At 61.0% G+C, this 55,629-nt stretch carries 59 protein-coding genes and 2 pseudogenes (1 of these 61 only partly in view); 23 read left to right on the plus strand and 38 right to left on the minus strand.

Features of this window, described 5'->3' with window-relative positions; genetic code table 11:
• Positions 1-122 precede the first annotated feature (122 nt).
• The 3 genes from SBA_RS13795 to SBA_RS13805 all read left to right on the plus strand — a co-directional run bounded on the left by SBA_RS13795 (position 123) and on the right by SBA_RS13805 (position 3,548).
• Positions 123-1,565 carry an ATPase domain-containing protein gene (locus SBA_RS13795; RefSeq protein WP_261934846.1) on the plus strand — a complete coding sequence of 481 codons (1,443 nt, stop codon included), beginning with the start codon at positions 123-125 and terminating at the stop codon, positions 1,563-1,565.
• Between the two features lie 115 nt (positions 1,566-1,680).
• A complete protein-coding gene (locus SBA_RS13800) occupies positions 1,681-1,971 on the plus strand; it encodes a response regulator (protein ID WP_261934847.1) in 291 nt (96 codons plus the stop codon).
• A complete protein-coding gene (locus tag SBA_RS13805; RefSeq protein WP_261934848.1) occupies positions 1,971-3,548 on the plus strand; it encodes a PAS domain-containing sensor histidine kinase in 1,578 nt (525 codons plus the stop codon). Before SBA_RS13800 ends, SBA_RS13805 begins: the two co-directional genes overlap by 1 nt.
• Positions 3,549-3,627: 79 nt before the next feature.
• Here the strand turns inward: SBA_RS13805 and SBA_RS13810 are convergent, their stop codons facing one another.
• The 4 genes from SBA_RS13810 to SBA_RS13825 form a co-directional block, all read right to left on the minus strand.
• On the minus strand, positions 3,628-4,167 hold the full coding sequence (locus SBA_RS13810; RefSeq protein WP_261934849.1) for a hemerythrin domain-containing protein: 540 nt from the start codon (positions 4,165-4,167) through the stop codon (positions 3,628-3,630).
• A 41-nt stretch (positions 4,168-4,208) separates the two neighbouring features.
• A complete protein-coding gene (locus SBA_RS13815; protein WP_120249883.1) occupies positions 4,209-4,739 on the minus strand; it encodes a hemerythrin domain-containing protein in 531 nt (176 codons plus the stop codon).
• Positions 4,736-4,948, minus strand: a complete 213-nt coding sequence (locus SBA_RS13820; protein ID WP_145986205.1) for a hypothetical protein — start codon at positions 4,946-4,948, stop codon at positions 4,736-4,738. Before SBA_RS13820 ends, SBA_RS13815 begins: the two co-directional genes overlap by 4 nt.
• Positions 4,949-5,300: 352 nt before the next feature.
• Positions 5,301-6,284: a patatin-like phospholipase family protein gene (locus SBA_RS13825; protein ID WP_261934850.1), complete on the minus strand. Its 984-nt coding sequence runs from the start codon at positions 6,282-6,284 to the stop codon at positions 5,301-5,303.
• A gap of 117 nt (positions 6,285-6,401) precedes the next feature.
• On the opposite strand from SBA_RS13825, the gene SBA_RS25295 reads away from it, so the two are divergent.
• Complete coding sequence (locus tag SBA_RS25295; protein WP_390902336.1) at positions 6,402-7,040, plus strand: alpha/beta fold hydrolase; 639 nt, start codon at positions 6,402-6,404, stop codon at positions 7,038-7,040.
• Positions 6,947-7,273: an alpha/beta fold hydrolase gene (locus SBA_RS13835; protein WP_261934852.1), complete on the plus strand. Its 327-nt coding sequence runs from the start codon at positions 6,947-6,949 to the stop codon at positions 7,271-7,273. The genes SBA_RS25295 and SBA_RS13835 overlap by 94 nt, the downstream gene beginning before the upstream one ends.
• 368 nt (positions 7,274-7,641) lie before the next feature.
• Here SBA_RS13835 and SBA_RS13840 read toward each other — a convergent pair whose 3' ends face one another.
• The 5 genes from SBA_RS13840 to SBA_RS13860 all read right to left on the minus strand — a co-directional run bounded on the left by SBA_RS13840 (position 7,642) and on the right by SBA_RS13860 (position 17,000).
• A complete protein-coding gene (locus SBA_RS13840) occupies positions 7,642-8,271 on the minus strand; it encodes a hypothetical protein (RefSeq protein ID WP_197716433.1) in 630 nt (209 codons plus the stop codon).
• A gap of 41 nt (positions 8,272-8,312) precedes the next feature.
• Complete coding sequence (locus tag SBA_RS13845) at positions 8,313-9,503, minus strand: DUF932 domain-containing protein (RefSeq protein WP_120249879.1); 1,191 nt, start codon at positions 9,501-9,503, stop codon at positions 8,313-8,315.
• Positions 9,504-9,619: 116 nt separating this feature from the next.
• A complete protein-coding gene (locus SBA_RS13850) occupies positions 9,620-13,951 on the minus strand; it encodes a strawberry notch-like NTP hydrolase domain-containing protein (RefSeq protein ID WP_449325377.1) in 4,332 nt (1,443 codons plus the stop codon).
• 122 nt (positions 13,952-14,073) lie between these two features.
• A complete protein-coding gene (locus tag SBA_RS13855; RefSeq protein ID WP_261934854.1) occupies positions 14,074-16,134 on the minus strand; it encodes a ParB/RepB/Spo0J family partition protein in 2,061 nt (686 codons plus the stop codon).
• Positions 16,113-17,000 (minus strand): DUF7146 domain-containing protein, encoded by an 888-nt coding sequence (locus SBA_RS13860; RefSeq protein WP_170271997.1) that lies wholly within the window; start codon positions 16,998-17,000, stop codon positions 16,113-16,115. Before SBA_RS13860 ends, SBA_RS13855 begins: the two co-directional genes overlap by 22 nt.
• A gap of 401 nt (positions 17,001-17,401) precedes the next feature.
• Between SBA_RS13860 and SBA_RS13865 the strand changes: the two genes are divergently transcribed.
• From SBA_RS13865 to SBA_RS13885, 5 genes are all read left to right on the plus strand, one after another.
• Entirely contained in the window at positions 17,402-17,983 is a 582-nt protein-coding gene (locus tag SBA_RS13865) for a helix-turn-helix domain-containing protein (RefSeq protein WP_261934855.1), read from the plus strand.
• A 24-nt stretch (positions 17,984-18,007) separates the two neighbouring features.
• A complete protein-coding gene (locus SBA_RS13870) occupies positions 18,008-18,397 on the plus strand; it encodes a hypothetical protein (RefSeq protein WP_261934856.1) in 390 nt (129 codons plus the stop codon).
• 53 nt (positions 18,398-18,450) lie between these two features.
• Positions 18,451-18,891 (plus strand): hypothetical protein, encoded by a 441-nt coding sequence (locus tag SBA_RS13875; protein ID WP_197716432.1) that lies wholly within the window; start codon positions 18,451-18,453, stop codon positions 18,889-18,891.
• Entirely contained in the window at positions 18,834-19,460 is a 627-nt protein-coding gene (locus SBA_RS13880; protein ID WP_197716431.1) for a JAB domain-containing protein, read from the plus strand. Before SBA_RS13875 ends, SBA_RS13880 begins: the two co-directional genes overlap by 58 nt.
• A 66-nt stretch (positions 19,461-19,526) precedes the next feature.
• On the plus strand, positions 19,527-19,949 hold the full coding sequence (locus SBA_RS13885; RefSeq protein WP_261934857.1) for a helix-turn-helix domain-containing protein: 423 nt from the start codon (positions 19,527-19,529) through the stop codon (positions 19,947-19,949).
• 114 nt (positions 19,950-20,063) lie between these two features.
• On the opposite strand, the gene SBA_RS13890 is transcribed toward SBA_RS13885, so the two are convergent.
• The 4 genes from SBA_RS13890 to SBA_RS13905 form a co-directional block, all read right to left on the minus strand.
• Positions 20,064-23,279, minus strand: coding sequence for an error-prone DNA polymerase (locus tag SBA_RS13890; RefSeq protein ID WP_261934858.1), 3,216 nt, complete (start codon positions 23,277-23,279; stop codon positions 20,064-20,066).
• The gene (locus tag SBA_RS13895) at positions 23,276-24,871 is read right to left on the minus strand and encodes a DNA polymerase Y family protein (protein WP_261934859.1); all 1,596 of its coding nucleotides are present in this window, start codon (positions 24,869-24,871) and stop codon (positions 23,276-23,278) included. Before SBA_RS13895 ends, SBA_RS13890 begins: the two co-directional genes overlap by 4 nt.
• Positions 24,872-25,001: 130 nt before the next feature.
• Positions 25,002-25,763 carry an ImuA family protein gene (locus tag SBA_RS13900; protein ID WP_232015907.1) on the minus strand — a complete coding sequence of 254 codons (762 nt, stop codon included), beginning with the start codon at positions 25,761-25,763 and terminating at the stop codon, positions 25,002-25,004.
• A 12-nt stretch (positions 25,764-25,775) separates the two neighbouring features.
• The gene (locus tag SBA_RS13905) at positions 25,776-26,174 is read right to left on the minus strand and encodes a hypothetical protein (RefSeq protein WP_261934860.1); all 399 of its coding nucleotides are present in this window, start codon (positions 26,172-26,174) and stop codon (positions 25,776-25,778) included.
• A 132-nt stretch (positions 26,175-26,306) separates the two neighbouring features.
• Here SBA_RS13905 and SBA_RS13910 point away from each other — a divergent pair, with 132 nt between their 5' ends.
• On the plus strand, positions 26,307-26,480 hold the full coding sequence (locus SBA_RS13910; protein ID WP_170271984.1) for a DUF6771 family protein: 174 nt from the start codon (positions 26,307-26,309) through the stop codon (positions 26,478-26,480).
• A gap of 211 nt (positions 26,481-26,691) precedes the next feature.
• Here the strand turns inward: SBA_RS13910 and SBA_RS13915 are convergent, their stop codons facing one another.
• Positions 26,692-27,030: a hypothetical protein gene (locus tag SBA_RS13915; protein ID WP_120249875.1), complete on the minus strand. Its 339-nt coding sequence runs from the start codon at positions 27,028-27,030 to the stop codon at positions 26,692-26,694.
• Positions 27,017-27,253, minus strand: a complete 237-nt coding sequence (locus tag SBA_RS13920; protein WP_197716430.1) for a hypothetical protein — start codon at positions 27,251-27,253, stop codon at positions 27,017-27,019. The genes SBA_RS13915 and SBA_RS13920 overlap by 14 nt, the downstream gene beginning before the upstream one ends.
• Positions 27,254-27,515: 262 nt before the next feature.
• On the opposite strand from SBA_RS13920, the gene SBA_RS13925 reads away from it, so the two are divergent.
• The 3 genes from SBA_RS13925 to SBA_RS13935 all read left to right on the plus strand — a co-directional run bounded on the left by SBA_RS13925 (position 27,516) and on the right by SBA_RS13935 (position 29,168).
• On the plus strand, positions 27,516-28,226 hold the full coding sequence (locus SBA_RS13925) for an SOS response-associated peptidase family protein (RefSeq protein ID WP_261934861.1): 711 nt from the start codon (positions 27,516-27,518) through the stop codon (positions 28,224-28,226).
• Positions 28,226-28,831, plus strand: a complete 606-nt coding sequence (locus SBA_RS13930) for an alpha-ketoglutarate-dependent dioxygenase AlkB (protein WP_120249873.1) — start codon at positions 28,226-28,228, stop codon at positions 28,829-28,831. The genes SBA_RS13925 and SBA_RS13930 overlap by 1 nt, the downstream gene beginning before the upstream one ends.
• Positions 28,832-28,895: 64 nt before the next feature.
• Complete coding sequence (locus SBA_RS13935) at positions 28,896-29,168, plus strand: hypothetical protein (protein WP_315975771.1); 273 nt, start codon at positions 28,896-28,898, stop codon at positions 29,166-29,168.
• A 162-nt stretch (positions 29,169-29,330) separates the two neighbouring features.
• Here the strand turns inward: SBA_RS13935 and SBA_RS13940 are convergent, their stop codons facing one another.
• From SBA_RS13940 to ligD (SBA_RS13955), 4 genes are read right to left on the minus strand one after another with little or no spacing between them, the layout of a single operon-like run.
• Positions 29,331-29,516 (minus strand): hypothetical protein, encoded by a 186-nt coding sequence (locus SBA_RS13940; RefSeq protein WP_120249871.1) that lies wholly within the window; start codon positions 29,514-29,516, stop codon positions 29,331-29,333.
• A gap of 12 nt (positions 29,517-29,528) precedes the next feature.
• The gene (locus SBA_RS13945; RefSeq protein ID WP_261934863.1) at positions 29,529-29,651 is read right to left on the minus strand and encodes a hypothetical protein; all 123 of its coding nucleotides are present in this window, start codon (positions 29,649-29,651) and stop codon (positions 29,529-29,531) included.
• Between the two features lie 54 nt (positions 29,652-29,705).
• Complete coding sequence (locus SBA_RS13950) at positions 29,706-29,999, minus strand: hypothetical protein (RefSeq protein WP_261934864.1); 294 nt, start codon at positions 29,997-29,999, stop codon at positions 29,706-29,708.
• Positions 30,000-30,025: 26 nt separating this feature from the next.
• Entirely contained in the window at positions 30,026-30,976 is a 951-nt protein-coding gene (gene ligD / locus SBA_RS13955; protein ID WP_315975772.1) for a non-homologous end-joining DNA ligase, read from the minus strand.
• A 96-nt stretch (positions 30,977-31,072) separates the two neighbouring features.
• Between ligD (SBA_RS13955) and SBA_RS13960 the strand changes: the two genes are divergently transcribed.
• Complete coding sequence (locus SBA_RS13960) at positions 31,073-32,626, plus strand: ISL3 family transposase (protein ID WP_261934865.1); 1,554 nt, start codon at positions 31,073-31,075, stop codon at positions 32,624-32,626.
• A 156-nt stretch (positions 32,627-32,782) separates the two neighbouring features.
• Here the strand turns inward: SBA_RS13960 and SBA_RS13965 are convergent, their stop codons facing one another.
• Entirely contained in the window at positions 32,783-33,337 is a 555-nt protein-coding gene (locus SBA_RS13965; RefSeq protein ID WP_120249867.1) for a hypothetical protein, read from the minus strand.
• Positions 33,338-33,406: 69 nt separating this feature from the next.
• On the opposite strand from SBA_RS13965, the gene SBA_RS13970 reads away from it, so the two are divergent.
• Both SBA_RS13970 and SBA_RS13975 read left to right on the plus strand, forming a co-directional pair.
• Positions 33,407-34,003: an alpha-ketoglutarate-dependent dioxygenase AlkB gene (locus SBA_RS13970; RefSeq protein ID WP_261934866.1), complete on the plus strand. Its 597-nt coding sequence runs from the start codon at positions 33,407-33,409 to the stop codon at positions 34,001-34,003.
• 1 nt (position 34,004) lies between these two features.
• Positions 34,005-34,301 carry an exonuclease/endonuclease/phosphatase family protein gene (locus tag SBA_RS13975; RefSeq protein ID WP_261934867.1) on the plus strand — a complete coding sequence of 99 codons (297 nt, stop codon included), beginning with the start codon at positions 34,005-34,007 and terminating at the stop codon, positions 34,299-34,301.
• Between the two features lie 103 nt (positions 34,302-34,404).
• Here the strand turns inward: SBA_RS13975 and SBA_RS13980 are convergent, their stop codons facing one another.
• From SBA_RS13980 to SBA_RS13990, 3 genes are read right to left on the minus strand one after another with little or no spacing between them, the layout of a single operon-like run.
• On the minus strand, positions 34,405-36,459 hold the full coding sequence (locus tag SBA_RS13980) for an NAD(+) synthase (RefSeq protein ID WP_261934868.1): 2,055 nt from the start codon (positions 36,457-36,459) through the stop codon (positions 34,405-34,407).
• Complete coding sequence (locus SBA_RS13985; RefSeq protein WP_120249864.1) at positions 36,446-36,970, minus strand: CinA family protein; 525 nt, start codon at positions 36,968-36,970, stop codon at positions 36,446-36,448. Before SBA_RS13985 ends, SBA_RS13980 begins: the two co-directional genes overlap by 14 nt.
• Positions 36,967-37,227, minus strand: a complete 261-nt coding sequence (locus tag SBA_RS13990; RefSeq protein ID WP_120249863.1) for a hypothetical protein — start codon at positions 37,225-37,227, stop codon at positions 36,967-36,969. Before SBA_RS13990 ends, SBA_RS13985 begins: the two co-directional genes overlap by 4 nt.
• Positions 37,228-37,570: 343 nt before the next feature.
• On the opposite strand from SBA_RS13990, the gene SBA_RS13995 reads away from it, so the two are divergent.
• A complete protein-coding gene (locus tag SBA_RS13995) occupies positions 37,571-38,215 on the plus strand; it encodes a response regulator (RefSeq protein ID WP_261934869.1) in 645 nt (214 codons plus the stop codon).
• Between the two features lie 197 nt (positions 38,216-38,412).
• On the opposite strand, the pseudogene SBA_RS14000 reads toward SBA_RS13995, so the two are convergent.
• A pseudogene (locus SBA_RS14000) lies at positions 38,413-38,577 on the minus strand (integrase); the annotation flags it as partial.
• 330 nt (positions 38,578-38,907) lie between these two features.
• On the opposite strand from SBA_RS14000, the gene SBA_RS14005 reads away from it, so the two are divergent.
• The gene (locus SBA_RS14005) at positions 38,908-39,465 is read left to right on the plus strand and encodes a PRC-barrel domain-containing protein (RefSeq protein ID WP_120252019.1); all 558 of its coding nucleotides are present in this window, start codon (positions 38,908-38,910) and stop codon (positions 39,463-39,465) included.
• Positions 39,466-39,769: 304 nt separating this feature from the next.
• Here SBA_RS14005 and SBA_RS14010 read toward each other — a convergent pair.
• Together SBA_RS14010 and SBA_RS14015 are read right to left on the minus strand one after the other, a co-directional pair.
• A pseudogene (locus SBA_RS14010) lies at positions 39,770-40,303 on the minus strand (hemerythrin domain-containing protein).
• 402 nt (positions 40,304-40,705) lie between these two features.
• On the minus strand, positions 40,706-41,278 hold the full coding sequence (locus SBA_RS14015; RefSeq protein WP_261934870.1) for a DUF4142 domain-containing protein: 573 nt from the start codon (positions 41,276-41,278) through the stop codon (positions 40,706-40,708).
• Between the two features lie 125 nt (positions 41,279-41,403).
• Between SBA_RS14015 and SBA_RS14020 the strand changes: the two genes are divergently transcribed.
• Positions 41,404-41,838: a DUF3597 domain-containing protein gene (locus SBA_RS14020; protein ID WP_261934871.1), complete on the plus strand. Its 435-nt coding sequence runs from the start codon at positions 41,404-41,406 to the stop codon at positions 41,836-41,838.
• Between the two features lie 107 nt (positions 41,839-41,945).
• Here the strand turns inward: SBA_RS14020 and SBA_RS14025 are convergent, their stop codons facing one another.
• The gene (locus SBA_RS14025; protein WP_120249860.1) at positions 41,946-42,839 is read right to left on the minus strand and encodes an SDR family oxidoreductase; all 894 of its coding nucleotides are present in this window, start codon (positions 42,837-42,839) and stop codon (positions 41,946-41,948) included.
• A 163-nt stretch (positions 42,840-43,002) separates the two neighbouring features.
• Between SBA_RS14025 and SBA_RS14030 the strand changes: the two genes are divergently transcribed.
• Positions 43,003-44,847: a glycoside hydrolase family 15 protein gene (locus SBA_RS14030; RefSeq protein ID WP_261934872.1), complete on the plus strand. Its 1,845-nt coding sequence runs from the start codon at positions 43,003-43,005 to the stop codon at positions 44,845-44,847.
• Between the two features lie 48 nt (positions 44,848-44,895).
• Here the strand turns inward: SBA_RS14030 and SBA_RS14035 are convergent, their stop codons facing one another.
• The 5 genes from SBA_RS14035 to SBA_RS14055 all read right to left on the minus strand — a co-directional run bounded on the left by SBA_RS14035 (position 44,896) and on the right by SBA_RS14055 (position 47,882).
• Positions 44,896-45,093: a hypothetical protein gene (locus tag SBA_RS14035; protein ID WP_120249859.1), complete on the minus strand. Its 198-nt coding sequence runs from the start codon at positions 45,091-45,093 to the stop codon at positions 44,896-44,898.
• On the minus strand, positions 45,093-45,536 hold the full coding sequence (locus SBA_RS14040) for a pyridoxamine 5'-phosphate oxidase family protein (RefSeq protein ID WP_261934873.1): 444 nt from the start codon (positions 45,534-45,536) through the stop codon (positions 45,093-45,095). Before SBA_RS14040 ends, SBA_RS14035 begins: the two co-directional genes overlap by 1 nt.
• 100 nt (positions 45,537-45,636) lie before the next feature.
• Positions 45,637-46,434 carry an alpha/beta hydrolase family protein gene (locus tag SBA_RS14045; protein ID WP_261934874.1) on the minus strand — a complete coding sequence of 266 codons (798 nt, stop codon included), beginning with the start codon at positions 46,432-46,434 and terminating at the stop codon, positions 45,637-45,639.
• Positions 46,431-47,549, minus strand: coding sequence for a DUF3182 family protein (locus SBA_RS14050; RefSeq protein WP_120249856.1), 1,119 nt, complete (start codon positions 47,547-47,549; stop codon positions 46,431-46,433). The genes SBA_RS14045 and SBA_RS14050 overlap by 4 nt, the downstream gene beginning before the upstream one ends.
• Positions 47,550-47,672: 123 nt before the next feature.
• The gene (locus SBA_RS14055) at positions 47,673-47,882 is read right to left on the minus strand and encodes a hypothetical protein (protein WP_261934875.1); all 210 of its coding nucleotides are present in this window, start codon (positions 47,880-47,882) and stop codon (positions 47,673-47,675) included.
• Between the two features lie 150 nt (positions 47,883-48,032).
• On the opposite strand from SBA_RS14055, the gene SBA_RS14060 reads away from it, so the two are divergent.
• Both SBA_RS14060 and SBA_RS14065 read left to right on the plus strand, forming a co-directional pair.
• Entirely contained in the window at positions 48,033-48,791 is a 759-nt protein-coding gene (locus SBA_RS14060) for a histidine phosphatase family protein (RefSeq protein ID WP_120249854.1), read from the plus strand.
• Positions 48,788-49,705 carry an NAD(P)H-hydrate dehydratase gene (locus tag SBA_RS14065; protein ID WP_261934876.1) on the plus strand — a complete coding sequence of 306 codons (918 nt, stop codon included), beginning with the start codon at positions 48,788-48,790 and terminating at the stop codon, positions 49,703-49,705. The genes SBA_RS14060 and SBA_RS14065 overlap by 4 nt, the downstream gene beginning before the upstream one ends.
• Before the next feature lie 33 nt (positions 49,706-49,738).
• Here the strand turns inward: SBA_RS14065 and SBA_RS14070 are convergent, their stop codons facing one another.
• From SBA_RS14070 to ku, 6 genes are all read right to left on the minus strand, one after another.
• Positions 49,739-50,023, minus strand: coding sequence for a hypothetical protein (locus SBA_RS14070; RefSeq protein WP_261934877.1), 285 nt, complete (start codon positions 50,021-50,023; stop codon positions 49,739-49,741).
• A 345-nt stretch (positions 50,024-50,368) separates the two neighbouring features.
• Positions 50,369-51,142: an exodeoxyribonuclease III gene (gene xth / locus SBA_RS14075; protein WP_120249851.1), complete on the minus strand. Its 774-nt coding sequence runs from the start codon at positions 51,140-51,142 to the stop codon at positions 50,369-50,371.
• Entirely contained in the window at positions 51,139-53,637 is a 2,499-nt protein-coding gene (gene ligD / locus SBA_RS14080; protein WP_261934878.1) for a DNA ligase D, read from the minus strand. The genes xth and ligD (SBA_RS14080) overlap by 4 nt, the downstream gene beginning before the upstream one ends.
• Positions 53,638-53,722: 85 nt before the next feature.
• Entirely contained in the window at positions 53,723-54,655 is a 933-nt protein-coding gene (locus SBA_RS14085) for a GNAT family N-acetyltransferase (RefSeq protein ID WP_261934879.1), read from the minus strand.
• Between the two features lie 71 nt (positions 54,656-54,726).
• Positions 54,727-54,984, minus strand: coding sequence for a hypothetical protein (locus SBA_RS14090; RefSeq protein ID WP_120249849.1), 258 nt, complete (start codon positions 54,982-54,984; stop codon positions 54,727-54,729).
• A gap of 3 nt (positions 54,985-54,987) precedes the next feature.
• A protein-coding gene (ku, locus tag SBA_RS14095; protein WP_120252017.1) for a non-homologous end joining protein Ku crosses the window boundary here: on the minus strand, positions 54,988-55,629 show its 3' portion. It continues 258 nt past the right edge of the window; the window shows 642 of its 900 coding nt (coding positions 259-900); its start codon lies off the right edge, out of view — the gene reads right to left on this strand; it ends in the stop codon at positions 54,988-54,990.

The raw sequence follows: 55,629 nt of genomic DNA on the forward strand, positions 1-55,629 counted from the left end.
TCAGGAAATGGGCGCTCACAACATAAAGTCAAAAAAGTCCTGCGCCATCCTGACGGTGGCTTTGCGTGGTGCTATCAGCACGACCGGGCCTCTTGGCCATGACGCGCTGATGAGGTTAATTCGTGACGCAGACCCTTCCCCGCTTTTCAACCGGGATCCCTGGCCTAGATACCGTTTTTGGCGGCGGTTTCGTCGAGGGGGCCTCCTATATCGTGCAAGGTCAGCCGGGCGCCGGCAAGACAATCCTTGGCAATCAGATCGCCTTCGCGACGGCTGCCGCCGGCAAGAAGGTACTGTATGTCACGCTCCTTGCCGAAACGCATGATCGGCTATTCCAATCGCTGTCGACATTGAGCTTCTTCGAAAAGGATCGGCTCGGTAGCAACATCGTCTATGTCAGCGTTTTCCAGACCCTCGCCAAAGAAGGGCTTGGCGCCGTTGTCGATTTGTTGCGCAAGGAAACCAAGCGCCAAAACGCCTCGCTGATCGTCTTTGATGGCCTGCTTAATGCCCGTGACCGCGCGGAGACGGACCTCGACGTGAAGACGTTCGTGGCAGAAGTGCAGAGCCAAGCGGCGTTTGTTGGTTGCACCGTCCTGTTCCTGACCAGCGCCGGGATCCATGACGATAGCCCTGAACACACAATGGTGGATGGCGTGCTCGAACTGCATGACGAGCTTGTCGGCGTCCGGACCGTACGGCGCCTGCGTGCCCGCAAATCGCGGGGCAGTTCTGCTCTAGGGGGGTATCATCAGTACGAAATAGGCAATAACGGTATTTCCGTGTTCCCGCGGATCGAGGCCGCGTTTCACACCCCGTCCGCGACCGACAATCCTGACCCGAAGCCCTTACGCTCGGGGATTGAGGGCTTCGACGAAATTACCGGTGGCGGACTTCCGCAAGGGTCGATCACGTTGCTCATCGGACCTTCAGGGTGCGGTAAGACGTCTTTTGGGCTGAATTTCCTTTCGGCCTCCTCGCGAGAGGAACCCGGCCTGCATTTCGGCTTCTACGAATCTCCCGAACGTCTGTTGCTCAAGGCGAACGCGCTAGGCCTCGACCTCAAGGGAAGTGTCGAAAGAAAAGAGGTCGATATCTTGTGGCAGCCGCTGACCGAAAATCTGATCGACAAGATGGCCTATCGCCTCCTCGACGCCGTTTCGGCGCGGGGCGTGAAGCGGCTGTTCATTGATTCTCTCGGCGGATTCGAGCGCGCAGCCGTTCATCCACCCCGCCTTGTGGAATTCTTTGCGGCTCTAACGAACGAATTGCGGGCCATGGGCGTTACCGCTGTTGGCACGTGGGAATTGCGTGACCTCTTCGCGTCCGGGGTTGCAGCGCCAGGACCGGAGATTTCCAGTCTGCTCGATAACCTCATAATGATGCGCCAAGTCGAAATCCGGTCCGAATATAAGCGCGTTCTGTCCGTGCTGAAGATCCGTGACCAGTCATTTCAGGCCGCTCCACAGGAGGTCTACATCGACGGACACGGGCTCGCTATCCGAGGCCAGTTTGAACAGGCCACCGGGATTTCGACCGGGTTAGCCAAGCCTCTTGAAGCGTGAAGGCTGTCATGGTCCAACCCCCACGGTGGAGTTCTCCATGAAAATAGTCGTGGCAGAGGACGAGTTCCTGATCGCCGACTTGCTTGTGGTCTGTTTGGAATAGGCCGGCTACGAGGTGCACGATGCCCCGCACGGTGCCGGTGCGTTGACGCTGGTTCGTAGCCTGGAGCCCGATCTGGTCATCACCGATTTCATGATGCCGTTGATGACCGGTCTTGAACTGGCCGAAGCGATGAAGGCGGACACTGCCCTGCAAGGCATCCCCATCATCTTGGTCAGCGGCGCGCAGGGTGGCATAGCGCGGTCGCGTACCGATCTCTTTGACCTGGTTTTTGACAAGCCCTATGCAATGGACCGTTTGCTCACTGCTGTCGCTGACCTGGGCAGGGAAAAAGGACAGCGGTAATGGCTTTGGAAGTCGTTACGGATATGGATGGGGAAAAGGGTACTTATCAACGAGGCGCGCTGAGCGCTGCCGAGCGTCTGGCAGCCATCATTGAATCTTCCGATGACGCCATCATCGGCAAGACGCTCGATGGCATCATCACGGACTGGAATGCCGGCGCCGAGCGGATTTTCGGCTATTCTTCCAGCGAGATTGTAGGTGCGTCGATCCTGACCCTGATCCCGGAGGATCGCAGGTCTGAAGAAGACGAGATCATCGCGCGCCTCAAAAAGGGGGAACGGGTCGAGCATTTCGAAACATTGCGGCAGCGCAAGGACGGGTCACTAATCCATATTTCCCTTACCGCGTCTCCGATCAAAGCGGCTGACGGTCAGGTAATCGGCGCTTCCAAAATTGCGCGCGACATAACTGCGCGTAAACAGACCGAGACGTTGCTCAGGCAACAATCCGAACGTCTCCAGACTCTCTACCGCGTCGCCAGCGAAATCTCGCGCGATCTTGATCTTGAGCGGATCGTGCAGTCGGTCACCGACATTGGCACCGAACTGAGCGGCGCTAAATTCGGCGCGTTCTTCTATAATGTCACGGATGCCGCCGGGGAATCCTACCAGCTTTATACGCTTTCCGGCGCTGCACGAGAGGCTTTCAATTTTGGAATGCCTCGAAATACGGCGGTTTTCGAACCGACTTTTGCAGGCGAAGGCGTAATCCGGTCTGACGATATCCGCAAAGATCCGCGCTACGGGCACAGCGCCCCGCACTACGGCATGCCGGCGGGGCACCTGCCCGTGGTCAGCTATCTCGCGGTGCCTGTGACGTCAGTGTCGGGCGAAGTGCTCGGCGGCCTGTTTTTTGCCCATGACGAGCCGGGCAAATTCACGGCTGAGGCGGAAAATCTCGTTTCAGCTATCGCTGCTCAAACTGCGGTCGCGATGGACAATGCGCGCCTGCATAAGGCGGCGCAGCAGGAAATCGAGCAAAGAAAGCGTGCGGAAGAATCCAAGGAACTGCTTCTTCATGAACTGAAGCACCGGGTCAAAAATACACTTGCAACGATCCAGGCGATGGCCATGCAAACATTTCGCCAAGCCCCTCGCGCGGAAATCGATACTTTCGACGCCCGTCTTTTTGCGCTGTCTGAAGCTCATGATCTGCTTACGCAGCGGGATTGGGATGTAGTCGATGTCATGCATATCGTTCAGCGTGCCATTGCGCCTTTTGAGGCCCAAGCTGCCAGACGCTTCGAGATCAAGGGTCCGGAGGTACAAATCTCTGGCGAGCGTGCGCTACAGCTTGCCATGGTCCTTCATGAATTAGCGACGAATGCAGTCAAATATGGTGCTCTTTCCAATCTCACCGGCACGGTGACGATTGCTTGGGAGCGTCAAAATGGCGACAATGTCGATTTTCTGAAACTTCGATGGGTCGAGACAGGCGGGCCCGAGGTTTCTTCACCAGACCGAAAAGGTTTTGGCTCCCGAATGATTTCTCGCGCGCTTCGTGGCGAGGGCTGCGGGGCCGAGTTCGATTTTCGCCCCGAAGGGTTATGCGTCCAACTTAGGTTTACTTTTCCCTGACGTGCCTGTCATATTGGCGGAATGGGTCATTGCACCGCAACGCACCCATCGTAGATACCGCAGGCTTCACCTGGATCGCTCAAGATCGGCTGTCCATATATCTTGCATATTCCTCGCTGTAGCGCGCCGTGACGAGCGCCAGCTCTTCGGAAGAAGCCGACTCTGCCAGTTTGGTGAACCAGGTGCCTTCCTCGGAATAGACGTGATGGGCAACCGCACCTTCGATGTGCTCAAGCTTATCGATATAATCCTGGCTCATGGGATCGACACGCTCGAGCAGGCCCATCTCCATTTTGGCGGCCGACTGTTCCTGATACGCCAGTTCAGCATGGCCAACCTGATGATCAGCAGCGAGAGCCGGGTACACGGCCGCTTCTTCCGCAATGGAGTGGGCGGTCAGCAATAGTCCAAGTTTTTTCTGCTCGGCACGTCGGGACGCCGGATCATTTGCCGCTTTGACCGCCGCAAACTGTGTCTCGATCTCCCGATGGTGGGTCAAAATTTGCGATAGCCAGTCGCCTGGCTGGGCGGCTTTCTCAGCTTTCGCTCGGGCCTTGGCACGCGCTTCTTCACTTTCGGGCGGTGTGATGGCCGCTATGGCCTTGTCGATGATGGACATAGTTTTCTCCGTTCAAGGGCGTGCATCCTGATCGCGACGTATCAGGCGACGGGAGCTCCAAGCTCGACCTCGACGGGACCGAGAGTCCGAGTGGTCGGTGTGGGCAGACCATCGGCTTCGAACTGGGCTTGTAGTTCGGCCTTGCGCTCAGCCATCTGAGCGCCGAGTGCATCCAGATCCACGTCAGCCGCGCGCGCCTGCGCAAACATGCCCTCTTTGGGCATCTCCTCTTCATGGACGTGATGTTTGATTTCTTCGGACAAAACCGTCACCTTGGCATCCCAGAAGTCCTCGCCAGGCTGTCCGGCCATGATCTGACTGATCAGCAGCTTGGCGCCATCGTGCTCGACATGCGCTTCGTCATACATGTCGTCTTCGATCTTGCCTTTGAGAGCCGGATAGAAGATTTCTTCCTCGATGATTGTGTGAATGATCAGCTCGGTGCAAATCTGCTTCGCAAGCGTCGCCTGCTTGGTCGGAGCTTTGGCGCTCTCGAATTTCTCGAACAGCTCCTCAACAGTACGGTGATCCGCCTTGAGCAAGGCGATCGCATCTTGCGCTTTCTTGGTCATGGTTTTTCCTTCGCTGTAATCGGTCGGCAGAGTTTGCCTGCCTTCCGCAATAACCTGCGATTTTGGCTTTCGCTCCTGTTGCGGATCACTCTCAGAATCATGACGCTACAAAAAGGCCTAATCGTTGCTGGCATCGATGTTGGCATCCATGCGGCGACCACGCGGGCGACGCGCTCGATCGCCGAGGTATTTGCCGTATCGTGGGTCATTACCTTTCTACCCTGCGATTGGCTCCGTCGTCGCGCGACAACACGGTGGCGAATGCCGTGCCAGGGCAGCCGTCGCCACGGTTAGCGTTTCTCAACAGGCGGCTTCATTCGATGAAATCGTGTAGTCTCATAGACTCATTACTTCGGTTTAGTCGATCGTAAGAGTTTCCGGTCTGACGGGACCTTTGCTGAGAGGCGCTGTTCGTGCCGGCTCTCACCTCAACCTGATGTTGATCATTCACAGCCCGGCCCGGCTAGCCGGCGATTGGAGCCATCGACCTGTTCACAGGAGCGAGCCGGTTCTGGTCGATGGGCGCGAGCACGTTCAGGCCGGGCCGTCCGAGCGGAAAGCCTAGCGTTGAGACCTGGCGCGATGCCCGGTCAACGTGTCGAAACCGGCTTGCCAGAGTCGCGCTGCCGACTCAGGCGAGAAGTCAAATGTCTTGAGGCTGACCTCGTCGCTCTGATCGGCATATGCAAGGTACAAGAGGGTGACCGAGGCGCCGTCCCCTTGCTTTGAGCGCTGCGCGAAAAGCGCTTGCCATGCCGCGATCGCCCTGCGGCACTGTGTCGCAAACATGAGGTCCTGCGCGCGGGTGAATATCTCGCCGAGGGTTTTCGGGCGCTGGGCAAGCAACGGCAGGAGGTTGATGGCAATGCACAGCAGCGGCTTGTCCTGCGGCTGCGCCATCACCGAGTCCAGCGGCAGGTTGATGGAAATTCCGGCGTCACCAAGCAGCCGTCCGCCGATCTCGACCGGCGGATAAACCGGGAGCAACGCGGCACTGGCTCGGATATGCTCGGGCGTTATCGCAGTGGCCGCGCTGTCGAACACCACATCCTCACCGGTCTCAATGTCGACCGCCGTCGCGAAAAAACGCGTGTCGCCCAGGTTGATACGATCGAAATCGACGAGCTGGCGGAGCGTCGCCTCGAGCGGAAGCGCGTCGTAGAGGCTCGATGGCTCGGGATCGCTGGAGGGGTTGAGCCACAGTCCATACAGCGCACGCGGGCTGAACAATCTTGGCTGCCGGAAGGTAAGCGATGCAACGGCCGATTGCATGCGCCGAGGTTCTTCCAGCGGCTGTAGGTCGAAGGAAGAGCTGACGCTGGCGGGACGCCACAACATCTCGAGCGCGGCTTTGGTCCTGTCCGGCTGATTGCCGGCGATGATCGCGCCATTGACCGCGCCAACCGACGCACCAGCGACCCAGTCCGGCGGCAGGCCATGATCTTTGAGCGCGCACGATGCGCCGGCTTGGAAGGCGCCGAGTGCATTACCGCCGCTCAGCACGAGCGCGAGGCAATGCTCGGAGAATGGGAAAGTCATGTTCATCTGAACGCCAACGCCCGACCGTCCCGATAGTCAAGGCGAGCACGTCAGGTCTTCCATAAAACTGACTGATCCATGTGAATGGCAGGAACGGCGGCATCCGCCCGCGGTTGACTCGGGATGGCGCCCTCCTCACTGCTCAAACCCGGCTGGCGGGAATCTCGCCGAACTGGTGATGGCGTTGACCTGCACGTTGTCGAAGCCGGACAGGACGGCGCGCCGCTCGTGGTTCTGCTCCACGGTTTTCCGGAATTCTGCTGGGCTTGGCGCAACCAGATCTCGCCGCTCGCCGACGCTGGCTACCATGTGATCGTCCCGGACCTGCGGGGCTATAATTCGAGCGACGCGCCAGATGGCGTCGAGCATTACCGGCTTGATCTCCTCGTCGCCGATGTCCTCACCTTGGCTAACGGCTACGGCGCGGAACGCTTCGAAATCGTCGGGCATGATTTGGGAGCGCTCATCACTTGGTGGGTGGCGGCATATCATTCTGAGCGTCTCGCTCATGCCGTGATGATGGATGGGCCACACGCCGATGTCTGGCGCAGGCAGATGCTGAAACATCCCACGCAAGCGCTGCGCAGCTCGTATGTCGCTGCATTTCAGATCCCCAGGGTTCCGGAGGCGATGCTGGGGCGCTCGACTTCGCGGCTCTGCGCGCGATCATGCAGGGAAGTGCGCATAGCGACACGTTCGAGCCCGGGGCTCTCGATCACTATGCCGAGGCTTGGCGACGCGGCTCGTTGGCAGCCATGCTGAACTACTATCGGGCTTTGCGTCACCGAAAGAAAAGCGAAACCCCGCGCATCCGTGTTCCAAGCCTGATCGTTTGGGGAAGCGAGGACTGCTTCCTTGAACGGCATGTCATGGAGGCCGGACTCGATCTCTGCGCCGACGGCCACTTCGTCGCAATCGACGGCGCGACGCACTGGCTTCATCTCGAGCAGCCTGACCGAGTCAATTTCGAAATTGTGAGTTTTTTCGGCCGCTAGCAGTCACCTCGTCTTTATGCCCGAGCGTTCTACATGGTCTCCAACAATGTCGCCATCCCTGGCACCTCGGGCATCGAGCTCTTGCAGAAGTTCTCACCTGCACCGATGATATGCCGCAGCCTTGCAAAGGCAGCTTCTTCGCCGCCGCGGACACCCAGACTATAACCGTGGGCGTATAGTCCGAACGCAATTGCGGCCATGTCCGGAGATGCGTCTCCGGGAATGAGGTCGAGGAAATTCTCCTCTTCGGCCTCAGCTCCAGCATGCAGGAGTGAGCATCGAGACGAGTCAACGCGACGAGCGCAGGCCAGTTGAGTTCAGCAAGATGCGCGTTGAAGCGATGTACATATGCCGCATCTGGTATCAAACTAGGCATGATCATCTCCTCCACTGGGAAGGCGGCCCACGCGATTCGCCGATGATCGCCGTGCCACAGCTTCGATCCATTCGGCGCGAGCGTCCTCGACAGTGTGGGTGAGCGCGTGATCGACGCAGAACAGGTGGAACATACTATCGAAGGCTAATTCCGGATAGGACAGCGCGTCGGCCAAGGCGGCGGTGAAGCGATCGAAGGGTGTGAGATCACCCGCCGGTACCCATCGAGCCAGATCATCGCTCTCCGCGTTGCAAAGGTCGCAGAACGTGCAGTCGTAGACGCCGGAGATCGCCCAGGCCTGCCGCTGGACGTCCCATCTTGCGCTGGCGTCGCACGCGAGCATGTCGCAACCGCAGTCCCTGCAGACAGGTTTGAGGCCGCCGGTGGGCGATGTCGGATCGGGTTCGTCGGGAAAGCTCGGAACGAAACTGAAGCTGTAGGCGAGATCCGGGATCCGCAGGTCGAAATAGGTCGAGGCCTCAGCTGCGAGATAAGCAGCGGTCCAGACGTCCGCTCCGTCCTCGATATGAAAAGAAATGGTGCCGGAGTCGAAGAGGTCGCCCCCACTGAAAAAGTCGACATCAATCCGATAGGCGCGCGTCGTGGTGGTCATGTGAGCCATGACAAATCTCCTTGAATTTTGGTCGGATGGTGCAGGCTCGCTCAGCGCGCGCGTTCGAGCAGCTTGCGGGCCTTGCCTTCGAGTTCCAGGCGTCCGTCCTGATGCGGGCGGCTGCGTGCGAGGGCGGTGATACCCTGAACGAAATCATAAACCGAAGCCGGAGGATGCCCCTCTTCAGCCAGGACCGTCGCAATCACCTTGGCAGTCTCGGCCTTGGAAAAGCCTTCCTTGCGCAGGAAGCTTTCCCGGTCCCCGTCCTTGCGCGCGACGATGGCTGAGCGCGCCGCCGATATCCCGTCGATAAACGAGCGAGGCGAACTCTCGGCGAAGTGCGCGAGCGCTGGCGCCGCCTCATGGGCGAAGCGGTTCGCCGCGAACTTGGAGTGCCGAATATTCACTTCCTGGAAGTTTTCGACGCCCCACAAATTGCGGTTCTGACAGACCGCACGGAGGTAGAAAGTGGCTATCCCCAGTGACTTGGAGCCGACCTCTGAGTTCCAGCAATAAAATCCGCGAAAATAGAGATCCGGCTCGCCATTGGGCAATCGGCCGGCCTCGATCGGGTTGAGATCGTCGACCAGGAATAGGAACACATCCCTGTCCGAAGCATAAAGGGTGGTCGTGTCGCTCGTCACATCGACACAGGGGTTGTAGGTCATCGAACCCCAATCGAGCACGCCCGGCACCTTCCACCTTGTGTCGCCCGTGCCATTGCCCGCGATTTTCATCACTGCGGCGACCAGCTCATGATCCCAGATGCGACCATAGTCCGGTCCAGTGACCGCCCGCAGCTCAGCGCGACCCTCGTGCGTCTGAAGCAGTTTCACATGCTCGGCCGGATGGCGGATGAGGCCATGCTGGAGGTTGATGCCGGCGAGCGCGCCCGGAAGTTGCCGCAGATAGGAGGCCGGGGCGCCCACCAGACTGCACAGCTGCCCGAACGACCAGTTGGTAGGCGCAACTGGCGCGCTGTCACCGGGAACAACGAGCGAAAGTCGCTCGGGCTCGTCGCTACGGGCTTCGACACGTACCGTCCGGCTCTCGATGATCCGCGTCGTCGCCCGCTCGGCGCGCGAGCGCACACTGGCATAGAGATCGTCCAGCGAGAGGTAACGCTCATCCTGGGGGCGATTAAACCATTCGGACGAGACGCGAGAAATATTGGTCCCGCGGGATATATCGACGCGATAGGGCTGCGCCTGCTGGCGCGGGGCAGGAGATAGTGCGTTCATGGAAGCCTCCGGAGGTAGGAGAGTTGGCGATCCCGCGCAGCTTCCAGCCGCGCTTCGCCGCCGCCCTTCCCCGCCCCCCCCCTTTCCTTCTGCTCGCCTGACTGGTCATCGCGCCCTCAGGCGGCCTTCGCGCCGGCAAGCCGTCTCCATTGCTCCCCCGTGCGCATGATCTGGTCGAGGATGGCCTCGGCACGGTCAGTGGGCACAAACAGCCTCGTCTTGTAATTGATGATCTCAGTGAAACAGCCGATCGACTTCAGCCAATCCCGTCGTGCGGCAGGGAAATCGCGAATTTCGAGCCGTCGCGCATCGTTCACATGGACCTGCATCAGTCGTGCAGTATCCATGCCGACGATCGGAACCCCTTGCCGCCCTCTGGCGCCAGCGATCATCTCCGCTGGGCTCAGCACAGTGGACGTGTCTACACCGAACGCACGGGCGAGTTTCTCTAGTCCGTAGGGCGAAATGATGCGTCCGAGCAGCGAGTTGCCTTCCGCGTCAGTAACCCGCCAGACCCGCATATCGTCATCAGGAAGGCGGTCCCAGACCGGAAGCAGGAGGCCGGTTGCCATACTGATCGTTTCAACGTCGAGCTTCGATCGGGTTTCTTCAACCTCTATGTCCCAGAGGCGTTCGAACTCCTCCTTTTCTACAGGAGACCAGAGGCTCTCCTGAAGGACGGTATCGCGGATGCGGTCGCGGCCTGTTGGCCGAACGAGCTGCCACATGGTGATCGGGTTGCCGTCATTGTCCATGCTGCTCCAGCTTGGCACCTGGAGTGCAACGCGCCCCGACCGGCCGTTGCGCAGCCGAATGACTTCGACACCGCCATAGTCAAGTTCCAGCTGGGCGAGGCTGAGGGCACGCTTGCGAAAATGCAGTTCAATGCGGCTGAGCCGAGTCTCGGCGCCCGTCACAGGATCACGCCGCAGGACCTGCTCGTCGAGGAGAGCCATGCGCTCTGCCTGCATGGTTTCGACGCCGACATCGAGCGTCCCGGCCTCCCGGGCCGCATCGATGCGCGCCTGGATCAGGGCCATATATTCTTCGAAGATCGCATTCTGGGTCTTTATCCGCAGAGCCAGCAGGCGATTGAGCCATCGCTGGATAGGCGGGAGATCATCGAGCAGACCGCCGCTTTCCTTGTCCAGGAGACGCAGGCCCGTCATGTCGATGAAGGCGGCAAGGGTAGTGCTTGTGAGCTTGCCACGGTAGAGAAGATGGTACCACTGGATGAGCGCATCGCGGGCATAATTGCTTTCGAGATTGTCCGAGGGGTCGAACATATTCTGTCCGCCTGTCTGTCGCTGTCCACGGGTCAGCGCCCCCAGGCTGTCGAGCCGCCGCGCAATGGTGCTGATGAAGCGACGCTCGCCCCGGCAATCCGTGGTCACTGGCCTGAAGACGGGCGCACTGGCCTGATTGGTGCGGTTGGAGCGACCAAGACCCTGGATGGCGTTTGCCGCGCGCCATCCAGGCTCCAGCAGGAAATGTATCCGCCGACGCCCGGCTGATTTGCAGTTGCGGTCGGCATGGTAGCTCCGGCCCGTGCCGCCGGCGTCGGAGAATACCAGTATCTGCTTGGCCCCGGACATGAAGGCTTCAGCCTCAACGATGTTGCTTCGACCGCCCCGGCTTTCGACACGCTGGCGGCCATTTGCGTCGACAATGAGCCGCCGGGTTCGTCCGGTCACTTCCGCCACGGCGTCGGTGCCGAAATGCCGGATGATTTCATCGAGCGCCGAGCCAATTGGCGGCAGGGCACAAAGCGCCTCGATCATCTCGTCACGCATGGCGAGCGCCGCCTGGCAGAAGACCGGGTTGCCAGCCTCGTCGACCATCAGTTCGGAGCGTTCCGCATCGTCGCTCCCCTTGATGATCTGCATCATGCGGACCGGAAAGGCCGTCCTGAGGTAATCGATCATCGCCTCCCAAGGCGATAGTTCGATATCGAGGTTGGCGCGCTCCTCGGCAGACAGGCTTGCGAGCCGTCGCCCCAGCATGGCTTCGGCCGTCGTCACGAGCTGGATAATCGCATGATTGCCCGCATCAAGCTCGCGGGTCACGGCGTCGATCAGGCTCGGCACCTTCATGGCGATCAGCAATTGCGCGAAGAAGCGCTGCTTGGCGCTCTCAAAGCGCGAGAGCGCAGAACCCTTGGCCTGGGCATTGAGCGCCTTGTCCTCCATCCGGTCGACGATGTTGGTGAGCGCGAGCACCTCATCGAGATTGCGATGGATGACGGCCCATCCATCGGCATAGGCATTATAGGTCTTGATCTGGGCGGCGGTCAGCGGATGAACGAGCGGATCATATTCAACGCCGCGAAATGTCAGTGCGCGCGCCATGTAGAGACCGAGAGCTTTCAAATCGCGCGCGACGATTTCCATTGCTGCGATCCCGCCCTTCTCGATGCCTCTCATGAAGGCCGCACGATCATCGAACGACGTGCCCGCCCCCCAAAGGCCAAGGCGGATCGCGTAGCAAAGATTGGCGGGATCGGTGGCGCCGGTCGCCGAAATGTAGAGGATGCGGGCGCGTGGGCGCAGGTTCTGAAGGCGAACGCCGGCCAAACCCTGCTCCGACCCCTTCTGGGTTCCGAACTTGGTTTCGGTGCCTGCGGCGTTGGCCATTTCGTGCGCTTCGTCAAAGCAGATGACCCCCTCGAAATCATCTTCGAGCCAGGCCAGCAGCTGCGAAAGGCGGGAGGCAGCGTCGTGGCGCTGGGACCGCAGCGTTGCATAGGTCAGGAAGATGATGCCGCTTTCCATCGTGATCGGCGCCCCAAATGGAATGGCGTCCAGCGGCTGGATGTCGATCGGCAGGCCGCCTAGCGCCGCCCAGTCCCGGCGCGCATCCTCGATCAGCGCGGCGCTCTTGGAAATCCATACCGCCTTGCGGCGACCTCGGCTCCACTGGTCCAGGATACAGGCTGCGACCTGCTGCCCTTTGCCGACGCCAGTGCCATCGCCGATGAAAAAGCCCATGCGATAGGCGCACCCCGCACTGTCGGGCATGAGCATCGTGCCAGCTTCATTGGGCGCATGGAGTCCGGGCAGATCGCGCTCGAACGCCTGTCCCGCGTAGACAAGGGTTTCAAGCTGGGCGTCCGACATAGCGGTGACGGCGCAGCGGGGCAGCATGGGGACATAGGTCGGCGCGGGAGGAAGGATCGAGGACATCGCAATCGACTCGACCAACTGGTCGGGATGCGGCTTTCCGCCCGGAATATCCATGCGGGAGAGACGCCAGGGCACATAGATGCCGATCTGCTCGTCGGCGGGCCGCGGCGTTTCGCGAACAGCGTAAGCGAGCGGTTCTACCGTCGTATCCACCGCGACGGCAGCGCGCGGTTTGAGCTTGGGGCCAATTGTTGTTGAAGGCGACGCCATCAGCGGCGCACCGGTTCTGACAGGCATTCGCACCGGAATTCGTGCTTTAGTCGTTCCTGCCGGCTCGCGCGGCGCGCTATCGTGCGATCCCAGCCTTGGCGGCGTCGAAAGAATATGCGGCAGGGCCGATTTTATGTCTGGCACGCAAATCCGTTCTGGCGCGCCGGTCCAGCCTTTATCGTAGATCATCAGGCGGACCGATACGCTGGTGCCGTGCTTTGCGAACGGCCGGCCCTGGATCGTGATTTCCACGCGCGGCGGGACGAGGTCAGCGACAGCCCGGTAGCCTTTCTGCCCGCTTCCATCATGGGCAAATGCCGGCGACATGATCGCAACGCATCGGCCGCTGGGCGCTAGGCGCGCAAGGGCGGAACGAAGATGCCGGGCACCGGCATGAGCGTCGCGTCCCCGCTGTTCGCTGCGGGCGAAAGGTGGGTTGATAAGCACGACATTGGGCCGCACGCCTGTTGGCAAAAGGTCGTCGATGAACTCGGCATCGTGACAGCTGACTTCGGCACCAAGCGCCTGCTCAAGCAGCCCGGCTCGCACGGGATCGCGTTCGTTCAGGAAAAGGCCCGCGCCCGCCAGTTGCGCGAATATGGCCAGAAGCCCGGTACCAGCAGAAGGTTCAAGGACCTGATCGTCGGCCCCGATCGCGGCAGCGCGAGCGGCGAGATAAGCCAATGGCAAGGGTGTCGAGAATTGCTGCATATCGACCTGACGCTCCGATCGGACCGACTGGGTGGGCAGGCGTTCGGTTCGAGCCAGCAGGTCATCAAGGACGGCTTCGGGCGATGCCTCGTTCAGCGGAACGCGCATAAGCGCCAAGGCCTGAGCAGCCTCCAGCGCGTCGAATGCCTCGCGCAGCGACCAGGCGCCCGTCGCGTCGCCGGCGCCGAAATAGGTGGTCATCAGACGGGTGAGGCGGTGTCGGTTGATGGGCTGGCCACTCACTATGAGTTCGCACAGGTCCTTGGCGACCGAAGCGAGGGTCCAGATTTTTTGATCGAGTGGCCCGGTTCCAGCGGTAATGGCGGCAAAGAGATCAGAGGTCATGGCAAGCTCCAGATGCCCGCAGCCAAGCAGCTGCAGGCGAGATTGTCGGGCGGCAGGGCCTGCTCGACTTCGATGTTCGGAAAATTTGGGCGAGGCGCGCATGCAGCCCCGCCCACGGTCGTTCAGGCAGCTTCGGGCAAGTCGCTCTGCTGATCAGCGGACGCGGGCTCGCCGCTGGGGGACTGCGCCTCGCCTTCCTGGGAAGCGAGATCCTCAGGTGGACCAAAGCGCATCGCGTCGGGTAGCCACTGCATCGCCCGATCCTTGATATCGGCCTCGACGATGATCTGGCCGCCGAAGAGCTTTTCGGCAGAAAGCGCGAGATCATGCTTCTTCGAACCGCTGTACCTGCTGCGCAGTTCGGCTCCGCCAACCTCGTGGAAATGGTCCAGGATCGTTGGCTTGGCTACCCGATCGAAATAGCGTCGAGCGGTCGGACGCCACCATTGCGCAACATCGATGTCGAGCTTGGTGCCGAGGTGGTCGATGAGCAAGGCCGAACGCTCACCTGCGGGCACCGCGTGGAGGGTTCTGGCGACCGCCCAGCCAAGCCAGGCCGCCCGCGCCGTATCGGCGAGGGCGCAGAAGGCGTCGTAGCGTTCGCAGATCCCGCCTGCATCAATCCAGCTGCGGTCGAGGCCCGCTTGCAATTCATCCCAGCTTTCCGCTGCGGGCGTGTCGCTCTCGAAATTGCCGACGCGCGAACTGGGCACGGTGGCGCGCAGATCGCTCGGCATGTCGTAGCGATAGGCGACCGCCGCGTCGGCCATGATGAACGCGCCGAGATCGAGGGCAAAATTGGGATCGCTCGCGACATGGACCCGAAGAATTTCCGTCTTCATGAGAGCCAGTTCTTCCGCCAGCTTCTGGCTTATCGGCGACCTTCCGGAAGCCTCATCAACGGCCTCATCGGCGCTTTCATCCTGCTCCTGGGATTGGGTATCGACATCCTCATCGACCTCGGGTTCAGGCTGCGGGATCGCATAGATTTGTTCGTGGAGACGCGGGGTGCCGTCATCGCCGATCACGAGATAGGCCAGGGAGGCGGCCTTCTGGTCGGCACCCAAAACCGGCGGGCGCTCGGTCAATCCCTGATATTCCGCTTCCAGCGCCTCGATCCGTTGGATCTCTTCGTCGGAATAGCCATCTTCATCGGCATTCTCGGCGATCGTCTCCAGCTCGACCTCGATCGCGCGCTGGCGCTCTTCCTCGTCGGGGGTCAGTTCGACCGGTTCGCCTTCGACAGGATCGAGGCCGATGGTTTCCATATAGGGGACACGGATGTGGCAGACGACCCGCAGTTCGCCGAAGCCCTCGCTTGATCTGAGCTCCGCGGCCGCCGCTTCCAGGCGTTCCTGCGCCAGCGTTTCGACTATGCCGCTGTCGATCCAGTTCTCGCTCGCATTATCGGAGAAGAGATCGCCGTCGATCCTGCCACCGGCGGCAAGGTAGGCGTCGCGCCCGATAAGCAGGGCCTTGGGATCATTACCGCGATAGAGGCCGGAGAGCAGGCGGCGACGGATTTCCGCGCAGTTCGTGGCATAGTAGCCGTCGGCAAGTTCTTCGAAGACGGCTGCCTGGCGGGCGGTGTCGGTGATGCTGCCATAGGCCTTCGCTACGTCGAGCGTGATGGTGCCATCAGCGAGGGCGTCAAAGACGGGGTCCGCAAGCCCAGCAAGCCTAAGACGCCCCAGTACGAAACGCTCGGTGAGCCCAAAACGTATGGCAACGTCCGCCGGGCTCTTCTTCTCGGTCTCGATGATCGTCTGAAATGCTCGGCATTCCTCGGCCGGCGACATGTTCAATCGATTGAAATTTTCCACGAGGCTGATTTCTGCCGCATCGTTCCGATTGCTCAGCAGCTTCACCGTCACCGGGTAATCGGCTGGCAGCTTGCCCTCTTCGATCAGCGCCTTGAGCTGCGTGAGACGGCGACCGCCGCCGGTGATCTGATATTCACCCTTCCTTCGCGCCACCGGCAGGCCGATCAGGTTCTGGATGATCCCCCGTGCAAGGATGCTGGCCTTGAGTTCGCTATCGGCCACAGGGTCAGTCCGCCTGCGGACATTGGAAGGTGCGATCGAGAGCTTGGAAGCGGGAACCTGGATGTCGGGCAGAGCCTGGGACATGAGCTTTCTCCTGTTCGCGGGCGCCCTGACCATCAGGCCGCATTCCGCTCCCATCCCAACCTCACCTTCCCTCCTGCCCGCAGCATGTCATTCCAGTCGTTGAACGGCACTGCCGGCCAAAGGACAATTATCTCGCGTTCCGGAAGCGCGTAGCTTCGCAAAGCTTTGGTTACGGCCCGCCTGCCCGCACGGTCGTTATCGGCGAGAAGAACCAGGCGCTTGATGCGGGACGGAATCTCGATCCGATCAAACCGCTCGGCGCCCAGACTCGCCCAGACCGGAATGGAGAGAAGCAAGGACGCCGAGAGGGCATTTTCCACCCCTTCTGCCAGTCCCAACGTCTCCATCGGTTCGAACAACTGCACGGCATCCCGATATAGAGGACCCAGCGCGCGCTTCGTCCGGCTGAGCAAAGCCGGCCGGCCATTGGGTTGCAGGAATATCCGTTGCACGGCTGTCATACGGCGCGGCTGCCCCACAGCGACAAGCAACGCGGGCAACCGGCGAACCGGTCGACCTTGACCCAGGGGTGTGGCCGGGTGGTAGCGCATGAGATCATGGATCGCCGGGACTGCCCGGTTACGTAGATAGCGCTCCGCCGGGGTGCCGCTGACAGGTCGTCCTTCGCGCCAGAGACGAGCGGCATATCGCCGCATGTCGGCAGCAGGCGGGAAACGCTCGGCCTTTCGGCTCTCCCCTTCAGGTACAACGAGCTTTTCACGTCTCAGCGCCGCCAGAATTTCGGTAATTGTGCAGCCGGCAAAACATTTGAACAGAAGAGCGCTCCGACCGCACCTTACGGACAGGCTCGGCGTGCGATCCTCGTGAGCCGGGCATTGGCACATGCCCCGCCCGTTGGACCAGACGCCCCCGAGTCGCCGGACAATATGTTCTCCGGCTGCTGCCATGTCAGCGCTCATGGCAAACTCCGCGCGTCAGCCGTCAGGATGTTCGCGTCACCGGGAGAACGTTGCCGAGAAATGGGCCAACCTACGGGACGTGATTGCTGTGAAGGCTCAACATGCTTTCGGCCGAGCCAATCGGCCTGCGAGAGGATGGCTTGAAGGCAGTTTGACAGGCCGGTGGCGAAAAGGCTGTTGAACATGGAGGATATCCTGAGATTAATATGAAGCCGACCTCTTCCCCCCCCTCCCCTCCTGTTCGATCCCAGGCGGTACCCCGGTGGCACTACGCCATTCGATATAAGAGCGTTGCTTTTGCGTGTCAGTTTGATGACACTCCCGGCTTACGAAACGGATCGGCCACCTCGCCTGGCTCTCCCGGCTATGGTCGCCGACGCATACAAGGGTCGGGTCGCACCGTGACAAGCAACATTTTGCCTCCCGAGTTGGAGAAATATCGCACAGCCGTCGAGTCGCTGACCCAGCGTCAGCGGCAATGCATGGCGCATGTTGCCCGAGGGCTGACATCGAAGCGCATTGGAGGAAAACTCGGTATCCGCTCCGGAACAGTCGACAAGCATATCGAGAACGCCCGGAATATCCTTGGTGAAATGGACCGGTTTGATGCGGCGCAGATTATCCTCGCGTTCGAGGAACCTGGTCTGAACATCCCCGCCGACACCCAATTTCTACTACCCTCCCAATCGTTGGGAATAGATTTCGGAGGTATGATCGCGGCAACTGTCCCTGCTGATCACGAAGCAGATGGGCATCCGCACGATGATGGGCAGCTTGTTGAGGAGCAGGGAAGCTACACGCTCGAACGCCTCACGACGTCCTTCATCGGCTGGGTCCCGCTCCGCTCAGGCTGGAGACCGAGTAATGACCTAGACCAATCAAAAGCCATCGTTACCGCAGCGGCATTGGGCGCCCTGGCGCTCCTGCTTGCCGGCGCGGCCATATCGCTTCTTACGGTCATGGACAGTCTAGCCCACCCGTAAGGCCACCATTTGACAATCAACTTCATGAACCATGCATTCCTGTGGAATGCGGGAGGAGACTTCATGCCCAGACAACGTCAGATTATCGCCCATTCGATCGCGCAGCGGCTGCATGCTGCGGAGGAAGCTATTGACCTTGCGGCGGCCCGTATCGCCGAACTCAATGCCGCACTGCCCCTTGCTCGTCTTGAGGGGCGCCTTGGAGCAGCGATCGGGCAGGACGCATTTGCATCCTCCGCCACGGCCATCATGCTGGTGGCCAAGACGCGGGCAGAGCTCGTCGCGACCCATGACCAGCTCAAGCGCGTGAGTGACGACATCGGTCTTGGCGAGCAGGCCTATGGCGATGTCTTCAAGGTCGCAACTGGCCAAAGCCAGCAGCAGCCTCTCGCGCACCATCTACGCGCCGCCTGAGCGACGAGTGTCAAGCGCTTGACTGGGAATGAGATTTCCATTTCGAAGTCGATATGACCAGACAAATGTTATTCGTCGGACTTTTGGTCCTAAGCTCGATCTATGGGTTCGCAAAGGGTGGCCGGCCCGAGCAGATCGGGGCGGCAACCTTTGTGAGCGGCGTCCTCGCCAGCATAGCGCTTGCCCATCCCGTTGCCTTCCGGTTCCAGGGTGTCGAGCACGGCATGCTCTTTGTCGACACGGCCATGTTGGGTGTTTTCCTATGGCTTTCTTTCAAAAGCACGCGATTTTGGCCGCTCTGGGTTTCGGGAATGCTGGTGGCGGAACTTTCGGTGCACGCAATGCGCGTCGCTGTGCCGGCGGTGGTGCCAAAAGCCTATATGGATGCCGTGGCGCTCTGGAGTTGGATTGCCCAGATCATCCTGATTGCCGCGACTTGGCGACACCAGCGGCGGCTCGTCCGGGCGGGTGTCGACAAATCCTGGAAGATCTGATCGGCCTGGGGACACCCGATCGTGCGCGAGAATTATCAGACCGGCTTCTCGAACGATTTGGATCGTTCCCCGAGGCCCTCAATGCCACGGAGGGCGAGCGCATCAAAGCCGTCGGCGGCGATGATCTGGAGGGCCTGTTTTCATCGGTTCGAACGGCTATCCACCACGTCCTGCGAGATCGCCTTTTGCGTGGAGCCGTGCTGGCCGATGAGCGCGCCGTCCTTGACTATCTGAGGGGCGTGATGGCGTTCGCCCCGCAAGAGCAGTTTAGGGTGCTCTATCTCAATGCAGGCAATGAGCTTTTATGCGATGAGGTGGCCAGCATCGGCTCTGTTTCTACCGTTCATATTTACCCACGCGAAGTGCTCAAGCGATGTCTTGAGCTTGGCGCGACCGCCATCATCGTCGCGCACAATCATCCATCTGGTCGTCTAGTCGCCTCCCGGAGCGACAGGGTCATGACCCGCAACCTCGTCGAGGCGGCCAAGGCGCTGGGCGTCGCAGTGCACGACCATATCCTTGTCGCCCGGGAGGGCAGCCTGAGCTTTCGTAGAAAAGGATTTTTGTAGGCAGGCGCCCGCCGCGATCGGCACGACCGATCACGCGCCGCGTCGCTTAGTGAAGGGAGAAAATTAGTGCCGCATCAAGTCGTTGCTCGCATGGACACCTGCCGCAAGCTGGTGACGATGCGCAAGGCCCTGGGTGACACGCTGGGCTATCGCTATTGCGCCAGTCCCGTCTGGGACATGCTTCTGGAACTCTATATTGCCGCCAGAGAGAAAAGGACCGTATATCTCTGGTCGCTCTGCAGTTTCGCAAATGTCCCGTACCCCACCGCATGTCGCAAGGTGTACGAAATGGAGAAGATCGACTTGGTCTTTTGCAATGCGACCAATCGGTACCGACGCGGAATTAGGGTCAGCCTGACCGAGAAGGGGCAAGGGGTCGTCGAGTCGCTTCTCGACCGGCTCGCCGAGATTTACAAAGCCAACATAGGAACGCGCGCCGACATCTCCGAGCTTGTCAGCGTGGACAAGCGCACCAAAAATGCCAATTGATTAAGTCCAGGCGACGGTTGCGTCCGTCACTTGGCATCTGGCTCGAGCAGTCCACTTCGGCCAGATCCAACGAACTCCGGGAGGCAGCAGCAAGCCCTCCGCACGATGATCTGTTCAGTGAAAATTGCGCGACTGAAGGCGCAAACGCGGCGTATCATCTGGCGCCGCCCCCTTCGGCAAGTCCTCCTTACCGTCGCTGGCATACCAGGTTGCGGCAGACGGGATGGCGTCTCCGATCGATCGGAGAAGCGGCGTGTAGTCGATCACGCGGTCTATGATGATGTGCGTAACAATCCCCTCACGCTGCAACCGCCCACGCAGCCCGACCATGGCTGATGCCAGGACCGTCCTCCGCTGCGCCTCAAACCGGTCCGGCCATAATATGCCATTGGCAATCCCGGTTTCATCTTCAATGGTGATGAACAGAACGCCTTTAGCCGACCCCGGCTTCTGCCGCACGAGGATCACCCCTGCCACCTCGACATGCCGCCCGTCCTTGACCTGGTCGAGCTCCGCGGCCGACTTGACCCCACGCCGCCGTAAATCCTCCCGTAGAAACGCAAGCGGATGCGCACGCAGCGAAAGCTGGATGGTCCGATAATCCTCGACCACCTCCCTTCCTTCGCTGAGCGGCTCCAGCGTCACCATGGGCTCATCCCCCTCCGGACCGGACCGCCCTTCCCGCGCATCTGCCGCCGCAAAGAGCGGCAGGGGTTTGTCGCCCAGCCCCTTCACCTGCCACAGCGCCTGCCTTCGATCATGGGCAAGAGCGTGGAAAGCGTCGGCATCCGCCAGCCGCTCGATGGCGGCCGGCGGCACCCCTGCCCGTCGCCAAACGCCTTCGACACTATTGAATTGCTCATCCCCGCGTGCCGAAACGATCATGGCGGCGTGCAGGTTGGAAAGCCCGCGCGCCATGCGCAGCCCTAGCCGAACGGCGAGGTATCGCCCGCGTGTCGGTTCGAGCGTGCAATCCCAACGGCTGCGGTTGATGCAGGGCGGCCGCACCTCTACGCCATGGGCTCGGGCGTCCCGCACGATCTGCGCAGGTGCATAAAAGCCCATCGGCTGCGCGTTCAGCAGAGCCGCACAGAAGATATCGGGGTGATGGCACTTCATCCAGCTCGACGCATAGGCGATCTTGGCAAAGCTCGCCGCATGGCTTTCCGGAAAGCCATAGGAACCGAAGCCTTCGATTTGCTTGAAGGTCCGTTCGGCAAAGTCGCGCGGATAGCCGCGCCCCACCATGCCCTCGACCAACTTGTCGTAAAAATGGCTGACCCCGCCGGTAAACTTGAAGGTCGCCATAGCGCGGCGCAGCTGATCGGCCTCGGCCGCCGTGAACCCGGCGCCGACGATGGCCACCTTCATCGCCTGCTCCTGGAACAGCGGCACGCCCAGCGTCTTCTGCAACACGGCGCGCAGCTCCTCGCGCGGATATTCCGGCTTCTCCTTGCCCTCGCGCCGACGTAGATAGGGATGCACCATGTCGCCCTGGATCGGCCCAGGCCGGACAATCGCCACCTCGATGACGAGATCGTAGAATTTCTCCGGCTTGATCCGCGGCAGCATCGACATTTGCGCGCGGCTCTCGATCTGGAAGACGCCGAGCGTGTCGGCCCGCTGGATCATGGCGAAGACGGCAGGGTCATCGCGCTGCAGCGTGGGCGACGCCATGGTCATGGCGATGCCGCGATGCTCCGCCAGCAGCGCAAAGGCCCGACGCATGCATCCCAGCATGCCCAGACCCAATATATCGACCTTCATGAACTTCAGCGCATCGATGTCATCCTTGTCCCATTCGATCACCTGCCGGTCCTCCATGGCTGCTGGTTCGATCGGCACCAGCTCATCGAGCCGGTCTGAAGTCAGCACGAAGCCGCCAGGATGCTGCGAGAGGTGGCGCGGCGTTCCGATCAGCTCACGCGAGAGCTCAAGCGTCAGGGCAAGGCGCGGATCGCTGGTATCGAGATTGAGCTCGCTGGCCTGATCGTCGCGCACGCCTTCCAGCGACCATCCCCAGACGAGCCCCGCGAGCGCCCCGGTCATGTCCTCGGGCAGACCCAGCGCCTTGCCGACCTCGCGCACAGCGCCGCGGGCGCGATAGCGCGTCACCACCGCCGTCAGCGCGGCGCGGGTGCGGCCATAGGTCTCATAGATCCACTGGATGATCTCCTCCCGCCGCTCATGCTCGAAATCGACGTCGATGTCCGGCGGCTCCTTGCGCTCGCCCGACACGAAGCGTTCAAACAGCAATTCATGTTTGATGGGATCGATCGAGGTGATGCCCAGCACGAAGCAGACGCAGCTGTTCGCCGCCGATCCCCGCCCCTGGCAGAGAATGCCCCGCCGCCGCGCTTCAGCGACGATGCTGTTCACAGTCAGAAAATAGGGGGCGTAGCTTAACTTCTCGATCAGCCCGAGCTCATGGGCCAGCTGATCGGCATAGGCTTTGGGCACGCCATCGGGAAACATGCGGGCCGATGCCACCCCCGTCAGCCGCTCGAGTAACTGTTGCGGCGTTTCGCCCGGGCTTGCTTCCTGCGGATATTGATAGCGAAGCTGCCCAAGGTCGAACGTGCAGGCACGGGCTATGTCGGCGCTCGCCGCCAGCGCATCGGGATAGGCAGCGAAGCGCCGCGCCATTTCAGCGCCGGACTTGAGGTGCCGATCGGCATAGCGCTCGCGCCTGAACCCCAGCGCATCGACGGTGCAATGGTGACGGATCGCGGTCACCACATCCTGCAGCAGCTCGCGATCATTGCTGTGGTAGAGGATGTCGCCCAACACCACCGATCGCACATGGTGCGCTCGGGCCTGCCCATCGAGACTATGAATCCGGATCGCATCGTCCGGCCTTCGGCGCAGCGACAGCCCAAGATAGGCGCGCTCGCCAAATATGCCGCTTAAACGGCGGAGCGCTTGTGCATTGGTGTCGTCGGGCAGATCTGGAACAAGGATAGCGATCAACCCTTCCTGCCATTGTTCGACATCGTCCCAGTGCAGATCGCAGGCCCCCTTCCCTGCCCGCGCCTTGCCAATGGACAGCAGGCGGGTCAGCCGCGACCAGGCGGCCTTGTCGGTCGGATAGACCAGCAAACTGGTTCCGCAGGCAAGATCTAGCCGACAGCCGGGGATCAGACGGACGCCGGTTTCCTTGGCCGCTTCCCAGGCGCGCACGATCCCGGCCACCGAATTGCGATCAACCACGCCCAGTGCCGGTATCTTGAGCCAGGCGGCCTGGGCGAACAGTTCATCAGGGGAGGACACGCCACGCAGGAAGGAGAAATGTGTGGTGACCTGAAGCTCGACATAAGCGTCGCCGTTCATCCGAACACACCATGGATGTGCCAGGAGAGATCGCCCGACCGCAGATTTTCGCCATCGCCGCGCCGGAACACCCAGAAACGCTCGCCCCGCTCATTTTCCACTCGGAAATAATCGCGTACGGCATAGCTCTCGCCGCGCCGACGCCACCATTCCCCCCGAATACGCTCCGGCCCGTCTGCCCGCACTACGACATGGGCGACACCCCGCCAGACGAAGCGGCGCGGCGGTTGATCGGGAAGCTCGGCCATGACATGGTCGATCCGCTCTGGCCGCAGCAGGATGCGCGCGGGCCTTGGCCATAAGGTCGGCCAGGGCATAGCATCAGCCAGTGGCGCGATGCGCCCAACGCCGCGCTCGGGCACATCACTCTCGCACATGGTCGGACGGTAAATGGCCCCCTGCCCCAGCCGCGCAACGATCTGATCGACGAGGAGCGCGATATCCGCTTCTTCGCCCATCCCCAGATCGGCATCGATCGCCGTGGGCGCCAGGGGTTCGCTGCGCAGCGCGAGCAGTCGCATGCGCTCGATACCGAAGCCTGGATCAATGGTCTCGATCTTCATGGCGAGCAGCCGCAGCATATGGCCGATGTCGCGCGTGCCCCGCGCGGTCCCGACCGTGACGATCTGTTCCTCCTTGTCCACCCGCTCGCAGACAAGGCGCAGAAGCCGCACGCCAAGCCCTCGTTCGCGCAATGTCCGCGCCAGATCATCGGCAAGGTTGGCCATGACCCGCGCGATCGTCTCGGCCGAGCCAATGGGTTCGGCAAAGACACGCAGCACCTGCGGCAATTCGAATGGCACGATGCCGACGAGCGGCTCGCCAACCCGGCCGATCGCTTGGTCGAGCCGGTGAAGCAGGCTGGCCCCAAAGCGGCGGCCGAGCGGCGCGCGCGGCATGGCGATGAGATCGGCAATGCGCTCGATCCCAAGGCGCTGGGCGGCGCTGCGCTGGCGGTCATCGAGCCGCAGCGCCGCTACCGGCAATCTGTTGATCGCTTCCAGTTCCCCCTGCACGCTGCAGATCGCAATGCGCTCTTTGCCATAGCGGGCGAGCGCATGGGCAGCACCCGCCGTGCCCGCTATAGCGACGCGCGCGTCCAGTCCGATCCGGTGGCAAAAACCGATAAGGCGCCGCGCCATCGCCTTCTCGCCGCCAAAAAGATGGGCCACGCCGGTCAGGTCCATGAGCAGCCCGTCAGGCGCGTCCACTTGTGCGGTCGGCGTCCAGCGCCGCACGGCGAACAGCGCGAGCCGTTCCAACTCCCGCCCATCTCCCACCGGGTCAGCGTCGCGCGCATCGAGGCCGGCCACCATGGCTTTGGCCTGGGTGAGCGGCATGCCGGGAAAGAGACCAAGGCTTGCCGCATGCGCGTCGACCGCGGCGATCACCCTGCGCTGCTTTTGAAGGGTGCTGGTGACGAGCGGCGGCATTTCCAGCTGCGTATCCGCAACAGGCTTCAGATTTGGCGCTGCCGCTTGCTTGTCTGATTTGAACAGATTGTCGGCCGCCTCCGAGCGGCGGCCGAGTTCACGCGGCGAGGGACGCTGATGCACAGGCAGGCTGTCGATCTGTTCCTCGCGGCTGGCCATGGCAGCACCTGCCCCTGTGTTCTGCGCCCAGCGCGCGCCAGGACGCCACCCGCCGCCACGTGGGCAGGAGCAGGACGAGCCGTCATCCTCTTCGAGCGGGACGAGGGGCAGTTGGGGCGCAGATGTCCGTTCAGGCGGCCTGCCGGTCCTCGCCTCGTTTCGGCGTAGCCGATCGACGGCGAGGCTCGGCAGGAACAGCGAGGCGACCCGTCGCATCGCAGCCCTCCAGCAGCCAGTTATCAGGATGCCCGCCGCGCTGGCGCACCAGTGACACCTGCCAGCGCGACCGACCGACGCCGGGCACCGGCAAGGGATCGGACGGCGCACAGCCGATGCGCCAGCGCGTCAGCGCGGAAGACGGTTGGCCCAGCGGATCTTGCGCGGACCGTCGCCAGCGCCGTAGCAGCAAGGCCATGGTGTTTCCTTCCTCGGCCGCAAGCTGCAGGCGGCGCGTGGCTGTCATGCCGATGCGGGTGACCTCGCACACCACGGCGGCAAGCGCGCCATGGCGCAGCGCCTCCTCCATAATCGCAAGGGCGTCATCGTCCTTTCCCGCTTCTACCTGGATCAACCGGGTCGCCGGCACACCGGCGCAGGCAAGGCCGGGCGCGAATAGATCGGGCTGCGCCATGATCCAGAAAATGTCCCCTTCCGACGCTCTGGCCGCGATACCCGCAGTGAAGAGGGTGGCGGCGGCGTCATCGCCAAGCGCGACGGTTTGGCCGGCAATTTCGTGCAGCGCCGCGCGCGCCAGCCCGCCTGCTGCCAGGCGGTCATCGACGATGGGAATACCAAACGGCAGGCATGGGACATCGGCCCGCGAAACCGGCGCAATGGCCTGGATTTCGGCAATGAGGGCTTGCAGCCTGTGCGGGCGCGGGGCAGTCGACATGACGGTTGAGACTCACTTGTTCCCTATATGTTCCTTTGATCCTGTCACAGAGTCAATTGATCGAGATCGCACTGGCGCATGTGCCCTGAGCGGGTCACAAAAATCAGGCCCGCCGAAAAGCGGCCCGCCGTCCTCAACCGCACGGGCATTCTCGCCCTCGTCGTCTGAACCGCGCCATCTAACGATAAATCTCCGCTCGATAGCAGCGGCAATGCGCTCGACGATATCGAGGCGCGCGCCGCGGGACCGGGCAAAATTCCGATCCGACAAAGCCCGGCGTACCCAGAGCGGTGCCATCGAAAGTGCGATGGAAATATCGACGCGCAGCTGATGCGCGCGCCCCAGCCGCTCACGGCCTTCGGGCACGAGAAGGTCATCGGCTAAAGAGTGATCTGGCTCATCTGATTCCATGATCGAAGCCTAGAACATATCAAGAACGCACTTTGCAAGAGGCGCTGCGAGTTATCCACAGATAACTGGAGCGATGCCATGTCACAGCCCTGCTATTGCGCCAATGCACATTGACGCTCATAGGCGACGGCCATGGACGACCATTTAAAAGCGATCATCGAACGGACGGTCGAACGCGCGCCCCAATGGCTTCGCAATGATCTTGGCGGTAAGGATGGTAATGCCCGCCGCAGCGCTGAGGAGACGCTTGCAGCCATGATCGCTAACGCACTGCACGAAGGGGCCGGCGAAAAACCGAGGGCGTGATTTCTGACAGTGACCGAAAAGACCGATCTCAATCTGACCCTCGGCTTGAATCTCCAAGCCAAGCCTCTAGATTGAAATGGTCCCCCTTCCCCCCTTTGGATGGCACCTCCCTGAATCTTGGCCTCGTCGTTGAGCTTGCTCCGGCGGGGTTTTCTTTCGCCTGCGAGATCGAACATCGCGTCATCCGTCGCATGCCGACCACCCATGCCCCCTAACCTCTATGCTGATGCACGCCTCGCCGCCATTCGCGCTCGTCGGGGAGGGGATATGTGATGCGCGGCGGCTCGTTCGTCGTCTCCATCCGGAGCGGCCGGATCTTTCGGCCAAGGCGCTCGGTGCAGTCCTTGCAGTAGAGGTGGCGAATGCCGTCGCGAAAATCATCGCTCCAGCCTTTCCGCCGAAATCGCCACCACAGGCCAATTGGTTCAAAGGTGACGCTTTTGTGACAGCGGCAGGTGACCTTGATCGAGTAACGCCATAAAGCGGCCTCGAAGATCGAGGTGGCCGACCTTTGCTCGTCCCCATGGCCGATAGCATCAACCGGGCGCATCGACCTTCGTCCGCATGATGGCTGTAGCCCAGGCGGTTGCGCCGACCATGAACGGGCCATCGTCACGAAGCCCTGCGCGAATCTCCTCGATGAAAGAGCGATTGCCAAGCCCGCGCGCTTCCAGCGCCGTAGCGACAGCATCTCGAATTTCAGCGAGTTTTAGACCGTTCAACCCGCAAGTTTGCCCTTCGAAATCATGTTCGATGAGCCGCTGATTAGTCATGAATTTGATCCTTCCGATTCGAGCTGTAGTAGAACATAATAGGAACAATATGGAGTCTCGCCCTTGGCTTTGTTCTCTTCACGTTCTATTTTCGTCGATCCGAGCAGCAGAGTCGCAGCGAGCGCAGAATGGAGAGAAGCGATGCAGGAGCGCAGAAAGCTAAGCCTGAAACACGAACCCAGACCTGTTGAGCCGGCCACAAGCGGGCCGGATCGATTGGAGACGGAGCACCATCAAGGTGTCCCGCGCTATCACCCCGCGCATGATCCGCAGTTGGTCAGTGACGACGAGGTCCCCTGGTGAGCTGAATCCCCTGTCTCGTCTTCATTGCATGGCGGCTGGCTTGTCGGAGGTCGCCCACTATTTCGGCGCTGAAATGCCGGTGCCGGTCGACTTGCCGTCCGAGACGACAGAGGGCGCTTGTGGCCTGGTGGTCTTCGAGAACAAAGGACGGCGCGTCATACGCGGTGTGAGCTGGGGCTTTCCCCGGCTTACCCGAGAGATGCGCGAGCGAGGCGAAGAGCCAGGGATCATCGGGTTGGTAGCGGATCTCACCAATCCGATGTGGGATCAGATGGCGCTCGATCCGCGTTATCGATGCCTGATCGTCATGAGCCATTTTGCAAACCCTGACGGCGTGCCCGGCGCGCGAACACGCACCTGGTTTTCGCTCAATCATATGCCGCTGATGGCCTGGGCCGGTTTCTGTCGGAACATCCCCGACCAAGGGCCGCGCTTTGCCGGCGTGTCGATGGACGCCAACGCTGCGGTCGCGCCGACCAATGATCGCATGCCCGTCCTGCTCGATCCGCACGAATATGACCGCTGGTTGCACAGCCCAATCCAGGATGTGATTGGCTTTCAGTTTCGTGCCCCCTTCTCCGCCGAGCGGTTCAAGGTCGAGAGGACGCAGGATCTGTGGAATAGCGGCAAGCGGCCGCCATCCGCCGACAAACAGCTGGCGCTGCTGTGATGTCGGCAAACGGGCAGATCGACCTTTTTGCCCCGCCTCTCCTGCCGGGTCTTGGCTACGGACCTGATCTGGTAAGCGCAGAGGAAGAGGCCAGGCTTATTGACCGCATCAATCGCGCGCCGCTCACGCCCTTTCGCTTTCAGCAGTGGACCGGCAAGCGGCTCACCTGCAGCTATGGCTGGAGCTATGATTTTGAACATGGCCGGTTCGGGCCGACCGATCCCCTGCCCGACTGGCTGGTTCCGCTACGCGACCGCGCCGCGCGCTTCGCAGGTCTTGGCGCGGACAGTCTCGCCCAGGCATTGCTCATCCGCTACGATCCCGGCGCCGGCATTGGCTGGCACAAGGATCGGCCGGTATTCGAGCATGTCGTGGGCATCTCGCTTGGGGCACACACATCCATGCGTTTCCGTCGACGAACAGCGAAGGGATTTGAACGACGCGCAGTCCGGCTCGCGCCGCGATCCATCTATGTGATGAGCGACGAGGCGAGAGACGACTGGGAGCACAGCATCGCCGGAATGGATGAGCCGCGCTGGTCCATCACCTTCCGCAGCCTGAAGCCAGACTTTCAAAGACAAGTTGCCCCTTTGAGCGATGGCTGAACGCCCTTTTCAGCCTGTGACGCCCGATGGCCGATATTTCGTGGTTCGCGGGCGTCTTTGGCGCATGAGCAATCCGGCGCTGTCCCAGGCAAAGCGCGAAGCGCTCGTGCACGATCTCATGGATGCTCGCAGAGCCGTAGCCCGCGCGAACAGAGAGGCGGATAAACAGACTGAAGTGGCGGCCCGCAAAGCCGTCGATCAGGCCAAGCAAGCACTGGGCGAACGTGGTCCGGTCTGGTGGGATGACGGCGCGCCGGATTACAACCGGCATATGGTGCGCAATACGCCTTATCGCCCCTGGTTCGACGCTCTATCCGGCAAGCCCGGCCCAGCTTGATCGTTGCGTGGGATGCAATCAGGTTGCACGCCTTCGCATTTGTCGAGCGCCGCCGCTGGTGCGAAAGGGGTTCTGCCTTTCAGGCATCCTCTCCTAAAAACTCATCGGGCTGGTCGTCACGCGATCAGCCTTTTTTTTGGTGACTGTGGTTTTGGCGCGCGGTCAAAGGCCTGCCTGCCGCTCAGGATTAAGCAGTTCGGCCACAGCATCGTAGCTGTCGCTGATCTCCAGCTCCCGCCCATCTGCGAAATGGATGCGCGTACCGACTTCGCATGGCTCGAAATAATCAAGCTGATCAAGGTTGATGGTGACTGGCCTACCGTCCGGCAAGGTGAATTCAGCAATCATGGCCGCCTCGCCTCACTGATATCCGCCTTCATCCTCGCGCTTTTCAGCAGCGTTCTTCTGCGCCTCCTCAAGTTCGTCCTGCTTGTCATCCGACGTGCTGTTTTCGGGGTTTTCCTTGGGATCCGGGATCATCATGCTCTCCTGTGCTGGACGATGAGGAAGCGATCCCATCGCCGCTTGGTTCCGAAATCAGGGTCTAGGGCCCCGGCTATCGGACCATTGCGCGTGTTCGAGTGCCACGTTGACGGGGGTCTTCAAGGCCGCCCAGCCGCTCGCCAGCACATCATTGCTCTCTTTGGCATGCCGCCCTTCAGCCAGGGACCCGGTGATATGATAATGGCTGCCGTCTCCGCGATGGGTGTGCCCATCAATCTCGACGATCAGCGCCTGGCCCCCTTCATCATCGTCGGCAATCCCGACGATCTTTCCGGCCTTCGCCTGCGGGTGCGGCGTCTGCTCATCAGTGCCGAGGCGCAGCGTCACAGAGCCTGCCATTGACCCCATTCACATTATAGGTGGCGATTTTCAAAGGTTGGGCACGATTGATCGGCGCGGCCCCAGCCGGACAGAGCCTTTGAAGTCGCTCGCTTCGCCAGCGCTTTGCCATCAGCGATGGTGAAGTGGGAGGGCTTGTCGATCGTCTCCATTTCCTTCCAGCTAAGCGGCGCCGCGACCGGGGCGCCGGGACGGGCGCGGGCGCTGTAAGGCATGACCGCCGTCGCGCCGCGCTGGTTACGCAGATAATCGACGAAGATGCGGCCATTGCGCTGGGCCTTGGGGAGCGCTGCGGTGAAATGCTCCGGATCATTTTGCGCCACGGCTTTCGCCAGACGGTGGGCGAAGTCCTTGATCTCGGCCCAGTCGGCCCGCGGCGTCAGCGGCGCTGTCACATGCACGCCCTTTCCACCGGTCAGCATCGGAAAGGTCGCAAGGCCGATCGAGGCCAATATGTCGCGAAACTGGAAGGCAGCCGATCGCACGGCTTCGAAGTCCAGCCCCTCATCGGGATCAACGTCGAAGACCAGGCGATCGGCCTTCTCGACATCTTCGATCCGCACGCCCCAGCCATGAAATTCGATCGTACCCATCTGGACGCAGGTCAGAAGGCCCTCAGGCGTATCTATATAAAGATAGGCTTCCTCATGACAGACCTTCTCCGTGATGCCGATGTGGCGCACCGCATCGCCAAAGGACTCGGCATCATGCTTCTGGAAGAAGCATTTCTTCGCCCGCCCCTGCGTACAGCGCACGAGGCTGATCGGTCGCGACCCAGCCCAGGGAAGCATCAGGGGCGCGATCTGCGCAAAATAGTCTGCAAGCGCGCCCTTGGTGATGCTGCTTTCGGGAAAGATGACCCGCTCTCGGTTTCTGATGGCGACCGGCGACGAGAGCTGCGCCGCCGGCTTTTCCAGAACCACCGCCTCAGGCTTCTTGTCTTCGCGTAGGCTGTTGATTGCCACTGAGATGTGACCCGGGGTTTCCATTGAGAAGTGGCTCTGAATCACTTTTGCTGCTGGTGATGGTATCCTTCCCCCGCTTTACTGGGAGGATCTGTCATGCACGGGCGATTTCAACGAGCGCGTCTTGCCCCTGAAGGCTTTGCGGTGGTGTCGCTGCAGGGTGTCGGAGATGATTTCCATATTCAACTGCGTTCTCGCTGCCTTTCAGGCGTTTGTCCGGATTGTGGCCGCCCAAGCCAGCGAGTTCAGAGCCGGTATGTGCGGAGACCTTCGGATTTACAGTTGGCGGGCCGCCGTGTCGTTCTAACGATCCAGGCGCGCCGCTTCTGGTGTGACGCGGTCGTGTGCGGTCGACGCATCTTCTGCGAACGGTTCGATGTAGGTGTCCTGGCGCGATATGGCCGGCGTACTCAACGTCTTGAGACAATTGTCCACCATCTGGGCCTCGCATTGGGCGGGAGACCTGGAGCCGCATTTGCCAACCGTCTAATGGTGCCGGTGAGCAAGGACACTTTGCTGCGGGTGGTGCGGCGGCACGCTGTTGATCGATGTGACGACCTCCATGTTGTCGGTATTGATGATTTTGCCTTCCGCCGAGGTCAGACTTACGGAACGATTGTCTGCGATCTGGAGCGCCGCAAGCCGGTCACCCTTCTGCCTGATCGAGCACTGGAAACGTCACGGGCCTGGCTTGCCAAACGCCCGTCCATATCCATCGTCGCTCGAGACCGCGGCGGCGGTTATGGTGAGGCGATCGCACGAGGGCTCCCTCATGCCGAGCAGGTTGCCGATCGTTGGCATCTCATGGAAAATTCGAGCCGAGCCTTTCTCGACGCCGTCAGCAAATCCATGCGGCAGATCAGGCAAGCGGTCGGCAGCAATGTCGTCGACCCCAAGCTTCTCACCTATGCTGAGAAGCTGCAGTACGAAGGTTACCTTCGTCGTCAGGAAACCAATGAGGCAATCCAGGAACTGGCCAAAAGCGGCACTTCCATCCGGCAGATTGTCCGGCAGACTGGTCACAGCCGCAAACTCGTTCGGGACGTCCTACGCGGACAGCGCCTAGACGTCTTTCGTACTCGGCCAAGCGCTCTGGACAGTTGGTTGCCGTGGCTGAACGAGCGCTGGGATACCGGATCCCGCAACGCCTTGGCGCTCTGGCGTGAGATGCGTGCAGAAGGTTTTGTTGGACAGCGAGGGATCGTCTCGCAGTGGGCTCAACGGCGCCGCCTCGCTGAAAAGGCCGGCCAAAGCGGCCTTATGCGCACACCCTCGGCGCGGGTTCTGGCTCGCCTGATGACCTCCGCTCAGGATGGATTGGGCAAATCAGATGCCATCCTCGTTGCCGTCATCGAGAACTGTGTCCCTGAGTTGGTGACGGCACGCAAAGCAATCGGCGATTTCCAATCGATGATCAGATCAAAGTCAGCCGCGAAACTTGATGGGTGGATCGAGCTGGCCAAGGACAGCCTTGTCGCTTCCTTTGTCAACGGTGTAGAAAAGGACCTGATTGCGGTACGCAACGCGATCATTTCACCGTGGTCAAATGGGCAGACCGAGGGCCAAATCACTCGCCTCAAGCTGATAAAACGACAGATGTATGGTCGAGCGAAGCTGGACCTGCTGCGCGCTCGCGTGGTCGGCGTATGACCATCACCAGCAGCAAAAGTGATTCAGAGCCACTTCTCAGTGGAAACTTATAGCGCCCCCGGGTCACATCTCAGTGGCAATCAACACATGAGCCTGATTGAAATTACGCACACCCTGTCCCGCGCCATTGCGGCGTAAGGACAGACTTGACCGCAATTATCCTTCCCACCGCGTCATGGCCGCACGATAGGCCTTCTCCTCGCGGTCGCGCCGATCCTCAAGCCGGGAGCGCGCGCGATCGCGTTCCTCCCGAACCTGCTCCCGCTCTTTCCTGAGAGCATCAATGCGCGCGTCGATATCGGACAATCTGCGCGCGAAAATGTCATCTATCTTCGCAATGCCTTCCTCTATCTTGCTAAGCTTCGCGCGGCTGGCCTTGGGCTTGTGGTCTGGCGGCGGCGTTGCTTCCTTTAGGTTCCGGGCGGGTGGTCGCTTGCCTCTGGCGCTGGGCGCGATTTTTACTTTGCCTGCCGCGGCGAGATGCTCGGCCGATGTACCGCGCGGCGTGCGGATGACCCTACCCGGCTGGGCCAGCGCCGCCCTCGTCAATACAGGATCGGTGACCTGCTCGGCGATGCCGCTGGCGAAGAGATCGGAGCGGGCGCCCCAGGCCTCCAGCGCGGCCTTCCTGCTGGTCACTGCTACAAAGGCATCTTGAAAGCCCGCTGAAGTGCGGAAAACCTTGAGAGGACGCTTTGCCATGCCGCCCATAACGCATCGCAGGCTATGGCGGTTCGACACACAGTCGCAACTCTTTGGGCGCGGCACCATATAAGAACCATGCAACAGGCCGATCTTTTCGACACAGCCTCTGGATTGCCCACCGGGCCGGAAGGTCTGACCTATCGATCCGACGTCATCGATACCGCCACCGAAGCGCACCTCATTGCCGCGGTCGATGCATTGCCGCTCGCCCCATTTCGGTTTCAGGGTTGGCTCGGCAAGCGCCTGACCTGTTCGTTCGGCTGGTCCTATGATTTCGACACCGCGCAGGTCGCGGCAGCCCCGCCGATTCCCGACTGGCTGATGCCGATAAGGCGCAAAGCGGCGGAACTGCTCGCGATCGGCGAGGCTGAGCTCGTTCAGGCGCTGCTGATCCGCTACGATCCGGGCGCGGGTATCGGATGGCATCGAGATCGGCCGATCTTCGGCCATGTCGCCGGTCTGTCGCTGGGTGCGCCGGCCACGCTGCGGTTGCGGCGGCGCAGGGAGAACGGATTCGATCGCCACCCTGTCTCATTGGCGCGCCGATCCCTTTATGGGCTGTCCGGCCCCGTACGCACTCTATGGGAGCACAGCATCGCGCCTATGGAGGATACCCGCTGGTCAATCACCTTCCGCAGCCTGACGGATAAGGGACGCAGGCTGCTCGGCTGAATTGCGTAACCTGCCTTCGCCGCCAGCGCTCTCATTAATCGAACTGGATGCGCCGGTCGTTTGCCTCGGCGACTTCAACGTCATGCCGACCGACCTCGACGTCTATGCGCCCGATCGGTGGCGGGAGGACGCGCTGTTCGCGCCGGAAATAAGGGCGGCCTATGCGCGGCTGATCGACCAGGGATGGCAGAATGCCCTGCGGCATCGGCATTCGCATGAGACGATCTACACCTTCTGGAAATATCTGCGGCAATCATTCGCGCGCAATGCGGGTTACGGATTGACCATATCCTGCTGAACCCCGTCGCTGCGGCGCGGCTGACGTCGGCGCAGGTAGATATTGCGCCGCGCAGCTGGGAGAAGACCAGCGATCATGCGCCGGTCTGGATCGATCTTTCGGATCAGGGTTGACCCATCCCTTTCTCCAGTTCGTCCAGCCACAGGGTGGCGTTGCCGTCGGACGGCGCGCGCCAGTCGCCGCGCGGCGATAGCGCGCCGCCGGACGAGACCTTGGGTCCGTTGGGGATGGCGGACCGCTTATATTGGCTCATGCCGAAAAAACGGCGCAGGAAGTTTTCGAGCCAGTGCCGGATGGTCGGGAGATCATAAGCAGTTTTCGCGTCGTCGGGATAGCCCGCCGGCCATTCACCTGAGACCGGATCACACCAGGCGTGCCAGGCGAGGAACGCGACCTTGGAAGGCGGCAGGCCCTGCCGGACGATATGGTGGAGGAAGAAGTCGTTCAGCGCATAGGGGCCGACCTTCGATTCCGTGCTTTGCAGCGCGCCGCCGGCATCGACCGGCACCAATTCGGGCGAAATTTCGGTGTTGAGGATCGCGTCCAGCACCGTTTTCGCCGCCTCATCGAACTGGTCGGTCGCGATGCACCAGCGGATCAGATATTGGATGAGCGTCTTGGGCACGCCGCTGTTGACGGCATAATGGCTCATCTGGTCGCCCACGCCATAGGTGCACCAGCCAAGCGCCAGCTCGCTCAGGTCGCCCGTCCCGACGACGAAGCCCCCATGCCGGTTGGCGAGGCGGAACAGATAATCGGTGCGCAGGCCCGCCTGTACATTTTCGAACGTCACGTCATAGACCCGCTCGCCGCGCGCGAACGGATGGCCCATGTCGGCCAGCATCTGCCGCGCCGCTGGGCGGATGTCGATCTCTTCGCCCGCGACGCCCAGGGCGTTCATCAGCGCCCAGGCATTGCCCTTTGTCGCCTCCCCCGTGGCAAAGCCAGGCATCGTATAGCCCAGGATCGCCGAGCGCGGCAGGTCGAGCCGGTCGCACGCCTTGGCGGCGACGATGAGCGCATGGGTGGAATCGAGGCCGCCCGACACGCCGATGACGAAATGCCTGCCCGCCGTCGCGCGGAAGCGGGTGACGAGCGCCTCCACCTGGATGTTGAACGCCTCATAGCAGTCGGCATCAAGTTGCAGCGGGTCGGAAGGCGCGAACGGAAAGCGTCGCACCGGCCTGCGCAAGCCGGTGTCGTCGGTTCGAGCCGTGAAGGGAAAGCCTATGGTGCGAAAGCGATTCTCGGGATCACCGGCGGCGACCGCGCTGTCATTGAAGGTCCCATTGCGCATCCGCTCCAAGCGCAGCCGCTGAAGGTCTACATCGGAATAGAGCAGCTCGGCTTCGTCACCAAAGCGCGTGGATTCTCCTAGCAGATCGCCCATTTCATGCATCATCGCCTGTCCATCCCAGGCGAGATCAGTGGTACTTTCACCTGGGCCGGCCGCCGAATAGACATAGGCCGCAATGCAGCGCGCCGATTGCGATGCCGATAGTAGGTGTCGGTCGCGCGCCTTACCAATGGTGATATTGGACGCGGAAAGATTGCAGAGCAGCAGCGCGCCGGCGAGTGCGCCCATGGTCGAAGGCGGCAGCGGCGCCCAATAATCCTCGCAAATCTCGACGTGGACGGTGAAATCGGCCCAGCCTTCCGCCGCGAACAGCAGGTCCGTGCCGAATGGCGCGCGATGGCCGGCCACATCGATATCCAGTCCCGACAAGCCAGCGCCAGGCGCAAACCAGCGCTTCTCATAATATTCGCGATAATTGGGCAGGAAGCTTTTGGGCACCACACCCAGCAGCCGTCGCCGCGCGATGGCAAGTGCACAATTATAAAGGCGTCCCTTGCGGCGCAATGGCGCGCCGACCAGCAGCAACGGCAAGTCTGCGCTGGCGTCGATCAGCGCGCCGATCTCCGCCTCGACCCGGTCCAGCAACGCTTCCTGAAGGTGGAGGTCGTCGATCGCGTAGGAGGACAGGCTGAGTTCGGGGAAGAGGACAAGGTCGGCTCCTCCGACGGCGGCCTGCCGCGCCAGTGCCAGTATCGCGGCGGCATTGGCTGCGACATCGCCGACGCTCGCACGGGGCGTCGCGGCGGCGGCGCGGATCAGGCCATGGGTATGGATGGATGCGAAACGCTCAGAGTTCGTCAACGGCCTGCCTCATCATATCCAACGCCACGCGCAGCGCGTTTATGCGCACCGGTCCGCGCCCGATATCGCCGAAATGCTCGACCCGATGCACTGTCTCGCCGCCCCGCCGCGCCCAGGCGAAATGGACTAGGCCCGCTTCCTTGCCCTTGGGGGCTTCCCCGGCATAGCCGGTCACGGCGAGCGCCACATCTCCGAGGGAGTGAGTGATGGCGCCCTGCGCCATCGCGACGGCAACCTCCTTGCTGACGGCACCGCAGCTGTCGATCCGCTCGCGCCTTATGCCCAGCAATGCGCATTTTGATTCTTCGCTATAAACGACAAAGCCGCGTTCAAAGGCATGGCTCGCGCCTTCGATATCGGTCAGCAGCGAGGCGAGCAGGCCGCCGGTGCAGCTTTCGGCCGTCACCAGCTTCGCGCGGGCGGCGCAGGCGGCCTTCAGCAACGCGCCCGCCGCTTCTTCCACGTCGTCGGGAAGAACGGGTGAGAGCGTCTCCGCCTCTTGCTCGCTCAATGCGGCGAACGGCGCGATTTCGCGCCTGCCTCCTCCTGTCCGGCGCGGGTATCTTCTTCCTCGCCACGCCGGGTCATCGCCACGGGATCATAGTTGGACGGGATCGCGCCGCCGCTCATGGGATCGCGGTCCGGTTCGCGGTCCAGCGTATCGCTGGGACGACGAGCCGCGCCTTCGGGCTGGTTCTCCGTCGAGATATTGGGACTGCGGGTTGCCTGCGTCGGCACGTCGCGGGTCTTGCGGGCATCGTCGTTCATCACACTCTCCTTGAGGCACTCAAGGAAAATGCGTGGCCTTGGTTCCCAACAATCTTCCTCACTTGGATCAGTGTCGTGCGAAACCCGCCGCAAAGAATTTTACTGATCAATTGGTCGGTGTTTCTTTGCGCGGAACATCATCACGTCTGTGCGCTGCCCTGCCCCGTGCCTAACAAATCTATGACTGATGTTCCCCTTCAGCCGACGCGGGCTGAGTATCGGCCCATAGAAATAGGGCGAACTGACTTTGATTGGATCGCCGGTTGCCCTTCGATCATTGCCCTGATCCGCGTCGCGAGCGCTTCCATCGCAAACGGCTTGATTATCGGTTCCTCAAGGCCGCTTGCGTGTCGAATGGTCCTCCTTCGAGAAGCGCGGCCGCACCTGGCTGGCGATCGACTGGGTCGAAACAGGTGCACCGCCGCACGGCAGAGTGATGCGGCGCGGGTTCGGAAGTGATCTGATAGAAGGCAAGATCCCCTACGAGTTGGGCGGCACGGGAAGCATCAGCATCGAACCGGTCGGCGCACGCTGTCACCTGGAGTTTCCGCTTAAAGAGGGTGAAAGCATTCTTGAAACCGATGCGCCATCGCCGACGATTGTGTGTGGAGGAACACTGGATATGACCGGAGCGCCTGACCTGACCGGTCGCAATGTGCTCGTCGTCGAGGATGATTACTACATCGCTGGCGACACCGCCGCCGCACTGCGCGGCGCAGGCGCTAAGGTGCTTGGTCCCTGTCCGAGCGAGGATGCGACGCTCGATCTGCTGGAAACAGCGACGCCGACGCATGCAGTGCTCGATCTTAATCTGGGTGGCGGTGAGCCGCGATTTGAGATCGCGCATGCGCTGAAGGAACGCGGCGTACCGTTCAACTTTCTGACAGGATACGACCCGGACGCTGTCCCGGAAGACCTCGCCTGTGTGGTCCGGCTGCAAAAGCCGGTGACTTTCCGCAACATTGTGGAAGCCGTCGCTCAACTTTAGCTGGCCGTCTCGGCCGATCAACACTCCAATGACCATTTTCGGGTCAATCCGTAGCTTGCCCGGAGGGCCGATTATGGGTCGCTAACCGACCGGCAGGTTATAAGGCGAAAGCCGCCGTACAGCGCAGCCTCATCGAACGGCGGCTTCGTCACGCCCACTAAAGCCGGCTCCCCGCCAGCGCTGCGGGAGCCGACGATTCAGATCTCGGTGTTCTTGGCGAGCGCGAGCGCGCCTTCCACGTCGATCCCCAGATCGCGGACCCTATTTTCGATCTTGCTGTTACCGAGCAGGAGTTGAACGATACGCAGGTTGCCTGTCGCCCACTCGATGATCGACGCCTTGGTTCGGCGCAACGAGTGCGTCGCGCAGGACAGCCAATCATCACCGGCAGAGGAATTGCGCCAGTTATGCTCAAAAGTCTTCGGGCCTTAGGCACGTCATTGAGTTGTTCGGAGCGTTTTGGCCGCGACTCGCCAAATGCCCCCTGCTGCCAGGAAAGTTTAATCTCGCGGGGCTGGTACGGCGCTTGCTCGGGCAAACCGCTGCCTCCATGTGTTTTCAAGGGGGAAGCTTAGAAATCTGCTTCGGTCCGGCACCAGCAAGATCGCTTCGCGTTAACCGCTTCTGACCCTTTGATCATGGAGCTACCATAGTTGGAAGACCTCGCCGGTTGGATTGCCCCTGCCGCCACCATGATTGCGGCCATGATGACCGCAGCCAATCTGGGCGCACGCGTCACGGGCTGGGGTTTCGGGGTCTTCACCCTGGGATCGATCGCCTGGTCGATAGTCGGTTTCTCTTCGGGACAGGCAAACCTGCTTGCCACCAACGGATTTCTAACTCTGGTCAATCTCATCGGCGTCTGGCGCTGGCTTGGCAAGCAGCGCGCCTATGAAGATGGTGGCAAGTCCGCCGCTCAGGCAAGCCAGCGATCCCTCTATCCAACTCTTTTTACCGCGACGAGCGTCGCTGGCATGCCGGTCGTTGATGCTGAAGGCGAGACGATCGGAAAAGCTGTCGAAGCCCTCGTGACCTGCGAAAGCGGCACGGTAAGTTACGTCGTGGTCGCATCTGGCGATTGGGCGGGCGTGAATGAAGAACTTCGCGCTGTGGATCGGGCGGACATGAACTTTGCCAGTGATCGGCTGACGCTGCTGCGCTCACGCGCGTGGTTCGATAGCCTGGCGCCCCTTCCCGAGGGAGAATGGCCCGCGGCACCGAAGGCGTTTGAGGAGAAGCGGAGCAGATGAGGTTCTTCCCAACCTTCACGAAACCGCCCTTATCTTTGTCCAAATGTCAGCGCAGACGGCGGCTGCGACATGGAGAATGGGAGCATTGTTCCTGGAGAATATCCTTTCTCCAATTCCCAGGACGGCTTGGAACTCGGCAACACCATCTGCAAGCATATGCAGCGAAGCGTCGCCAGCGCTCTTCAGGCGGAGTCTTGCGACACGAAAGGCTGACCGCCGCTGTGGAGGATCGCGTCGGATAGCGGTCGCAAGAATCGAGCCGCCTGCATTTTCAGGCGGCGACCCATTGCGTTTCACCGGCTGATCAGGCCGCGAGCAGGTTCACAGCCGTCGGCTTCGCGGCAGGTAGCCCGCCTGCCTTTGCTTGGGGCAAGCAATACCTTCTTGCGTACGGCCATCGCATCGCGGAGTGCCACAAGATCGACATCCGCCTTCCGGTATTGAGCGAACCCTCCGATGCCTGTTCCTCCTCGTGGACATGATGCTTGATTTCTTCCGAAAGCACCTTGACCTTGGCGCCGTAGAATGCGTCGTCGGGCGACCCGGCATCTATGTCGTTGATCAGCACCTTGGCGCCATCATGTTCGACACAGGCTTCGCCGAGTGTGTCTTCCTCGATCAACCCGCGGAAGGCGAGATTGAAGATTTCTTCCTCGATGAGCGTGTGGATTTTGAGCTCGACGCAGATCTCGTGCGCCCACGCCTGCTGGCGGTCTGCGGATTTGGCACCCTCGAACTTCTCGAACAGATCCTCGACCTTGTGATGGACGGCCTTCAACAGGGCGATCGCATCGGTGAATTTCGCCTCGGCTGAGCGACAATGCCATCTGGGTGACAGAGTGACCTTGTGGGCGTCGAAATGGTTGCGCCAGTCGGACCGTCAGCAAATTGCCGGCTCCTTCAACAGTGCGGCGGTCGACATCAGGGCTTGGCATTGCGAATGGGGCGCATGCACTGGACCCGCAACGCCCGGTGATATTGCATGCGCCGATGGCGGTTTCACCAAGCTGCCCGGCGAATTCATGACATCGGTGGAGCATGTGCTTCCGGTCGGGTGCTGTCGGTCCAGGCCGGTCTAAAGATGAACGCGCGATATCATCTCGACGCGGCATTTGCTGGCAGGGTGAAAAGCCCCTTCGATCTGCCTCATGCAAGATCGAAGGGGCAGGGAGCCGGGTCATTGGCGATCACCGCCATGGCCCGTCCGTACACGCAGAGATTCTGAAAAAGGAACGTTCGCTCAGGACTTGAGGCCCTTCGCCATGTTGAGATGGGCTGTCACGATGGGAATAAGTTTGGCCGCGAACTCCTTCAATGAGGGAACCTCGCCACTGGCCGAATAGGCTTTAAGCGTGTCGAGCGTCTCCTTATGTCCCTTGGTCTGCGCTTCGATATAGGCGGCATCGAAGTCGGCCCCTTTCTTGCCCTTGAGCGCGTCGAGCGACTGTTGTTGCGCGCTGGACAGGATCGGCTTGGGCACGATGGCCGGGGACGAAGCGCTCGCCGCCTGGCCGAGCTTTGCCGTTGAATCGGTATGCGCCTTAATCATCGACTCCGCGAATTTCTTCACGGACGTCGACTGGCTGTTGGCTTGCGCCAATCTTGAGCTTTCGATTTCGAATGTATCGCTCGCCGCTGCCGCATTGGCGAACGTCTGGCCTGCGCTCTCCGCAACGGGCGCCGGTTCGATGGTGTTGACGCTGTTCATCGGCGCCGCCGCGCCGTTGTTGGACGCCGTATCGACCTTCTTGCCGCACCCGCCGAGCGTCAGCGCTGCCAATGATATCGCCACCGTCGCGAACTGCATCTTCATCGATCGTCTCCCGGATCATCGTCTGTCAGAACGTCAACCCGCCGCGTCCAAGCTCGTTCCCATGGGAGCCTTCTTTGACACACGCCGTTTGGTGATGATTGAACCACCACATGGAGGACAGGCACATGGGCATCTTCAGCAAGATTAGAGACAAGATTTTTGGTCATGACGACCAGAGGGCGAGCAGTGGCACCCCTGCACCCGCCACGAATGTCCAGACCACCAACCCGCCCCCGCCGACCACTACGCCCCCTGCGTCGCCCGCCACGGCCACCGCGTCACCTGAGGCAACGTCGCTGCCGCAGGTCGATGTCGGCGCGGTCCTTTCGGCCATGGCCGACGCCAGGGGCGGCGGGGGAAATTATCAAAGTTCGATCGTCGATCTGTTGAAGCTGCTCGATCTCGATTCCAGCCTTGCTGCGCGCAAGGAACTGGCCGACGAACTGGCTGTCCATGAAGGCGCTGACGGCAGCGCAGAGCAGAATATCGCGCTGCACAGGGCGGTGATGACGAAACTCGCTGAAAATGGCGGCGTGGTTCCCGATAGCCTGCGCGACTAAGGCCTCTGGCCGTGCCGCTCCTTCTTGAGGTGGCGGACCGGCGTTATCCTGTCAGAACCATATCTGTTGGGACGGTGGCCCCGCGGTGACGCGGGGCCATCCTTGCGTCAGGCGATCCCGGCGCCGCCGGTCACGCCATAGACTTCACCGGTGATATAGCTGCCCTCCTGCGAGGCTAGCAGCACATAGACGGGCGCGATCTCGACCGGCTGACCAGGGCGGCCGAACTGGCTCTGCTCCCCGAACTTGGTGACCTTGTCCTGCGGCTGACCGCCACTGGATTGCAGGACTGTCCAGAATGGACCGGGGGCAACCACATTTGCCCGGATGCCCTTTTCGATCAGCTGTTTGGCAAGCGCCTTAGTATAGGCTACGATGCCTGCCTTGGTCGTGGCATAATCGAGCAATATGGCCGAAGGCTCATAGGCCTGGACGGAGGCGGTTGTGATCACCGACGCGCCGGCGGGAAGATGCGGCACGGCGGCCTGTGTGATCCAGTGCATGGCGTAGAGATTGGTCTTCAGCGTGCGGTCGAAATCTTCCGAGCTCACTGCCTCCACGTCATCGCGATATTGCTGGCGGCCAGCATTGATGACAAGAATGTCGAGCCCGCCAAGGCCCTTGACGGCCTCATCGACGAGCTTGCGGCACCAGTTCTCGTCCGTAATGTCGCCAGGCAGCGCGACCGCCTTGCGGCCCTCTGCCTCGATCAGGGCGATGACCGCCTTTGCGTCCTCCTTTTCGCTTGGAAGATAGGAGATGGCGACATCGGCGCCCTCGCGCGCATAGGCGATAGCGGCAGCTCGGCCGATGCCGCTGTCACCGCCAGTGACCAGCGCCTTGCGGCCCTCGAGTTTGCCCGAGCCGGTATAGCTTTCCTCGCCATGGTCAGGCCTGGGATCCATGTCCGCAGCGATACCGGGAACCGGCTGCGGCTGCTCTGGAAATGGGGGCTTGGGATATTGCGCGCGCGGGTCCTGCATGGTGAGACGCTCTGCCATGTTCGCTCCTTGCTGATGGGGATGATGGACGACAGTCCATTTTGCCGTTCTAGGCGACACGGCAAACTACGAGCCGCAGAGCCATCCAGTTCCACACCGGGCTCAGCAGGATGGCAATCTTATTCAAAGCTCTGATCTGGATCAGGAAAACAGGCCGCCTCTCGTGCGTTCTCGCCTGAAAGCAGTTCAAGGGAATGTCGTCATCAACAGGACTCGGCTCGACAACGCTCGCCCCCGGCGCGACGCGGAAAACTATCTTCATCTCGAACATTATGCGGCCCTGGGCGATGGCCGGACCGTGGCCCTGAGCGGTAGCGATGGGTCGCTCGACTGGTGGTGTGTCCCCAATCTCGATTCTCCGCCCCTCTTCGATCGGTTGTTTGATCCGCAGGAGGGCGGCTATTTCGCCATCACGCCTCGTGAAGCTTTCGAGGTCGAGCGGGCTTATCGTCCCGAGAGTAATGTCCTCGAGACTATATTTTCGACCGCTGGCGGTAAGGCGCGAATGGTCGAATCGCTCAACAACGGTTCTGCGGGACGCTTGCCCTGGTGCGAATTGGCGCGGCGGATCGAGGGGCTGGAAGGCTCGGTGCATTTCGACATCGCGTTGAGGCTCGGTCACTGGGCGGACACCGCTTCGCCCTATATGCAGAAAGTCGGTGGCCATGATGTTTTCCATGTCGGCGGCGTGCTGGGTCTCTTTCTGCGGGGATCGGGCATAATCATCGACCATCTGGGCGATAATGGCGCGACTGCAAGTTTGACGATCAAGGAGGGCCAGACGGAGTTGCTCGCGATTGTGGCAGGCGAAGACGAGCCGCTGGTCGCGCCTTCGCTTGAGGAAATAGACGCCCGGATCGATGGCTCGGATGACGAATGGCGCACATGGGCGCAGACGGTCCAATGTGACGGACCATATCGGGAGGCATTGGTCAGAAGTGCCCTCGCCCTCAAGCTCCTGCTCTTTTCACCCAGCGGTGCGATCGCGGCGGCGGCCACCACCTCTCTTCCTGAACGGATTGGCGGGTCGAAAAATTACGATTATCGCTTCGCTTGGGTCCGCGACGCAGGCTATACCATCAACGCCTTCCTGCGCGTTGGTGCCCAGGCGGAGGCGAAGGCTGCTCTGACCTGGTTGCTCAAGCAAATCAAGGAAGTGGGGCCGCGCGTCTGCTATTCGATCTGGGGTGGCGCAGTTTCAGACGTCCGGACAGTCGACCTGCCTGGCTATCGCTGTTCAGAGCCGGTTGTTGCTGGAAACCGCGCCACGGATCAGCGGCAGCATGGGATATATGGCGATATCTTCGAGACCGCGGCATGCTTCGTAAACCATGGCAATATCCTGGACGCGCGCAGCGCAGAGATATCGGCGCATCTTGCCGATCAATGCGCGGACATCTGGCGCCAGAAGGATAGCTGCATCTGGGAGCTTGCCGAAGAACAGCATTGTACCATGTCGAAAATCAGTTGCTGGCAGGCCCTGGCCCGCGCCGTCGAACTGGCCGACGCAGGGCAATTGCCGACGACCTGCCGCGATCGCTGGTCACGCGAGCGAGACAGGATCGAGGCGTGGATAACGGAGCATTGCTGGTCCGAGAGCCTCGGCGCCTATAGTTTCTATCCGGGCTCGGATCGCCTCGATGCGTCGCTCGCCCTTGCTGTGCGCTTTGGGTTCGATGGACGGGATCGCCTGCGTCGAACGGTCGAGGCGATCGATCGAGAGCTCGGCTGTGGACCCTATCATTATCGCTATTCCGGAGCCGACAAGGAAGAAGGCTGCTTCCTCGCCTGCACCTTCTGGATGGTCGAAGCCAAAATTCTGCTTGATCAGCCTGGAGCGGCGTCCAGGGCATTTACCGAAGCGATTGAGGGGCCGGCGCCCACAGCCGGCGTATATCCTGAAATGATCGACCCTGTGTCCGGACGCTATCTGGGCAACATGCCGCAAGGACTGACCCATCGGGCTATCACTCAGGCTCTCATGTCGCTGGAGGCCAGCAGAGGCTAGGCTCCAGCGAACATGGCCAGCTTCCAGCTTCTTTGAAAGCTGTGTGGTTCAAGGCTGCTGGTTATATGACGGGCCGGTATGCTCAGTCGCGACGTTGTTGCCGGTGACCTGATCCTGCTCCAGTTCCTCGCCATGCCAGACATTTCTCGCGACGAATATGATGATGAACAGGGCAATGATCACGCCGCAAATGACTGCACCGGCCTTCGCGAGCCGGCGCGGCGAGGGCTTCTCATTCGATACCATCAGTGAGCGCCCTCCAGCAATAGCTCGCCTTCCTCTTCGCCATCCCAATAATGCGCGCGCTCGCCAATCACCTGGATCAGGACGAGGCCAGGCGTCTGCGGACCCTGCGGCCACCACCGTTCCAGGCCTTTCGTCCAATGCGCTTCAAACTGGTCCTTGTCGCGGATGAGCATGGCTGTCCCTTCCACCGCCAGAAAGAAGGGGCGTTGTCCCAACAAGCCTGATTTGCCCTGATAGCTTAGATTTACTGCCGGATCGGCCTTGATATCCGACACCATGAGCGTGGTCTCTTCCGTGAAAAACCAGGCGCTACCGTCATAATCGACCTCACGATTATTGCTCATCGGACGCGATCCGATCGCGCCGTCGCCCGTATGGGTGGCAAGCATCGCGAAATCGATCTCCTTCATCTTGCGCGACAGATCTTCAAGCGACATGGACATGGCCGTCTCCTCCTATTGTTGCGGCATTAACGCACGAGCAGGAACAACGGGCCACCCCACAGTGAAACATAGCTATAAGACCATATCCGCTTGGAGACGATTATCCTTGTGCGAGCTTTCGCGCCTGCGATGGTAGTTGTGCCTCTGCTTGGGCGTCTGGCAATGACGGCCGGCGACCGCCCCGGACCATCTCCTCGATCCAGGTAAGCAGCAATTGGTTGTAGGCGCGCCTCCCACCTTCATCCCGCAGCGAATGATCAGCGCCTTTTAGAATACGATAGCTCAGCGAATTGCTGTTGTGAAATGCCGACATATAAGAGCTGATGGTCGCATGCGGCACATAATCGTCATGTTCCGATTCAACGATCAGAACATCGCCAGCAAAGCGCTCGCAGGCGGCCAAAGCCTTGTCTTCCCGGCCCGTTCGAAAGCGCGCCCGATAGGCATTGATAAGATCGCGGTCGAGCTTCGCCTTGGGCACATCCCAATGTTCGTCCGGATAGAGGGCAGGAACGCGAAGCGCCAACCAGTTGACCGGGCGAGCCGCAGTCAGCAATGCCGCGAGATAGCCACCATAGCTGGTGCCAACGACCGCAATCGCCGATGGATCGACTTGGTCTTGTCCAACGAGATAATCATAGGCCGCCGTCACATCTGCAAGACCGTGCGACCGTGTCACGACATTGCGCTCTTCGGCATGTTTGGCATGGCCTCGCAGATCGAAGGTGAAGCAGATGCAGCCCAATTGGGCGATCTCTGCGGCTCTCACCATGTCCTGTTCGCGCGAGCCGCCCCATCCGTGAATGAAGAGAATGCTAGGGACCAGCTTGTCGGGCGACAACAAGGTTGCTTCCAGGCTCTCGCCCTCGACGTCAAAGGATAGCCGACTGCCTGTCATTCCAGCTCCATCGCATATTTTGTCATCGGTCCTGCCACGGGGTCGACACCGCTATAGTAGATAATGCTGCCGTCCGGAGCGGCATCGACCTCGCCATAAATCTCCATCGTCATGCATGTCACAGCCGAGCGGCCGGGATCACGCGCCAGGGCTTCGAACGCCGCGATCTCCGCGCCGCTTGCGCCCCCGGCACGCCAACTCTGCTCGAGCACCCCGATGCGACGTTCCCCGTAGGAGTTGACGCCTGCGGCGACATCGTAATTGCGGCGAGACGCCAGCAAATCCGGATAGAATCGTGAGACGATAGCGTCATAGGCGATCGCTTTATCGATTCCCTGCTGCAATTCCTCCGCCAGACCCAGGCTCGCAACCTGCTCCAAACCGCCCCTCACGACATGAAGGGTCGAGCCTCCATAGACAGTCGCGCCGCTGTTGTTCGTGGTGAGCCGCTGCGTGCCCCAATAGGAAATCGCCTCGCTAAAAAGGCGCGTCGTACCGACGCTGTAGGTGACAACGTCATCAAGATTCTCCTCGATCACCACGCCATGCTTCGAAATGGCAGCCTGGTCGATCTGGGCCATCGCTTCGTCCAGTTCCTTGACCGACGTCGCGACGAACTGGCCTAGTCCGGCAGTGGCCTCGACCTCCTTCAGGCGGATCGCCGTATGCCCGAGCATATCAACAGCGGCAGCGCGGACCGCATCGAGAGTGAAGGCCGACCAGCCCGCAAGAACGTGAGGAGCAAGAGCCGAGCCCAGTCCAGCGCGCCATCCGGCCGGGATTGCGGGGGCGTCCCCGAAGGCCGGATGCGTTATGACCTTGCTCCCGACAAAGGGAAGCGGCACGACGCCACCGTAGATCTGGCTCTCAGTCTGGATGCCCAGTTTTCTTGCCGTCGAGAGATCGATCGTGCCGGTCGGAATGAAAAGTGTGTCCGGCTGGCCGCTTGAAAGCTGTTGGTCACCCGACATGTCATGATCGACAAATCTCGCATCGCCGAGCCGGGCAATCCTGCGGGCAAGTTCGCTCCGTGAGGCTTTGTCATGTTCATTGTTCAGTGCACTGGACTGGGTGGGATGGATCTTCACAAAATAGGTCTGATGCGAGCGAGCCATTGGGCCTCACGGATTTTGGAGGAACTGCCGAGCGCAGTCTTCCAACAACCCCATGCTCGGACGTTATATCCCTGACCTTGGAAACTAGGCTTCCCTGATCTGCGACTCCAGATCAGGACAGGGTCAGGGCTTTTTCTGGAATGTGCGCCACCAGGGCATTTCGCCACTCAAATGCCATTGAGTGCCGGCAAAATGATCCATGATCTCACACATATGATCTGCGCAGGCTCGGATCAGGATCCAGCCTGGATCGCTTTTATCCTGCGCGGCAAGATCGCGGAGAAGCGAAATTTCCTCCGCCATAAGCGTCAGCGCTTCGACATCATCGCGCATGCGTGATTCCCGGCTAATATGTTCCTCTCATACTGGTGAACTCAACGGAGCAGAGAAATATCCTTGATCGGGCTGCATGCCCGCGCTCGCAAAGGGGATCATTTGGCCAGCCCATCCATTTCTTCGCAAAGGAGAAAAGCGGTGAAGCAGATGCATTGGCCGAGGAAACTGACGGTCGTTCGGCATGGTCAGAGCGCAGGCAACGTCGCGCGGGATGCAGCCATGCAGGCCAATGTCGATCGCATAGATTTGTCCGAGCGAGATGCTGACGTGCCCCTGAGCGACCTGGGCCGCGACCAGGCCGGAGCGCTTGGACGTTGGTATGCCGGCGAGGCACCGCATGAGCGTCCAGATGTTCTCCTTGCATCTCCCTATCGCCGCGCCTGCGAGACCGCCGATCTATTCCGTCAGGCCGGAGGTTGCGCAGGCGATGTGCCCATCTGCTTTGACGAGAGGCTGCGGGAAAAGGAATTCGGCATCCTCGATGGGCTGACATCTATGGGGATAAGCAGCATCGAGCCGCAGCAAGCAGAATTTCGCATGCTGCTAGGCAAATTCTATCATCGCCCTCCAGGGGGCGAAAGCTGGTGCGATGTCATTCTGCGACTGCGCTCCGTCATGGATACGATCGCGCTGCATCATGCGGACCGGCATGTGATGATCTTCACCCATCAGGTGGTTGTGCTGTGCTTGCGGTACATCATCGAAGGCATGACCGAGGCTGAGATATTGGAAGTCGACCGTGAAGGCGATGTCGCCAACTGCGCCATCACTGAATATGCATTCGACGCTGACAAGGCCAAGGGTGGAGGGCTAATTCTTAGTCGATATAATGTGACGGCCCCGGTCGCGCAGGACGACACGCCCGTGACCCGCGCGCCCGATGCCATAGCCGGTGCACGCGGATGAGTTGCCACCAACTCGACGAGGCGTGGCTGAAGCGACATCCGCTGCCGGCGATCGCGCAAGGCGCCGACAAGAACAGTCGCGGTCGCGTCCTGGTGGTTGGAGGTGCCGAATTTGTGCCCGGTGCGCTTCGCCTTACCGGTGAAGCCGCGCTACGCGCAGGTGCTGGAAAGCTGCAGATGGCGACCGTGCGGTCTTCGGCGCTGTCGTTGGGCGTGCTCCTCCCGGAGGCAGCCATGATTGCCCTGCCCGCCGATGAAGACGGAGAAATCGCCCCTGCGGCAGCGGAAATATTGAAGGATCGGATCACGGCCTGCGATACGCTTGTTCTGGGACCAGGCATGAGCACGGGCAAAGGTGCGCGGGCTTTTATTGCCAATCTCCTCGATAGCCTCGATTTTCCTGGCAGTCTCATTCTCGACGCTGCGGCTCTGGTTTCACTGCATGACTTCGACCCATCACGGTGGCGAGTAAGCAAGGATGTGATTTTCACGCCTCACCATGGAGAGATGGCGGCGCTGAGCGGCCTGCCAATCGAAGAGGTCGATGCGAAGCCAGCAGCGATAGCCGCCGAAATGGCAGCGCGATGGAGCGCGGTCATCCTCCTCAAGGGAGACATCAGCTATCTGGCCAAACCTGACGGCCAATGTCTCGTTTATGAGGGGGGCTGCGTCGGGCTTGGCACGGGAGGCTCCGGCGATGTGCTGGCTGGCCTCATAGGAGGTCTCGCTTCTCGAGGTGCGACTGCACTTCAGTCGGCCGCCTGGGGCGCCTGGATCCATGGAAAGGCCGGCAACATCCTTGCCCAAACAATCGGCGAGGTAGGCTTTCTGGCACGCGAGCTGTTACCGCTCATTCCGACTCTCATCGAGCAGACTTTGCGAGCTCCGGGCCCTGCTGAGGATATTCTACCCTAGCTGTCGTTCATTGTTGCCTGCGGGAGCTATCGATCAGAAGATGCTGGGTACATCGATTTCCGTCATCTTTCCGACCGCAGGCGCACAGTGCCCTATCGGCCGGATCGAATGCTGGCGAATGAACGCAATAGGATCCACATCATGCTCCAGCAGAACACCGCATTTCGCGCCGTCCGCCCAGATGATTGATGCGCAGATTACGACTTCATCGACGCCGATCGTCACCGCCGTTCCGGCTGATGAAAAGTCGAATCCTTCCCATTGCGCGCCATAGATCGATATATTCTTGATTGTGACGAACTCGTACAAGCGGACCAATTGACTGTGCAGGGGAGGTTCGCGGGCTCGCGGGGGCTTAAGCGACGTTCAGGCGTGTAGGCGAGTGCATCCGGCATCATGTTTGTCTGGCGGAGCACTTATCGAATTCCGGAGCCTCGCCAATTTCCAGCGTAAGCGCACTGCGTATAGGTGCGAACCCGAATGCCCATAGGGCAGCGTGTTCGCCTGATTGGCGTGCTCGCGCCGCAAACTTTGCCTTGAGGAGGGCAGATGGCCGCTTTCTCGGGCTTGATACTCTAATGCCGACATTCTCGAGCGTCCCAAAACGCGCGGAATTACCTGATCGCGATGGCACTATTAACACACTCCCGGATTCTGCCGGCCTCAGTCGGAGATTTCTACCCAAGCTGGCGCATGGTCACTGCTCTTTTCCCAACCGCGTACATGGGTGTCGACCTGCGCATCGACTAACCGCTCTGAAAGCACCGGGCTGAGCAGAAGATGATCGATCCGCAGGCCATCGTTGCGCTCAAATGCTCCCCGCCAATATTTCCAGAAGGTGTAGATCGTCTCGTCAGAATGGATAGTCCGCAGCGCGTCGGTCCAACCCTGATCGAGAAGCCGAAAGTAAGCCGATCGCACCTCCGGCGCGAATAATGCATCATTGAGCCAGCGCTCCGGGCGCCGCACGTCACGCTCTGTCGGCATCACGTTGAAATCGCCAACGATCATGACCGGAAGCCCGGTTTGGATCAGCCCTGCCGCATGGTCGATCAGCCGCTCAAACCACCGCATTTTATAATCGAATTTCGGCCCTGGCCGGGGATTGCCATTGGGCAGATACAGGCCACCAATCAGGATGCCATTGACCGCCGCCTCCAGATATCGGCTCTGGCTGTCGTCCGGATCGCCGGGGAGGCCACGACGGGTTTCATGGATTTCGCCAACGCGGCTCAGAATGGCGACCCCGTTCCAGCTTGTCTGCCCATGCCAGATCGCGTCATAGCCAAGCTCGCGGATGGCGCTTAGGGGGAATTTCTCATCCGGCGCCTTCAACTCCTGCAACACCGCGATGTCAGGCCGGTCCTCCGCCAACCAGCGCAACAGCACGGCCAAGCGACCGTTGATCCCGTTCACATTGTAGGTCGCGATCTTCACAGGTCAGGCAGGACCTGATCGGCCCGACCCCAATGCGCCAGATTTTTGGATCGGGCGCGCTTCACCATCTCCGCAGCGTCGCCGATGTGCCAGTGTGCAGGCGTGTCGAGGTCTTTGAGCTCGTCCCATGTAAGCGGCACAGCGATTGGCGCAAACGGCCGCGAGCGGGCGCTATACGGCATGACCGCCGTCGCGCCGCGCTGGTTGCGCAAATAATCGATGAAAATCCGGCCCGTGCGTTTGGCTTTGGCGAGTGCCGCCGTAAAGCGCTCGGGCTCTGCCTGCGCCAACGCCGTGGCAAAGCGGTGCGCGAAATCCTTCACCTGCGGCCACTCCGCTGTGGGGGTCAATGGCGCGATGACATGCACCCCCTTCCCTCCCGTCACCATCGGGAATGTCGCCAGCCCCATTTGGCCAAGTACATCCTGAAGATGGAAGGCGGCCGAGACCACATCCTTGAACTTCAGGCTTTCATCGGGATCGAGGTCGAAGACGAGGCGGTCGGCTTTCTCGACATCCTCGATCCGCGCACCCCAGCCGTGAAATTCGATGGTTCCCATCTGAACGCAGGTCAGAAGGCCAGCCGGCATATCGACGAAAAGATAGGATTCCTCATGGCCGTCCTTCTCCAGGATCGCGACCTGTTTGACGTCGTCCCCGAAGCTGCCGGCGTCATGCTTCTGGAAGAAGCATTTCTTGTCCCGGCCCTGTGGACAGCGGACCAGACTGATTGGCCGACTTCCGGTCCAGGGCAGCATGATTTCGGCGACGGCCTCATAATAATCGGCAAGTTCGCCCTTGGTCAGCTTACCCTCAGGAAATATCACCCGATCGCGGTTGCTGACCTTGATCCCGCTGCCCTTCTTCGGTGCGGCCGCCACCGCAACCGGCGCCTCAACTTCGAGCACGACGGCTTCCGGTTTCTTGTCTTCCCGGAGCCCCAGATAGCTGGAATGGCGGAGCACTCCCTCGTCTGTGAATTCCATAAAGGCGATCTCCGCGACCAGCCTGGGCTTTACCCAGTGCGCGCCGCGCACGGCTGCGCGCGGGGCCTCCACCGTTGGAGATGTCTGCTCGAGCGGCGCCATGATCTCCATCAGCCGCTCCATCTCGTCGCCCGTGAACCCCGTGCCGACCTTGCCTGCATAGCGCAGCCTGCCATGCTCGTTGACACCCAGCAGCAGCGATCGAAAGCCGCGCTGCTTGTCCGACGGAAGCCAACCGACGATCACGAATTCCTGGCGGCGGATGCACTTGGTCTTGACCCAGCTTCCCGAACGGGAGCCGGAATAGCGGGCATCGGCACGCTTGGAGATAACGCCCTCAAGCCCCGCGCCGCAGAAGCTGTCGAACAATTGCTCGCCGCGTCCGACGATATGGTCGGAGTAGCGCAGATGGCCAGCGCCCTTACCGATCAGGGCCGAAAGCAGCTCCTTGCGTTCAACCAGCGGCCGCTGGGTCAGATCCTCCCCGTTAAGCTCAAGGAGGTCGAACGCGAAATAATCGATCTTACCGGGGTCATCCTTAAGAGCCGCCTGCAACGCCTGAAAGCTGGTGCGGCCATCGGGCAGGACAATGACGGCCTCGCCATCGATCAGCGCGCTTTCCACGTCGAGTGCGACAGCGTCAGCGATCAGCCTGGAAAACCGGTCAGACCAGTCGAGGCCGGAGCGGGTATAGGCCCTGCCCTCGCCGCCGCCGATCGCCAGCAATGTGCGATATCCGTCATATTTCAGCTCATGCAGCCAAGCATTGCCGGTCGGCACATGATCGACGAGCGCCGCCAGCTGGACAGGCTGAAACGCTGGGGGTTTTCCAGCAGCAGATTTTGTCTTTCTCGCCGGCTTGCGCGTCTCGGCGGGCTGCCCCGTTGTGGTCGCTTTACGCATCGGAACAGACTTGCCAGCGGCAATCTCCTCCATCGTCCGCCCGCTGTCGACGCTGGTGAGATGCGTGCCGATCAGATCGTCAGAGCCGCCTGCAAAACCGTCGTTGACCTTGCGCAAGATCCAGTTCTCGCCCTTTTCCTTGCCACGCGGTTTCAGACGGAAGAGGATCCATTCTCCCTGCATCCGGCGTCCGTGCAGGATGAAGTGAAGGTGGCCCTCGGGTAACGTCTCGCGAGGATCCTTGCCCGGGATCGATTCCCATGTGCCATTGTCCCAGACCATGACAGTGCCGCCACCATATTGCCCTTTGGGAATGGTGCCTTCGAACCGGGCATAATCGAGCGGATGATCCTCGGTCCGCACCGCAAGGCGCTTGTCATCGGGATTGACGCTGGGTCCTCGTGTCACTGCCCAGCTGACAAGAACGCCGTCCAGCTCGATCCGAAAATCATAATGGAGCCGGCTTGCCGCATGCTTCTGGACGACAAAGCCATTGCCTGATGCAGGATGGCTTGCGCCGGACGGTTCGGCGGTCAGGGCAAAGTCCCGCTTCGCGCGATAGGTCGCGAGACTGTCTTCCTTCGCTTTGGTTTGCGCTTTGGCCATGATGCGGGATCCGGTCGCTTTCCCGTTCAATCCTCAGTGGGATGACTCGTTCCCCGTGGCAGCGACGGGATCACAGCCGGACTGCTCAGTCCGCCAAATCTATGTCGCGAGCGAAGCGATAGCTGGTCTGCTCGAACTTCAGTGCCCTAAAGAAACCATGTGCGTTGGCGATCTCGATGTCGCTCATCACTTCAAGGCGTTTGCAGCCCGCTTTGCGCAATGCTGTCGTCGCGGCCTCCAATAAGCCGGTCGCGACGCCGCGGCGGCGACGCCGTTCATCCACCAGCAGCAGAGTGATGCGACCAATGGCGCCATGCTGCACGGTGTGAAGGACAGCCCAGGCACAAAAACCGACAAGGTCGCCATATTCGGCCACCGCCATGCCGCCCTGGGCTTTGCGGGCAGCCTCAAGATGACGCGCGATGGCCAACTCGTCGATATCGATATGGGCCAGCTGTGCGAGCAAGGGCGCCAGCGCGGCAGCATCCGCAGATTTGCCAGCCCATATGCGCAACTCTGGCTCGGGTGGCGCCGGTGCCGGAGGCGCTGATCGGGAGCGACGCGCTGAAGTCACCGGCTCGTCGACCTCTAAGTTCCTGGACGCAGTGCGCGAGGCCTGCACTGCGCGCCCAGACGCGGCCTTCTCGCGTACTGGATCTTGCTTTCCAGCCCTGGTCCGCGACGTGCGCCTGGCGCGCGGCCTGATCGCTGGCGGAGCATCTTCCTCCTCCTGATCCACCGATTCAGGCTTCTTTTTCGATGCGGGGCGCTCTGGAGTGCTGTCCGCAGAAGCCTTCCACGTGCTGGTAGCGCCTGCTCGCAGATAGTCCTCAATGTCTTCCGGCGAAGCCGTGAGTTCCTTTTCGCCGATTCCCAAAAGCGGCTTTCCCGCCATGTCGGTCAGGCCGAACTTCCCATAGTCGCCGGTGCCTGGTTTGCGCCGCCTCGACTTTACCAGCTTCAGCCCACGATGATCGGCCATTGCCCGCAATTTATCGCCGAGACTGTCATCCGCCATCTTGCAACACCTTCACGACATGCCGCACGTTCACCAGGCTCGAAGCGATTGGGTTCAATGGCTGGACCGGCTCAAGCCTTGCCCAGAGCCTCGTAGACGGACATCAGATGCCGCGCCGCAACTGCCCGGGCGCGCGGCGATCGAATTGTTTCCTCATTGGTCTCGTGCAGAATCGTCAGCATGTCGAGAACCTCCTGCCGCGCCATGCCAGTTTCAAGGAGATGCGTTCCCATGAGGGCAAGGAGATTTCCCCATAGCGTGATAGCGCCTTCAGCAAAGGCGCCAGCATCGTCATCATTGCCAGCGTCATAGGTGATTGCCTCTGCCACCCGTCAAGCCCGCTTGCGCGCAGTGGTTTTCCCGGCAGCCTTCGCAGCCGCCTTTTTCGCAGGCGCCTTGGCCGTGGCTTTTGCCGGGGCCTTCTTTGCGACCGTCTTCCCGCTTCCTGATCCGCCAAGCGAGCTTTTGAGCGCGGCCATCAGGTCCACGACATTGCTGCCGCGAGGATCAGCGCCGCCTTCCTCGCTCTCGATGTTCAGCGTCTTGCCCTTCTTTTTACGCTCGATGAGTTCCTTCAGCGCATCGACATAGCGGTCGCGAAAGTCGGTCGCATCAAACTTGCCCGTTTTTTTGTCGATCAGCGTCGTGGCGAGATCGAGCAGTTCATCGTCGGGATCAGCATCACCGATCTCGCGGAAGTAGCTGGCCGCCTTGTTGACCTCGTCGGCATAGCGGAGCGTCTCCATGACGATGCCGCGGCCGCAGGCCTTGATGGACACGACATATTCCCGCCCGCGCATTGCAAGCTGGCCCAGCCCGACCTTGCGGCTACGGCGCAGGGCTTCGCGCAACACGATGAACGCTTCTTCGGCAAGGTCATCGGCCGGCACCACATAATAGGGCTTTTCAAAATAGATCATGTCGATGTCCTGGGCATCGACAAATTGGGTGAGTTCGAGCGTCTTCTTGCTCTC

The sequence above is a fragment of the Sphingomonas bisphenolicum genome (genome assembly GCF_024349785.1).
In the GTDB taxonomy this organism is placed as follows: Bacteria; Pseudomonadota; Alphaproteobacteria; order Sphingomonadales; family Sphingomonadaceae; genus Sphingobium; species Sphingobium bisphenolicum.

Bases quoted from the DNA above. Each gene is read 5' to 3' on its own strand.
- SBA_RS14065 (WP_261934876.1), top strand. From the start codon at position 48,788: ATGAGTTGCCACCAACTCGACGAGGCGTGGCTGAAGCGACATCCGCTG.
- SBA_RS13930 (WP_120249873.1), top strand. From the start codon at position 28,226: ATGTCGGCAAACGGGCAGATCGACCTTTTTGCCCCGCCTCTCCTGCCG.
- SBA_RS13940 (WP_120249871.1), bottom strand. From the start codon at position 29,516: ATGATTGCTGAATTCACCTTGCCGGACGGTAGGCCAGTCACCATCAAC.
- SBA_RS13840 (WP_197716433.1), bottom strand. From the start codon at position 8,271: ATGGCTCACATGACCACCACGACGCGCGCCTATCGGATTGATGTCGAC.
- SBA_RS13905 (WP_261934860.1), bottom strand. From the start codon at position 26,174: ATGGAATCAGATGAGCCAGATCACTCTTTAGCCGATGACCTTCTCGTG.
- SBA_RS14025 (WP_120249860.1), bottom strand. From the start codon at position 42,839: ATGGCAGAGCGTCTCACCATGCAGGACCCGCGCGCGCAATATCCCAAG.
- SBA_RS14020 (WP_261934871.1), top strand. From the start codon at position 41,404: ATGGGCATCTTCAGCAAGATTAGAGACAAGATTTTTGGTCATGACGAC.
- SBA_RS14035 (WP_120249859.1), bottom strand. From the start codon at position 45,093: ATGGTATCGAATGAGAAGCCCTCGCCGCGCCGGCTCGCGAAGGCCGGT.
- SBA_RS14040 (WP_261934873.1), bottom strand. From the start codon at position 45,536: ATGTCCATGTCGCTTGAAGATCTGTCGCGCAAGATGAAGGAGATCGAT.
- SBA_RS25295 (WP_390902336.1), top strand. From the start codon at position 6,402: ATGGCGCCCTCCTCACTGCTCAAACCCGGCTGGCGGGAATCTCGCCGA.
- SBA_RS14005 (WP_120252019.1), top strand. From the start codon at position 38,908: ATGATTGCGGCCATGATGACCGCAGCCAATCTGGGCGCACGCGTCACG.
- SBA_RS13860 (WP_170271997.1), bottom strand. From the start codon at position 17,000: ATGAGCGCTGACATGGCAGCAGCCGGAGAACATATTGTCCGGCGACTC.
- SBA_RS13805 (WP_261934848.1), top strand. From the start codon at position 1,971: ATGGCTTTGGAAGTCGTTACGGATATGGATGGGGAAAAGGGTACTTAT.
- SBA_RS14045 (WP_261934874.1), bottom strand. From the start codon at position 46,434: ATGACAGGCAGTCGGCTATCCTTTGACGTCGAGGGCGAGAGCCTGGAA.
- SBA_RS13900 (WP_232015907.1), bottom strand. From the start codon at position 25,763: ATGTCGACTGCCCCGCGCCCGCACAGGCTGCAAGCCCTCATTGCCGAA.
- SBA_RS13970 (WP_261934866.1), top strand. From the start codon at position 33,407: ATGCAACAGGCCGATCTTTTCGACACAGCCTCTGGATTGCCCACCGGG.
- ligD (WP_261934878.1), bottom strand. From the start codon at position 53,637: ATGGCCAAAGCGCAAACCAAAGCGAAGGAAGACAGTCTCGCGACCTAT.
- SBA_RS14060 (WP_120249854.1), top strand. From the start codon at position 48,033: ATGCATTGGCCGAGGAAACTGACGGTCGTTCGGCATGGTCAGAGCGCA.
- SBA_RS13965 (WP_120249867.1), bottom strand. From the start codon at position 33,337: ATGGGCGGCATGGCAAAGCGTCCTCTCAAGGTTTTCCGCACTTCAGCG.
- SBA_RS13835 (WP_261934852.1), top strand. From the start codon at position 6,947: ATGCAGGGAAGTGCGCATAGCGACACGTTCGAGCCCGGGGCTCTCGAT.
- SBA_RS13845 (WP_120249879.1), bottom strand. From the start codon at position 9,503: ATGAACGCACTATCTCCTGCCCCGCGCCAGCAGGCGCAGCCCTATCGC.
- SBA_RS13960 (WP_261934865.1), top strand. From the start codon at position 31,073: ATGCACGGGCGATTTCAACGAGCGCGTCTTGCCCCTGAAGGCTTTGCG.
- SBA_RS13915 (WP_120249875.1), bottom strand. From the start codon at position 27,030: ATGCGCCCGGTTGATGCTATCGGCCATGGGGACGAGCAAAGGTCGGCC.
- SBA_RS14055 (WP_261934875.1), bottom strand. From the start codon at position 47,882: ATGCGCGATGATGTCGAAGCGCTGACGCTTATGGCGGAGGAAATTTCG.
- SBA_RS14050 (WP_120249856.1), bottom strand. From the start codon at position 47,549: ATGGCTCGCTCGCATCAGACCTATTTTGTGAAGATCCATCCCACCCAG.
- SBA_RS14015 (WP_261934870.1), bottom strand. From the start codon at position 41,278: ATGAAGATGCAGTTCGCGACGGTGGCGATATCATTGGCAGCGCTGACG.
- SBA_RS13825 (WP_261934850.1), bottom strand. From the start codon at position 6,284: ATGAACATGACTTTCCCATTCTCCGAGCATTGCCTCGCGCTCGTGCTG.
- SBA_RS13895 (WP_261934859.1), bottom strand. From the start codon at position 24,871: ATGGCCAGCCGCGAGGAACAGATCGACAGCCTGCCTGTGCATCAGCGT.
- SBA_RS13850 (WP_449325377.1), bottom strand. From the start codon at position 13,951: ATGACCTCTGATCTCTTTGCCGCCATTACCGCTGGAACCGGGCCACTC.
- SBA_RS13990 (WP_120249863.1), bottom strand. From the start codon at position 37,227: ATGAACGACGATGCCCGCAAGACCCGCGACGTGCCGACGCAGGCAACC.
- SBA_RS13855 (WP_261934854.1), bottom strand. From the start codon at position 16,134: ATGGGAGCGGAATGCGGCCTGATGGTCAGGGCGCCCGCGAACAGGAGA.
- SBA_RS13870 (WP_261934856.1), top strand. From the start codon at position 18,008: ATGAACCATGCATTCCTGTGGAATGCGGGAGGAGACTTCATGCCCAGA.
- SBA_RS13910 (WP_170271984.1), top strand. From the start codon at position 26,307: ATGGACGACCATTTAAAAGCGATCATCGAACGGACGGTCGAACGCGCG.
- SBA_RS13815 (WP_120249883.1), bottom strand. From the start codon at position 4,739: ATGACCAAGAAAGCGCAAGATGCGATCGCCTTGCTCAAGGCGGATCAC.
- SBA_RS13890 (WP_261934858.1), bottom strand. From the start codon at position 23,279: ATGAACGGCGACGCTTATGTCGAGCTTCAGGTCACCACACATTTCTCC.
- SBA_RS13810 (WP_261934849.1), bottom strand. From the start codon at position 4,167: ATGTCCATCATCGACAAGGCCATAGCGGCCATCACACCGCCCGAAAGT.
- SBA_RS13875 (WP_197716432.1), top strand. From the start codon at position 18,451: ATGACCAGACAAATGTTATTCGTCGGACTTTTGGTCCTAAGCTCGATC.
- SBA_RS14085 (WP_261934879.1), bottom strand. From the start codon at position 54,655: ATGGCGGATGACAGTCTCGGCGATAAATTGCGGGCAATGGCCGATCAT.
- SBA_RS13920 (WP_197716430.1), bottom strand. From the start codon at position 27,253: ATGACTAATCAGCGGCTCATCGAACATGATTTCGAAGGGCAAACTTGC.
- SBA_RS13925 (WP_261934861.1), top strand. From the start codon at position 27,516: ATGATCCGCAGTTGGTCAGTGACGACGAGGTCCCCTGGTGAGCTGAAT.
- SBA_RS13945 (WP_261934863.1), bottom strand. From the start codon at position 29,651: ATGATGATCCCGGATCCCAAGGAAAACCCCGAAAACAGCACGTCGGAT.
- SBA_RS13820 (WP_145986205.1), bottom strand. From the start codon at position 4,948: ATGACCCACGATACGGCAAATACCTCGGCGATCGAGCGCGTCGCCCGC.
- SBA_RS13935 (WP_315975771.1), top strand. From the start codon at position 28,896: ATGAGCAATCCGGCGCTGTCCCAGGCAAAGCGCGAAGCGCTCGTGCAC.